Source organism: Fusobacterium sp. (assembly GCF_019012925.1).
GTDB lineage: Bacteria > Fusobacteriota > Fusobacteriia > Fusobacteriales > Fusobacteriaceae > Fusobacterium_A.
The window spans coordinates 1-42,366 of the sequence record NZ_JAGIRL010000002.1 but is presented as its reverse complement, the minus strand read 5'-3'; the positions used below and the strand labels follow the sequence as shown (position 1 = coordinate 42,366).

Annotated in this window: 48 protein-coding genes and 2 pseudogenes; 12 read left to right on the top strand and 38 right to left on the bottom strand. The window is 31.2% G+C overall.

The annotated features are described in order from the left end of the window. The 5 genes from QZ286_RS00500 to kdsB form a co-directional block, all read right to left on the bottom strand. The coding region (locus tag QZ286_RS00500) for a FeoB small GTPase domain-containing protein (protein WP_291255017.1) at window positions 1-222 on the bottom strand (222 nt) is incomplete at its 3' end. A gap of 22 nt (window positions 223-244) precedes the next feature. Beyond that, a complete protein-coding gene (locus QZ286_RS00495) occupies window positions 245-475 on the bottom strand; it encodes a FeoA family protein (protein ID WP_291255016.1) in 231 nt (76 codons plus the stop codon). An 89-nt stretch (window positions 476-564) separates the two neighbouring features. Continuing rightward, window positions 565-789, bottom strand: a complete 225-nt coding sequence (locus QZ286_RS00490; RefSeq protein ID WP_291255015.1) for a FeoA domain-containing protein — start codon at window positions 787-789, stop codon at window positions 565-567. A 148-nt stretch (window positions 790-937) separates the two neighbouring features. Further along, complete coding sequence (locus tag QZ286_RS00485; RefSeq protein ID WP_291255014.1) at window positions 938-2,515, bottom strand: SpoIID/LytB domain-containing protein; 1,578 nt, start codon at window positions 2,513-2,515, stop codon at window positions 938-940. Between the two features lie 18 nt (window positions 2,516-2,533). Continuing rightward, the gene (gene kdsB / locus QZ286_RS00480; protein ID WP_291255013.1) at window positions 2,534-3,274 is read right to left on the bottom strand and encodes a 3-deoxy-manno-octulosonate cytidylyltransferase; all 741 of its coding nucleotides are present in this window, start codon (window positions 3,272-3,274) and stop codon (window positions 2,534-2,536) included. Between the two features lie 84 nt (window positions 3,275-3,358). Between kdsB and QZ286_RS00475 the strand changes: the two genes are divergently transcribed. Together QZ286_RS00475 and QZ286_RS00470 are read left to right on the top strand one after the other, a co-directional pair. Next, on the top strand, window positions 3,359-3,982 hold the full coding sequence (locus tag QZ286_RS00475) for a histidine phosphatase family protein (protein WP_291255012.1): 624 nt from the start codon (window positions 3,359-3,361) through the stop codon (window positions 3,980-3,982). A gap of 1 nt (window position 3,983) precedes the next feature. After that, window positions 3,984-4,748: an EI24 domain-containing protein gene (locus QZ286_RS00470; protein ID WP_291255011.1), complete on the top strand. Its 765-nt coding sequence runs from the start codon at window positions 3,984-3,986 to the stop codon at window positions 4,746-4,748. Between the two features lie 141 nt (window positions 4,749-4,889). Here the strand turns inward: QZ286_RS00470 and QZ286_RS00465 are convergent, their stop codons facing one another. The 7 genes from QZ286_RS00465 to accD form a co-directional block, all read right to left on the bottom strand. After that, window positions 4,890-5,303 carry a hypothetical protein gene (locus QZ286_RS00465; RefSeq protein ID WP_291255010.1) on the bottom strand — a complete coding sequence of 138 codons (414 nt, stop codon included), beginning with the start codon at window positions 5,301-5,303 and terminating at the stop codon, window positions 4,890-4,892. A 4-nt stretch (window positions 5,304-5,307) separates the two neighbouring features. Continuing rightward, window positions 5,308-6,528 (bottom strand): [FeFe] hydrogenase H-cluster maturation GTPase HydF, encoded by a 1,221-nt coding sequence (hydF, locus tag QZ286_RS00460; RefSeq protein ID WP_291255009.1) that lies wholly within the window; start codon window positions 6,526-6,528, stop codon window positions 5,308-5,310. 45 nt (window positions 6,529-6,573) lie between these two features. After that, window positions 6,574-7,167 (bottom strand): recombination mediator RecR, encoded by a 594-nt coding sequence (gene recR / locus QZ286_RS00455; protein ID WP_291255008.1) that lies wholly within the window; start codon window positions 7,165-7,167, stop codon window positions 6,574-6,576. Window positions 7,168-7,294: 127 nt separating this feature from the next. After that, complete coding sequence (locus tag QZ286_RS00450) at window positions 7,295-7,600, bottom strand: DUF496 family protein (protein ID WP_291255007.1); 306 nt, start codon at window positions 7,598-7,600, stop codon at window positions 7,295-7,297. A 19-nt stretch (window positions 7,601-7,619) separates the two neighbouring features. Continuing rightward, complete coding sequence (gene pfkA / locus QZ286_RS00445; RefSeq protein WP_291255006.1) at window positions 7,620-8,588, bottom strand: 6-phosphofructokinase; 969 nt, start codon at window positions 8,586-8,588, stop codon at window positions 7,620-7,622. Between the two features lie 16 nt (window positions 8,589-8,604). Beyond that, entirely contained in the window at window positions 8,605-9,555 is a 951-nt protein-coding gene (locus QZ286_RS00440; protein ID WP_291255005.1) for an acetyl-CoA carboxylase carboxyltransferase subunit alpha, read from the bottom strand. Between the two features lie 14 nt (window positions 9,556-9,569). Further along, complete coding sequence (accD, locus tag QZ286_RS00435; protein WP_291255004.1) at window positions 9,570-10,466, bottom strand: acetyl-CoA carboxylase, carboxyltransferase subunit beta; 897 nt, start codon at window positions 10,464-10,466, stop codon at window positions 9,570-9,572. Window positions 10,467-10,663: 197 nt separating this feature from the next. Between accD and QZ286_RS00430 the strand changes: the two genes are divergently transcribed. The 5 genes from QZ286_RS00430 to QZ286_RS00410 all read left to right on the top strand — a co-directional run bounded on the left by QZ286_RS00430 (window position 10,664) and on the right by QZ286_RS00410 (window position 14,788). Next, window positions 10,664-11,266 carry a hypothetical protein gene (locus QZ286_RS00430; RefSeq protein WP_291255003.1) on the top strand — a complete coding sequence of 201 codons (603 nt, stop codon included), beginning with the start codon at window positions 10,664-10,666 and terminating at the stop codon, window positions 11,264-11,266. 25 nt (window positions 11,267-11,291) lie between these two features. After that, window positions 11,292-12,326, top strand: coding sequence for a [citrate (pro-3S)-lyase] ligase (gene citC, locus QZ286_RS00425; RefSeq protein ID WP_291255002.1), 1,035 nt, complete (start codon window positions 11,292-11,294; stop codon window positions 12,324-12,326). A 1-nt stretch (window position 12,327) separates the two neighbouring features. Then, a complete protein-coding gene (citG, locus tag QZ286_RS00420; protein ID WP_291255001.1) occupies window positions 12,328-13,677 on the top strand; it encodes a triphosphoribosyl-dephospho-CoA synthase CitG in 1,350 nt (449 codons plus the stop codon). A 13-nt stretch (window positions 13,678-13,690) separates the two neighbouring features. After that, entirely contained in the window at window positions 13,691-14,239 is a 549-nt protein-coding gene (locus QZ286_RS00415; RefSeq protein ID WP_291255000.1) for a hypothetical protein, read from the top strand. A gap of 93 nt (window positions 14,240-14,332) precedes the next feature. Beyond that, window positions 14,333-14,788 carry a SoxR reducing system RseC family protein gene (locus tag QZ286_RS00410; protein ID WP_291254999.1) on the top strand — a complete coding sequence of 152 codons (456 nt, stop codon included), beginning with the start codon at window positions 14,333-14,335 and terminating at the stop codon, window positions 14,786-14,788. Between the two features lie 66 nt (window positions 14,789-14,854). On the opposite strand, the gene QZ286_RS00405 is transcribed toward QZ286_RS00410, so the two are convergent. After that, on the bottom strand, window positions 14,855-15,628 hold the full coding sequence (locus tag QZ286_RS00405) for a glucose 1-dehydrogenase (protein WP_291254998.1): 774 nt from the start codon (window positions 15,626-15,628) through the stop codon (window positions 14,855-14,857). 28 nt (window positions 15,629-15,656) lie between these two features. Then, the gene (locus tag QZ286_RS00400; RefSeq protein WP_291254997.1) at window positions 15,657-17,018 is read right to left on the bottom strand and encodes an MATE family efflux transporter; all 1,362 of its coding nucleotides are present in this window, start codon (window positions 17,016-17,018) and stop codon (window positions 15,657-15,659) included. A 171-nt stretch (window positions 17,019-17,189) separates the two neighbouring features. On the opposite strand from QZ286_RS00400, the gene QZ286_RS00395 reads away from it, so the two are divergent. After that, window positions 17,190-17,963: an alpha/beta hydrolase gene (locus QZ286_RS00395; protein ID WP_291254996.1), complete on the top strand. Its 774-nt coding sequence runs from the start codon at window positions 17,190-17,192 to the stop codon at window positions 17,961-17,963. A gap of 85 nt (window positions 17,964-18,048) precedes the next feature. Here QZ286_RS00395 and QZ286_RS00390 read toward each other — a convergent pair whose 3' ends face one another. Together QZ286_RS00390 and QZ286_RS00385 are read right to left on the bottom strand one after the other, a co-directional pair. Continuing rightward, on the bottom strand, window positions 18,049-19,407 hold the full coding sequence (locus QZ286_RS00390) for a PFL family protein (protein WP_291254995.1): 1,359 nt from the start codon (window positions 19,405-19,407) through the stop codon (window positions 18,049-18,051). Window positions 19,408-19,426: 19 nt separating this feature from the next. Continuing rightward, complete coding sequence (locus tag QZ286_RS00385; protein ID WP_291254994.1) at window positions 19,427-19,696, bottom strand: ACT domain-containing protein; 270 nt, start codon at window positions 19,694-19,696, stop codon at window positions 19,427-19,429. A gap of 149 nt (window positions 19,697-19,845) precedes the next feature. On the opposite strand from QZ286_RS00385, the gene QZ286_RS00380 reads away from it, so the two are divergent. After that, complete coding sequence (locus tag QZ286_RS00380; RefSeq protein ID WP_291254993.1) at window positions 19,846-20,709, top strand: DUF4438 domain-containing protein; 864 nt, start codon at window positions 19,846-19,848, stop codon at window positions 20,707-20,709. A gap of 72 nt (window positions 20,710-20,781) precedes the next feature. Here QZ286_RS00380 and QZ286_RS00375 read toward each other — a convergent pair whose 3' ends face one another. From QZ286_RS00375 to QZ286_RS00295, 17 genes are all read right to left on the bottom strand, one after another. Then, window positions 20,782-21,447 (bottom strand): methyltransferase domain-containing protein, encoded by a 666-nt coding sequence (locus QZ286_RS00375; protein WP_291254992.1) that lies wholly within the window; start codon window positions 21,445-21,447, stop codon window positions 20,782-20,784. Beyond that, a complete protein-coding gene (locus QZ286_RS00370; protein WP_291254991.1) occupies window positions 21,444-22,028 on the bottom strand; it encodes a pimeloyl-ACP methyl esterase BioG family protein in 585 nt (194 codons plus the stop codon). The genes QZ286_RS00375 and QZ286_RS00370 overlap by 4 nt, the downstream gene beginning before the upstream one ends. Next, window positions 22,006-23,124, bottom strand: coding sequence for a pyridoxal phosphate-dependent aminotransferase family protein (locus QZ286_RS00365; RefSeq protein ID WP_291254990.1), 1,119 nt, complete (start codon window positions 23,122-23,124; stop codon window positions 22,006-22,008). The genes QZ286_RS00370 and QZ286_RS00365 overlap by 23 nt, the downstream gene beginning before the upstream one ends. Beyond that, window positions 23,117-24,487, bottom strand: coding sequence for an adenosylmethionine--8-amino-7-oxononanoate transaminase (gene bioA, locus QZ286_RS00360; RefSeq protein ID WP_291255018.1), 1,371 nt, complete (start codon window positions 24,485-24,487; stop codon window positions 23,117-23,119). The genes QZ286_RS00365 and bioA overlap by 8 nt, the downstream gene beginning before the upstream one ends. Next, the gene (bioD, locus tag QZ286_RS00355; protein ID WP_291254989.1) at window positions 24,488-25,171 is read right to left on the bottom strand and encodes a dethiobiotin synthase; all 684 of its coding nucleotides are present in this window, start codon (window positions 25,169-25,171) and stop codon (window positions 24,488-24,490) included. It lies immediately after the preceding gene. Continuing rightward, window positions 25,161-26,144, bottom strand: coding sequence for a biotin synthase BioB (bioB, locus tag QZ286_RS00350; protein WP_291254988.1), 984 nt, complete (start codon window positions 26,142-26,144; stop codon window positions 25,161-25,163). Before bioB ends, bioD begins: the two co-directional genes overlap by 11 nt. A 116-nt stretch (window positions 26,145-26,260) precedes the next feature. After that, complete coding sequence (locus QZ286_RS00345) at window positions 26,261-27,541, bottom strand: ArsB/NhaD family transporter (RefSeq protein WP_291254987.1); 1,281 nt, start codon at window positions 27,539-27,541, stop codon at window positions 26,261-26,263. 55 nt (window positions 27,542-27,596) lie between these two features. After that, window positions 27,597-28,523 carry a PTS sugar transporter subunit IIA gene (locus QZ286_RS00340; RefSeq protein WP_291254986.1) on the bottom strand — a complete coding sequence of 309 codons (927 nt, stop codon included), beginning with the start codon at window positions 28,521-28,523 and terminating at the stop codon, window positions 27,597-27,599. Between the two features lie 255 nt (window positions 28,524-28,778). After that, window positions 28,779-31,283 (bottom strand): DegV family EDD domain-containing protein, encoded by a 2,505-nt coding sequence (locus QZ286_RS00335; protein WP_291254985.1) that lies wholly within the window; start codon window positions 31,281-31,283, stop codon window positions 28,779-28,781. A 28-nt stretch (window positions 31,284-31,311) separates the two neighbouring features. Continuing rightward, on the bottom strand, window positions 31,312-31,863 hold the full coding sequence (locus QZ286_RS00330; protein WP_291254984.1) for a cupin domain-containing protein: 552 nt from the start codon (window positions 31,861-31,863) through the stop codon (window positions 31,312-31,314). 3 nt (window positions 31,864-31,866) lie between these two features. Then, window positions 31,867-33,072: a competence/damage-inducible protein A gene (locus QZ286_RS00325; protein WP_291254983.1), complete on the bottom strand. Its 1,206-nt coding sequence runs from the start codon at window positions 33,070-33,072 to the stop codon at window positions 31,867-31,869. 15 nt (window positions 33,073-33,087) lie between these two features. Further along, on the bottom strand, window positions 33,088-33,585 hold the full coding sequence (locus QZ286_RS00320) for a phosphatidylglycerophosphatase A (RefSeq protein WP_291254982.1): 498 nt from the start codon (window positions 33,583-33,585) through the stop codon (window positions 33,088-33,090). Between the two features lie 3 nt (window positions 33,586-33,588). Further along, a complete protein-coding gene (locus tag QZ286_RS00315) occupies window positions 33,589-35,751 on the bottom strand; it encodes a U32 family peptidase (protein WP_291254981.1) in 2,163 nt (720 codons plus the stop codon). A 4-nt stretch (window positions 35,752-35,755) separates the two neighbouring features. Next, complete coding sequence (coaE, locus tag QZ286_RS00310) at window positions 35,756-36,340, bottom strand: dephospho-CoA kinase (protein WP_291254980.1); 585 nt, start codon at window positions 36,338-36,340, stop codon at window positions 35,756-35,758. A 1-nt stretch (window position 36,341) separates the two neighbouring features. Further along, window positions 36,342-36,956, bottom strand: a complete 615-nt coding sequence (locus QZ286_RS00305) for a chromate transporter (protein ID WP_291254979.1) — start codon at window positions 36,954-36,956, stop codon at window positions 36,342-36,344. Beyond that, on the bottom strand, window positions 36,953-37,477 hold the full coding sequence (locus QZ286_RS00300; protein WP_291254978.1) for a chromate transporter: 525 nt from the start codon (window positions 37,475-37,477) through the stop codon (window positions 36,953-36,955). The genes QZ286_RS00305 and QZ286_RS00300 overlap by 4 nt, the downstream gene beginning before the upstream one ends. A gap of 82 nt (window positions 37,478-37,559) precedes the next feature. Further along, on the bottom strand, window positions 37,560-38,369 hold the full coding sequence (locus tag QZ286_RS00295) for a MerR family transcriptional regulator (RefSeq protein WP_291254977.1): 810 nt from the start codon (window positions 38,367-38,369) through the stop codon (window positions 37,560-37,562). A 102-nt stretch (window positions 38,370-38,471) separates the two neighbouring features. On the opposite strand from QZ286_RS00295, the pseudogene QZ286_RS10285 reads away from it, so the two are divergent. The 3 genes and pseudogenes from QZ286_RS10285 to QZ286_RS00285 all read left to right on the top strand — a co-directional run. After that, a pseudogene (locus QZ286_RS10285) lies at window positions 38,472-39,104 on the top strand (MATE family efflux transporter); the annotation flags it as partial. A gap of 60 nt (window positions 39,105-39,164) precedes the next feature. Continuing rightward, window positions 39,165-39,788, top strand: coding sequence for an MATE family efflux transporter (locus QZ286_RS10280; protein WP_349764210.1), 624 nt, complete (start codon window positions 39,165-39,167; stop codon window positions 39,786-39,788). 47 nt (window positions 39,789-39,835) lie between these two features. Then, on the top strand, window positions 39,836-40,645 hold the full coding sequence (locus QZ286_RS00285) for an HAD family hydrolase (RefSeq protein ID WP_291254976.1): 810 nt from the start codon (window positions 39,836-39,838) through the stop codon (window positions 40,643-40,645). Window positions 40,646-40,650: 5 nt separating this feature from the next. On the opposite strand, the gene QZ286_RS00280 is transcribed toward QZ286_RS00285, so the two are convergent. The 5 genes and pseudogenes from QZ286_RS00280 to QZ286_RS00265 form a co-directional block, all read right to left on the bottom strand. Next, window positions 40,651-40,920 (bottom strand): hypothetical protein, encoded by a 270-nt coding sequence (locus QZ286_RS00280; RefSeq protein ID WP_291254975.1) that lies wholly within the window; start codon window positions 40,918-40,920, stop codon window positions 40,651-40,653. A 255-nt stretch (window positions 40,921-41,175) separates the two neighbouring features. After that, window positions 41,176-41,277, bottom strand: coding sequence for a hypothetical protein (locus tag QZ286_RS10275; protein ID WP_367243723.1), 102 nt, complete (start codon window positions 41,275-41,277; stop codon window positions 41,176-41,178). Window positions 41,278-41,429: 152 nt separating this feature from the next. Beyond that, window positions 41,430-41,615, bottom strand: coding sequence for a hypothetical protein (locus QZ286_RS00275; protein ID WP_291254974.1), 186 nt, complete (start codon window positions 41,613-41,615; stop codon window positions 41,430-41,432). Between the two features lie 29 nt (window positions 41,616-41,644). Continuing rightward, window positions 41,645-41,782: a hypothetical protein gene (locus tag QZ286_RS00270; protein WP_291254973.1), complete on the bottom strand. Its 138-nt coding sequence runs from the start codon at window positions 41,780-41,782 to the stop codon at window positions 41,645-41,647. 20 nt (window positions 41,783-41,802) lie between these two features. Beyond that, window positions 41,803-42,366, bottom strand: a pseudogene (locus QZ286_RS00265) (hypothetical protein); the annotation flags it as partial.

Here is a 42,366-nt window from a genome sequence, read left to right as displayed (position 1 = left end):
AAAGTCTCTTGTTATCTTCTCCTCTAGTGAGTATGGACTTAAACTATATACTCCTGGTAAGTCAACTAGTTGTATCTCCTCTCCCTTGTAGATAAATGTTGCTTCTTTCTTCTCTACTGTTACTCCAGGCCAGTTTCCTACCTTTAATTTTGAACCTGCAATAGCATTGATCAAAGCTGATTTTCCTACGTTTGGATTCCCTGTAAATGCTAATTTTATCATTTCCTTCTCTCCTCTACTTTAATTATTCTTCAACCTTTTCCACTTCAATATTTTTTGCATCTTCTTTTCTTATTGCTATCCCTGTACTCTTCACAATATACTCTTGTGGATCCCCCAAAGGAGCATTTCTCTCTAACTTAATAGTTTCACCAGCAGTTACTCCCATATCTACTAGTCTCTTCTTTAGCTCTCCAATTCTTCCAATTTTTATGATTCTAGCTTTCTCTCCGTTTTTCAAGTCACACAATTTCATTTGTTTTCCTCCATATATCAACTTTAAATTCTTTGAATTTCAAACTTTATCGGTAAATAAGAACAGCCTATACAGGCTGTTCTCGTAAGTTATATCTCTTGTAATAATATTTTATTAGCTAAACTAAAATTAAGTGCATATTTTATAGTGTCATTTACTTTTACTACAAAGCAACCACCACTGCCATTCATCACTCTTATTTTATTTCCAACACATAATCCCTTATTGACCAAACAGCATTTAGAGCCTCTTTGACCCTTTATCTCTTTAATGAGGAAATCTTTGTTTAATTCTGCAAAACATAAAGGTACCATTATAATCCCCTCCTCTTTGCATAAAGTCAATCTATCTTTTTCTCTAATAATTATATGCTATAAATAAAAAATTGTCAATATAAAACCTTTGAAAATAGAAATATTTTTTCAAAATTTGATCAATAATTCAAAAGTTTAAATATCTTTTTTACCAAATATAATTTGATGCCTCTGTAAATCCACTTGATGTAGAAAAATATTTTGCATCTACTGGTTTATCTCCACTCATCAAAACCTTACCAGCTGTTGCTTCAATAGCTTTTATTGAGTTTTCATTCTCATTTGCATTATTATAAACTTGACTCTCTGTTGTATCTTTTACATGGAAACCATCTGCTTCATATCTATTCTTCATATAATCACTTAGTGCATATGTTCTAGCTGCTACTGCTTGAGCCTTTAAAGCTTCCAATCCAAAACTCTCTGGCATCTCACTTGGAACTACCTGTTTCAAATAATCCTCTATCTTAACCTGATTTATTACTCTTATTCCCTTTGAATTAGTTTTAGATAGATTTAATTTCATATCCCCTCTGTATCTTGGCATAGAAGTGTGTCCTCTTCTAACTCCTTCCAAAGTTATGTAGTAACCATGAGCAGTTATATTTACAGAATTCACTGTCTTCACTCTATGTTTACCATTTACACTTATCCACAATCTGTTTCCTTTATTTTCCACCACTATTTTTTGTTTAGCTGGGACATCTATTTTAAATCCAGATCCATTTATTCTCATCTTTCCATTACTTAATAATACTACCTTACTATGATCCATTCCCCTAGCTGAGTTAGTTATCCCAACATTTATGATTTTTCCAACTCCTTTTAGTGAATACATATTTTTTAATTTTGTATTTGGGTAATTTCTATCCAAGATCTGTTTATAGTTATAGTCGTGATTCTTAGCTAAGTCTGAAGCTGCATACTGAGACATTCCAACCCCATGACCATAACCACCACCATAGATAGCTACTCTATTACCACTGTACTCCATTGAAAAATATGCTGATGGAAATAGAGTTATATTCCTTCTTATTGGATTCGCTTGATACTCCTTAGCTCCACCCTTTGCTCCATAGAGAAGAATGTCACTGCTACTTTCAGCCCTCTTTTTATTCAGAGCAAAAAGTTTTCTAATATTTAACTCTTTTGCTATCAAATACTTATGTTCAGTTGTAGTTACCAAGATATAAGTTACAACTCCAGATCTACCTCTTCCAGCAACCTCTACATTTTTAACTCTTCCAACACTTCCATCTGTTATTTTTAGAGATTTCCAGCTTCCTTGTGAAAGTGTCAACACCTCTCTTGGTCTTCCTCTATACACAGATTCTAAATTATTTTCAATAGCCTTAAAAAAATCATCTTTATCTAAAACTACCTTCCATCTCCAATATGCTGAGTTATCTCCATACCCTCTTACCTCTAGATCTTTATAGAATTTAAGTGCTTTCTCCTCATCATCTCCTTCAAAAAAATCATATCCATATTTTTTTAAAGTGTCATTTCTAGCTATTAAATACTCTGATGGCTTCCCAGTAAAATTATTGGGAATAGGTAAGTTTCTATCCTCAAAAAAACTATAATCTAAACTGTAATCTCCACTTTTAGTTTTATTTTTCTCCACTCTAAATGGTACTCTATCTATCTCTTTATACTCTTTTGTTGAAGTACAACCTATTAGAGATACTACCAAAACAATTAACCCAACTATCTTTTTCAACACTCTTTTCTCCTCTTCTCTCTAATATAGTTTTATTCCATTTTTATCAATATATTCTCTAACTTTTTCTAACTCCTCTTGAGTATCTACACCCAATATCTTATAAGGTGTCTCCATCACTTTTATCTTATATCCATTTTCTATAGCTCTCAACTGCTCCAATGATTCTGATAGCTCCAAAGCTGTTGGCTCCATTTTAGCATACTCTATTACAAAATCTCTCTTATATCCATAGATTCCAACATGTTTATAATAATTTTGTAAATTCAATTTTCTTGGATATGGAATAACACTTCTTGAAAAATATATAGCATATCCATTCTTATCTGTAATTACCTTTACATAATTGGGATTCTCTATATCTTCCATTGTTTCCAATTTATATTTCAATGTACTCATAGGAATGCTCTCATCCTCTTTAAAAGAGTTTATTATTGAGTTAATCATATCTTTCTCTATTAGAGGCTCATCTCCTTGAATATTTACTATCACATCATAATCCTCATACTTTTCACACACTTCTGCTATTCTACTAGTTCCATTTTCATGATCCTTTCTAGTAAGAACAACTTTTCCCCCAAATCTTTCAACCTCTTTGTAGATTCTCTCATCATCTGTTGCCACTACTACCTCATCTAAATCAGATAATTTAGCTCTTTTATACACCCACTCTACCATAGTATGACCACAAATATCTTTCAAAGGTTTACCCTCTAATCTTGTTGATGCATATCTTGATGGTATCACTCCTAAAAATTTCATTTTACAACCTCCTAAAAATCAAGTAAAATATATAGTATAATTATATCAAATATCTTTTAATATTAAAATAGGAAGGACAAAATTATGAAAATTTATTTTATTAGACATGGTGAGACTGTTTGGAATACTCTTAGAATTTTCCAAGGCTCTTCAAACTCACCTCTTACTGAAAAAGGAAGAGAACAGGCTAAAAAATTGGGTGAGAAATTAAAAACTGTTCCTTTTACAAGTTTTTACTCATCTCCTTTAGGAAGAACTATTGAAACATCTGAGCATATCATTGGAGATAGAGATATCAAAATAGAGTTTATTGATGAATTTAAGGAGATCTCTGTTGGAGAGATGGAGGGAGTTAATAGAGAGGAGTTTGAGGAGCGTTATCCAACACAATTCCATGATTTCTTTTTAAATCCTAAAGAGTATGATCCTACACCTTACAATGGTGAAACTTACCCTCATTTAATAGAGAGAGTTGAAAAAGGGATAAACAAAATAATATCTAAACATAAAAAAGATGATGTTGTTGCAGTAGTATCTCACGGAATAACATTGAAAGCTATATTCAAGATAGTTAATAATCTTACTCTTGAGGAGTTAGGGGAGTTCTCTGTACCTAAAAACACAAGTCTTTCAATAGTTGATTACACTGATGGTAAGTTTAGTGTAGAGCTTTTCTCTGATGTGACACATCTTGAAGGAATGGAGTAATATGAGAGCTTTTACATTAGTTTTTAATGCTTTTTTTAACTCTTTTGAAATTATAAGAAGAGCAAAATTAAAGAAATTCTATTTCATTCCAGGATTTATAAGTATTGGATTATTTCTAATTTTTATCTGGTTGAGTAACTTACTCTCATTAAATATCAGTACCTCACTAGAAAATATGTTTAAACTGCAACATTACCACTCATTTATATTCGTTTTTATTAGAATTTTAATATGGGTTTGCTCTGTTTTTTTATACTACTTAGTGTATAAATCTATTTTGATAATAGTTTTATCTCCAATTTTGAGCTATATGTCTGAAAAAGTTGAAAGCTACTTGACTGATGTTACTTTTAACTTTACAATGAGAGATAATTTTAACTTTATACTTCGTGGAATCAATATTGGTATAAAAAGTTTTTTCAAACAGATATTGGGAACTATATTAATTTTACTGCTTAGCTTTATCTTTCCCATCAATCTTATAATACCTATTTTGATCTTTCTAATACAGAGTTATTTCACAGGTTTTTCTTTTATGGATTATACTTTAGAAAGACACAATTTAACTCCTGAAGAGAGTTTGAATTTCCTAAAAAAATATAGAGTAGAGGCTACCCTCTGTGGTGGTATCTTCACCTTTTTATTCTTTATACCTTTACTTGGAATCTTTCTAGCTCCAATCACCACTTGTATAGCTACAACTTCAATCACATTGGAGCTACTAAAAAAAGAGGGGATTAAGATATCAAAACTTGAAATGAAGTAATTTATTAGAAAATTATTCTATATTTAAAAAGGTCTAAAAATCAAAGAAATTTTATATTATTTCAATTTTTACAAAAATAGAAATAATAGTGTATCAGAATCTTGAGAAATTCTGATACACTATTTATTATACAGCCATTTTTTATTGATTTAATGTTATTCTTGTTCCATCTGCCAACTCAATTATCTGAGTTTTTCCATCAGAAAATATAACTTTTCCAGTTTGATTTGAACTACGTCTCATCTCTCTTTCATAACCTTGTCCACTATAGTTATTGGCATCTGGATATCTTAATCTTGCTGGCACTCCTGATCCACTATATTTTCTATGAGCATTCTCTGCAACTGCTTGCTTTTCATAATCTCTTCTAATCTGTGTATCAAGATTGTCTAAATCTCTTTGATGTTTCAATTCACTATTTTGGTATGAATTATTTAAAATCAAAGCTGATCCACCAATAATAGCTGCTCTTGTTCCACTATTTAGACCTCCCCACCAACTTGCTTGTGCTATTGTTCCCACCAATAACATCATTCCTAATACTACTTTCCTCATTTTTTTACCTCCTTAAAAATATCTCCATCACTCTATCTAATATTCCATTGATCTCTGCAATTGCCATTCCAAAATTTGTGATTGGTATATTCTTATCTGTTGATTCTTTTAATCTACTCAATGTTTCACTTCTATTCAACATACAAGAACCACAATGGATTATTAAACTATATTTTGATATATCTTTCGGAAAATCCTTCCCTGAACAATTTTCTATATTTATATCTCCAACTTTACTCTTCAAAAGCTGTGGTAATTTCTCTCTAGCTATATCCCCCTTCAATTGATGATGAGTACAAGCTTCAGCAATCAGAATACTATCACCACTTTTCAATTGATTTATTTTTTTAGCCCCTTCATACAAAGTCTCTAAATCACCCTTAGCTCTCGCCATTATTATGGAAAATGACGTTAACTTTATATCTCTTCCTAATTTTTTATTTACTACTCCAAAAACTTGCGAATCAGTTATCACCAAGTCAGGTCTATTTTGAAATATCTTCAATCCCTCATCAAGATTATCAAGAGTTACAACTGTAGGTATTCCCCCGTTATCCAAGATATCTCTAATTACCTGTACTTGAGGTAGTATCAACCTTCCCTTAGGTGCTTGTATATCCTGTGGAGCCACTAATAATATCTTATCTCCAATTTTTATCTTATCCCCTATCAATCTCTCTTCGTTTATGAGCTTTGGTGAATACTCTACGAGTTTTTCCTTTATCTTTTTTATATCTTCACCATTTAATGTAGTTATCTCATTAACTTCACACTTCAATTCACTCTCTATCTCTTTTATAAAAGTGATTCTCTCTGAATCCTTCAATAAATCTATCTTATTCAAAAGAACTATATATGGTTTCTCTCTCTTTTTAATCTCTTGAAGCCAATCTTTTTCATAGTCTAAAGCTCTCTTCTCCAAAAAAATCTCACTTGATAAGACTAAGATAGCTATATCCATCTTTGCTAAAACTTCTTTTGTCTTCTCTACTCTAAGTGCACCTATCTCACTCATATCATCTACACCAGCAGTATCTATAAACACAACTGGACCTATTGGTAATAACTCCATTGCCTTATACACAGGATCTGTTGTAGTTCCTCTCACATCTGATACCAATGATATATTTTGATTTGTTATTTTATTTATAATACTTGATTTCCCAGCATTTGTTCTACCAAAGATTGCTATATGTACTCTGTTCCCCCTTGGTGTATCTATCATAACTACTCTCCCTTATTCTACTCTTTTTTTATGTCTAATTTGTGTCTAAACTTCTTGCCTTCCATCTAATGCCTTAGATATTGTAGCACTATCAGCAAACTCTATATTTCCTCCCATTGGAATTCCACTAGCTATCTTTGTCACTTTTATTCCAAAAGGCTTTAATAATTTAGTTAGATATAGAGATGTTGTCTCCCCTTCTAAATCTGGATTTAATGCTAATATTACCTCTTGTATCTCCTCAGTGGCTACTCTTTCCAATAAAGATTTAATGTTTAACTTATCTGGAGTTATTCCATTTAAAGGTGCTATCTTTCCACCTAATACATGATATAGCCCCTTGTATTTCCCCATTTTTTCAAAGGATACTATATCTCTACTATCCTCTACTACACAGATAGTTTCCTTATCTCTTAATTCATCTGAACAGATCTCACACAGATCTTTTTCACAAAAATCCCCACATTTAGGGCATCTTTTTATAACTTCCTTCGCTCCTCTAAGTGCTTCTATAAATTTTTCAACTTGCTCCTCATTCATCTCTAATATATGAAAAGCTAATCTTGCAGCACTTTTTCTTCCTATTCCTGGAAGCTTATTAAATTCATCTATCAATCTCTCTAAACTTTTTGTTGCCATTTTCACTCCTCAATCTATACTAATTATATTAATATTATCTCAAATTTTCATCTCTTCTTCAACCTTTTTTTAGCAATAAAAAATAGTTGTGTAAAGTACATACTTCACACAACTATCAATAACTAAACTATGCTTCTTTTAAAGCTTTTTTTAACTCTTTTAGAGATTTGTTGATATCTCTTCTCTCTTTTCCTAACTCAGCATTTTTGATGATATAGTCATCTACTCTATCCTCATAATCTGACTGCATATTTTCTAATATATCTACAAATTCTTCATAGTTCATATTTGGCTTTACATACTCTTTTAAGTTACATAGTAACTCCACTCTTTTTCTATTGTCTCTGATCTTTTTATCGTTATCTTCGATCTCTCTTTTTATTTTATTTTTTCTTCTCTCTTTTCTTACTAATTCTAATACGTTATCTACCATTTTTTCCCTCCATATACTACTATTTTGCTAAAAGAAGAGCTAATTCATAATCTGGTCTGAAGTCATAATTTCTCTCTCCATCCCAAGCATAAGATATTGGATGAGTTATGATTTTATTGTTCTCTATTCCAACCATTACTCCTCCCTCTCCATTTTCTAATAATTCTACTGCTTTAGCTCCCATTCTAGTTGCTAATACTCTATCAAATCCTGAAGGAGTTCCTCCTCTTTGTACGTGTCCTAAAACAACGCTTCTAACCTCAGTAGTTATCTTCTCTTTAAGAGCATCCTCTACATCTTGAACCTTTCCTACTCCCTCAGCTACTAAAACTATATCATGTAATTTTCCTTGTTTTCTTCTCTCTTTAATTTGGAAAGCTAATAACTCAATTGGGTTATCCATTTCTGGTATTAAAAGTCCATCTCCTCCACCTGCTAAACAAGCTTGTAAAGCTAAGTCTCCTGCATGTCTTCCCATTACCTCTACCAGTATTGTTCTTTCGTGAGATGTTGCTGTATCTCTTATTTTAGAGATAGCATCAAGTATTGTATTTAAACAAGTATCAAAACCTAGTGTATAATCTGTCCCTTTAATGTCATTGTCTATAGTTCCTGGAATACCTACAACTTTTATTCCATGCTCTTTTGATAATAGGTCAGCTCCATGATAAGAACCATCTCCTCCTATTACAACTAGACCTTCTATTCCTCTTTTCTTTAAGTTTTGAGCTGCTATTGCTCTAAATTTAGGATCTTTAAATTCTAAACATCTAGCTGTTAATAAACAAGTTCCACCTCTGTCAATTATACCAGATACGTATCCTCCGTCCATTGGAAATATCTCATCATTTAGCATACCTAAGTATCCTCTTTGAATACCGTATACTTTCATTCCTTTTGCCATTGCAGTTTTTGCTGCTGCTCTAATGGCTGCATTCATTCCTGGAGCATCTCCTCCACTTGTTAAAATTGCTATTTTCTTTTCCATTACCAATAACTCTCCTTTAATTCTCATTTACAATAAAAGAACCTATTTCCCTATATTTATTATACCTATTTTCTAAAAGTTCTTCTACTGATATTTTTTCTAATTCTAAAAATGATGATAAAATGACATTTTTTAGGTTAAGAGCTATACATTTGTAATCTCTATGTGCTCCTCCTACTGGCTCCTCTATTATACCATCTATTATCTTTAATTCATATAGATTTTGTGCAGAAATTTTTAAATTTTCTGCTGCTTCGGGAGCTTTAGAGGCATCTTTATATAAAATGGCTGCACAACCCTCTGGGGAAATTACAGAATAAACTGAATTCTCCAGCATAAATATTCTGTCTGCCACACTTAGAGCAAGTGCTCCACCACTTCCACCTTCTCCTATTACAACTGATATAATGGGAACTTTTACTCCTGCCATCTCCATTAGGTTTCTTGCAATGGCTTCTCCCTGTCCACGCTCTTCTGCTTCTAGACCTGGATAAGCCCCTGGAGTATCTATTAGACACAGTATTGGGATATTAAATCTCTCTGCCATCTTATATAATCTCAAGGCTTTTCTATAACCTTCAGGATTAGGCATACCAAAGTTTCTGTATAATTTTTCATCAACAGTTCTTCCTTTTTGATGACCTATTACCATAATTTTTTTCCCATCTATTCTACACAATCCACCAACTATTGCTGGATCATCTCCAAACAATCTATCTCCATGAAGCTCTATAAAATCTGTTGTCATATTTTCAATATAATCTAAAGTATATGGTCTCTCTGGGTGTCTTGAAACAAAAACTTTGTCCCAAGAGCTCAAATTCTTATACTTTTCTTTTAATTTTGCCTCATACTCTTTCTCTAATTTCTCAATCTGCTCTTTTAAATCGATTCCTTTTTCTTTAGAAAAACTCTCTAACTCATTTATCTTACTCTTTATTTCAAGTAACTCTTTTTCAAATTCCATTTTTCCTCCCAATGCTACCCTATCAAATTATTTAAAATGGTATATAGTGTATCTTTCATATCCTCTCTCTTTGTTATTACATCAACCATTCCATTTTTCAATAAAAACTCACTCGTTTGAAATTCATCAGGAAGTTTCTGTTTAATTGTCTGCTCTATAACCCTTCTTCCAGCAAATCCTATTGTAGCTTTAGGTTCACTCACTATTATATCTCCCAACATAGCAAATGAAGCTGTTACTCCACCAGTAGTAGGATTTACAGGTATTGCTATATATGGTATACCTGCTGTTCTCAATCTCTCTGCTGCTGCTGAAGTCTTTGTCATCTGCATCAATGAGAACAATCCCTCATGCATTCTAGCTCCTCCAGATGTACACACAACTATTACTGGAATTTTTCTCTCTAATCCTCTCTCCATTGCTCTAGTTATCTTCTCACCAACAACAGATCCCATACTTCCACCCATAAAGTTGAAGTCCATCACTGCTATGCTGACCTCTATTCCCTTTATAGTTCCTGTTCCAGAGATCACTCCCTCATTCATTCCACAATCCTCTTGAGCTTTTTTATTCTTTTCCTCATAGTTAGGAAAATTTAACGGATTGTTAGAGAATAGATTGCCATCCTCTTCTACAAAACTATCCTTATCTATCAATAATTCTATTCTCTCTCTAGCTGTCATTCTAAAATAATAATCACACTTCGGACATTTTTTCTGATTCTTTTCAAGATCCTCTTTATACAATATCTCCTGACACTCTGGACATTTTACCCAAAGCCCTGTTGGATTATTATCTATATGTTTGCTCTCCTCTTTTTTACTCTCTTCTTTATCTTCTATTGTTAATGTTACATACTTTTTTCTACTATTTAATGAAAAATTCTTTTTACTTAAAGAAAAAAATCCCATTTTTGCCTCCTCTTATTCCCCTTGCCGATATTTAATTTTATCGGATTTTTTCAATTATTTCAATAATTATTTGCTTTTACTCCATTAATATTATAAAATAAAATTAATAACAAGCCTTTAAACTGTTTAAAATTGGGGCTTTATAGAATACACTTGTATTTTAAAATTTTTTTAATTTTTTTTGGAGGGAATTTTTTATGAAAACATTTTTACTTTTTATTGCTATAATTTCTTTTAGTTTAACTGGTTGTACTTCAATTAATAATTTTATTGATGAAAATCTACCTAAAAAAAATCCTACTATACCTATTGCCTTACAGGAACAGATTGCTACTAAGATCAATCCTGAAAATGAATTATTTGCTGTTGGTTACTCTGGAATTGATAAAAGTGGAGCTTTGATTGCTCAGGCTAAAGCTAACAAAAATGCTAAAGAACTACTAAAGGAGCAGATTAAAAAAGAGGTTAAAATTAACTTTAATACTTTTATGTTGAATACTGATACTTACTCAAAAGGTATTATCTCTCCTGTACTAAACGATCTATCTGATTATGTTATAGATCTATCCTTAAAATCTGCTACTCAAAAGGGAGCTTGGGAGAATGATTCGTCAGTATACTCTCTATTTGCTGTTGATAGAGAGAAGATCAATCAAGTTTCTAAACAAGTTTTCACTGGATATTTAAGTGATATTTCTGGAAAATTAAATAATATTAAAAATAAGATTGGAGATATACAGATTGGAGCTCCTATAAAAAATGGTGAGAATCAATCTGAAGATGATGAAATAATTGATTAAAATTTAATTTTTAGGGGGAAATTATTTGGGTGTTGATAAGATAAGTTTAATTAATAAACAGGAGATTGAAGAGGTCACTACCTTTTTAAAAAAATTTGATTTAAAATATGATAAAAATATTGACTATACAGTTATTATTCGAGATAATAACAAGATTATTGCAACTGCTTCTAAAGAGAAAAATATTGTTAAATGTTTTGCCATAGATAGTAGCTGTCAAGGTGAAGGACTATCTACCCAACTCCTTACAAATATTATAAATAAGATGTTTGATGAGGGGTTTCTAAATAGCAAAGTCTTTACCAAGATAGAAAATCAAGAGCTTTTTAGAGGTATGGGCTATAGAGAGATAGCTCATACTGATAAAGTTATTCTTATGGAGATGGGAAATAAGAGTATTCTCAAAGTATTGGAAAAGATTAAAACTAACTATAATATTGACACAAATGAAAAAAGAGCTATGCTTGTTATGAATTGTAATCCCTTTACCTTAGGACATCAATTTCTTATTGAAAAAGTAGCTTCAGAAAACAAAGAGGTCTTAGTTTTTGTAGTTGAAGAGGATAGATCTATCTTCCCATTTAAAGTCAGGTATGAACTTGTAAAAAAGGGAACAGCTCATCTCAAAAATGTGAAAGTTATCCCAGGTACTGACTATCTCATCTCATCTGCAACTTTTCCCAACTATTTCCTAAAGAGAGAAGATGATCATTTAGCTGAGTACACAAAGCTAGATGCTACAATCTGTGGTGAAAAATTTGGAAAGATACTGAATATAGATAGAAGATATGTGGGAGATGAACCTAATTGTAAAGTTACTAATCACTATAACAAGATGTTAAAAAACACTCTTCCAAAGTTCGGTATTGAAGTTATTGTTATTCCAAGAAAGAAGATAGATGGTAAGATTATCAGTGCCTCTTATGTAAGAGAGTTACTCAAGTCTAAAAATTTTGAGGAGCTTAAAACTTTAGTTCCAACTACTACATTTGATTTTTTAACTAGTTCTGAAGGAAAGGAGATAGGAGAAAAACTTAGAATGCAGGATTCTCCTTGTTAATATGTTTGATTTAAATAAATTTTTAGATGACAGAGAGAAAAGAGTACAGTTACAAAACTCACTTTTAGAGAGATATTCACTTCCTCTTCTCACCATTAGAGCTAATTATCCAGGAGAAAATAAGTGGGAAAGTATACCTATTGAGATAACAGAGATTGTGGCTAAAGAGATGGAAATACTCTTCAAAGAGAGATTGATAAAAAAAGAGGTTATTGAAAATTTAGAGGGAAAAATATATCTTTACTTTATAAATTTAGATCCCAAGTCTATAAAAGAACTAACTATACAGTTTGAAGAGAAACATATTTTAGGTAGATGTGTAGATTTAGATGTTTATACAACTGAAGGTACAGGTATCTCTAGAAGTGACTTCAATCTTCCCAAGAGAAAATGTCTCATCTGTGATGATTTAGCTTTCGCCTGTGGTAGAAGTATGAAACACTCTCATTCTGAGATTAAAGATAAGATTAACTCTAAATATATAGCATACCAAAATTTCTTAAAAAGACGTGAAGTTACTATCAATACAATAGCTGATCTCTCTTTGGAAAGTATGATTTATGAGGTATCTAGTTTTCCTGGTTTTGGTCTAGTTACACCTCTTACTCAAGGGGCTCACAAAGATATGAATCTCCTTACCTTTTTAAAAAGCTCTTTCGTACTAAAAGATGGTTTTAAAAAGATGGCTGAAATAATGTTTTCAGATCTTCCTTTAGATATTGCTTTCAAAAGGCTTAGAGAGATTGGAAAAGAAACTGAGAAAAAGATGTTTCAAGCAACTGATGGGGTAAATACTCACAAAGGTATGATATTTCTTTTAGGAATAGTGGTGGGAGCTACTTCTCGTACTCTCTACCAAAATAAAGATTTCAAAAATATTCAAACTCTCATATCTCAAATGACTAGGGATATACTTAAGGATTTTGAAAACATTGACACCAAAAAAACTCTCACTCATGGAGAAAAACTTTTTCTCTCTCATAAATTCACTGGAATACGTGGAGAGGTAAAAAATGGATTGGATATCATTTTTAGTGGTGCTCTTCCTGTTTTTAATTCTGCATTAAAAGAGAGTGCTGATATAAATAAAGCCTCAGTTCACACTCTGATATATCTAATGAGCAAGGTGATGGATAGTACCATTGTCTACCGGCATAATTTAGAGGTATTAGAAGATGTTAAAAAAGAGATGAAAGTTATTTTTGAAAGTGGTGGAGTATTCAATTACAGTTTAGATTTTTTATTTGAATTGGAGAATAAGTATATTCAAAAAAATATAAGTCCAGGGGGAAGTGCTGATCTATTGGCGGTTACCATATTTTTTCATAAGATCTTAACTTACTTTTACTAACGAGGTGAAAAAAATGAAAAAGGGAAAAGTATTTTTAATTCTATTTCCTCTATTTTTAGGAATTGGAATCTATCTATTATATCGAAGTAAAAATCTATTTTACTTCAAGTTTTTTTCAACCCATCCTGTAATATATGAGCATATAATCTCATTGAGAGAGTTGGCTTGGTCCTATCGTAAACACCTACCTCTTTGGAGTGTCTACTCACTTCCAGATGGACTGTGGTTATTCTCCTTTGGAGCTGCTCTACTTGTGGATAGAAAATTTTATACTATACACTTCATAATATTTACACTTATTTATATGTTTATGGTGGGATTGGAGTTTGTTCAAAAATATTTTGGTGGGCATGGAACTATGTTAGGAACTTTTGATTACTTAGATATTGTTTTTTTCACTTGTGGATATATGTGTATATCTCTAATCTCCATTTTACTTCATAAATTACAAAAAAACAGTTTTTTTAATGAGATCCATCTTACAAAAAAAGATGAACTAATTGAAGATCTTAAATTTTCTATAATTTTTTTAATTTTAGGAGTTTTACCTAGCCTATTCTAGGGCTAGGTTTTTTATTTATTTTAAATAATTCTAAATTTTTATGGAATTTTGTGGTATAATCTAAAAAGAGTAAAAATTAAAAGGTGGTAAGGAATGTTAAATAAAGGTATTATAAAAAAAATTGACGGGAATAAAATTATTGTTAAACTTTATAAAGATACAGCTTGTTCACACTGCAGTGGTTGTAGTGGAGATAGTAAATATGGTAAGGATTTTGAATTTACAACTGATATGAAAGCTGAAATTGGAGATACTGTCACTTTTGAAATCTCAGCTGGTAAAGTTATAAAAGCTGCTTCAATTGCCTATGTTTTTCCTGCTATCGCAATGATTGCTGGTTACTTCTTCGGTGAAAAAATCCTGAATCTTTCTGAGAACAAAAGTATTGTATTTAGTTTTGTTGCTTTACTTCTCTCTTTTGTGGCTCTATTCTTCTATGATAAATTAGTTGTTAAAAAAAGACCTAATGCAGAAATAGAGATTATCTCAATTGAAAAAGAAGACACTTCAACTATGACAGATAGTTGTAAAAATAAAAATGCTTGGTAAAAAATCAACTGCATCTATTCTCTTATTTTATAAGATATAGTTGCAGTTTTTTTATTGTATATTTCTCTAATCTAGCTCCTGTATTCCACCACCATTGACAAAGATAACTTGTCCACTTGTCCAAGCTGATGCTGGACTTGCAAAGTATAATACAGTCATAGCTATATCCTCTACATCTCCCAATCTTTTTAGTGGAGTATTTTTCAACATATTTTTCTCTATTTCAGGAGTAAGAACACTTGCTAAAGCTCTTGTCTTTATAGCTCCCGGTCCTATTGCATTAACTCTTATCTCAGGTCCTAAATCATATGAAGCATATTTTGTCATCTGATTTACTGCTGCTTTAGAACTTCCATATATTATCATATCGTGACTTACCATATCAGAAGACATTGAACTTATATTTATAATTGAACCATATCCATCTTTTTTCATATATGGAGCACATAACTTAGTTAGAATAATTCCACTGAATACATTTAATGTATAAATTTTTGTGATATATTCTAGAGTAAGAGATTCAATATTTTCACGACCTCCTCCTCCACCTCCAGCATTATTTACTAGAATATTAACTTTACCAAATTTTTCAACTGTAGTTTTCACTAGATTTTCTAGTTCCTCTTCAAATAAAACATTACATTTTATTCCTAAAGCTTCAACACCATATTTTTTAGCCTCTTCTGCTACAGCTTTAGCTTTCTCTTCATCTAGATCACTACAAACTACATTCGCCCCTGCTTCAGCTAATTTTAAAGCACTGGCTTTTCCTATTCCATCTCCAGCACCAGTAACTACGGCTACTTTTCCTTTTAAATCATATGCATCTGTTATCTTCATAACCATCACTCCTTACAATAAAGAATTTTTAATTTAATCTTCTTCTGTTCAAATGTTTATTAAATATAAAATAAAATGTAATACAAGAAGCTACTGTTCCACACATATCTGCTATTGGTTGAGCATAGAAAGCTGATCTAGCTATAAAAAATAGTGGTAGTAGATATGTACTTAACATATATGTAAATTTTCTAAAAATAGATAGACAAAAGGCTGTTTTTACCCTTCCTACAGCAGTAAATCCATCTACAAAACAGTACTGAAATGAGAGTGGAATAACTGCTAAAACACTTGCATTTATACCCCATAATGAAAGGCTTACTAAGCTCTCCTCTGAAGTAAAAAAATGTACAAATCCTGGAGCTAGATACTTAGTCAAAATAAACATAGTCGTTGTTAATAAAAGAGCAAAAATCAGTGTGTATTTTTCAGCTAATTTTACTCTAGTTATATCTCTAGCACCATAGTTATAACTCAATATTGGTTGAGTTCCATTAGTTAAACCCAAAAGAGGTCCCGTTATCAGTAGCAGATAACTTTGAATTATTGTAGCTGCTGATATTAATAGATCTCCCTCTCCTCTCCCACCAAATTTTTGTAGCATAGAGTTTAATATAATTAATATCAAACTATCTGTTGCCAATATAAAAAATGGTGAAAATCCAAATGTTACAATCTTTTTTATCAAATTTAGTGAGTAATTTCCATAGGTAATCTTAATTGGAATTCTCTTTCCTGTTAAAAATAAAAAGGCAAATAAAAAGGAGCAAAATTGAGATATTACTGTTGCCCAAGCTGCTCCAGCTACACCCATTTTAAAAACAAATATGAATATGGTATCTAAAATTATATTCATAATTGCACCTATAATTACTGTTAACATTCCAATAGTTGAGAATCCCTGACAGGTTATAAAAAAGTTTAATCCTATTGCCATTATTGCAAAAAAACTTCCAAGAGTATATATTGTTAAATATGTATTTGCATATGGAAATGTTATACTACTTGCCCCAAATAACATAATCAATCTATCTTTTATCATTAAAAAAAGAATAGTCAATACTACTCCAATCACTGATAGACCTAAGAAACTATTTGATAAAATTCTCTTAGCCTCTTCATTTTCATTTGCTCCCATCTTTATTGACATATTGATCGATCCCCCTAGTCCAATCAAGGTACCGAAGGATGCTAAAAAAGTGACAATAGGTCCACAAACCCCAACTCCAGCTAATGCAAGTCCTCCTATATCTGGAATATTACCAATATACATTCTATCTATTATACTGTATAATAGGTTTACCAATTGAGATAACATTGCTGGTATTGCTAATTTTAATACAAGACTTAAAATCGAATCCCTTCCTAAGTCGTTTGATATTTTCATCATTATCTCCCCCATAACAATCATCTTTTTCAATTATAACATATATTTTTATCTTAAATAAGTATAATTGATGAATAATTTTTATATCTATAAAATTACATGTGTTATATTTTTTCTTTTCTTTTTTTTAGCAATATGATATAATCTCTAATAATTTACAGGAGGTTATAAATTATGAAATTAGCATATAAAGATATTGGAAAAGGAAAAACTGTTGTATTTATTCACTCGTATCTATGGGATAAAGATATGTGGCTCCCTCAACTAAATCTATTAAAAGATAGTTTTAGATGTATAGCTATTGATCTACCTGGACATGGAGATTCTGAAAAAAATAGTAATATCATAGATCTAAAAAATTTGGCAGAGATTATTAAAAATACTTTAGATAATTTAAACGTAGATAACTATATCTATGTAGGATTATCTGTAGGTGGGATGTTAGCACCATATCTTTATCAATTGGATAAGGATAGAATAGAAAAAATCATAATTATGGATTCTTTCTCTGGAGCTGAACCTGAGCAGACTAAAAATCTTTATTTCTCTATGTTGGATACCATTGAAAAAAATAGAAAAATACCTGATCAATTAGTTGAAAAGATTGCCCCTATTTTCTTTAGTCCTATGATAGATAAAAATGGAGAGCTATTTTTAAATTTTAAAGAAAAGTTACAAAATATACCTGAAGATAAGATAGATACCATTGTAAATTTAGGAAGGGTAATCTTTGGAAGAGAAAATTCCTTACAACTTCTCAATTCTATTGAAGTTCCTACATACTTTATCACTGGAGAGTATGATCTACCTAGACCTTTTCATGAAGCTGAAATGATGAAAAAAGAGGTTAAAAACTCTAAAATCTATAGAGTTAAGAAAGCTGGACACATCTCTAATCTTGAAAATCCTAGAAAAGTTAACTCTATTTTCAAAAATATATTAAAATAAGATAGATAAAATTAAAGAAAAAAAGTTACTGTAATTGGTGTAGTACTCAATTACAAGTAACTTTTTTATATTTCTATTTTTTAATCTAGTTTTTAAAACTGTGTATTGGAGCTGGTATTCTTCCACCTCTTTTTATAAAATCATCACATTTAAACTTATTTACAGCCATAATTGGTGCATAACCTAGTAAGCCACCAAACTCAACCATCTCTCCTACACCCTTTCCTATTACAGGAATAATTCTAACTGCAGTAGTCTTATTATTTACCATTCCTATTGCTGACTCATCTGCAATTATTCCAGAGATTGTATAAGCTGATGTATCTCCTGGAATAGCTATCATATCTAATCCAACTGAACAAACACAAGTCATTGCTTCCAATTTCTCCAATGTCAATGCTCCTATTTTAGCTGCTTCTATCATAGCATGATCCTCACTTACTGGAATAAAAGCTCCACTCAATCCACCTACATAAGATGAAGCCATAACTCCACCTTTTTTTACATTGTCATTCAATATAGCCAAGGCAGCTGTAGTTCCTGGAGCTCCTGCATGTTCCAATCCCATCTCTTGAAATATCTCTGCTATACTATCTCCCACTGCTGGTGTAGGTGCTAATGATAGGTCAATTATTCCAAATGGAACATTCAATCTTCTAGCTGCTTCCTGTGCTACTATCTGTCCTGCTCTAGTTATCTTAAATGCTGTCTTTTTAACAACTTCACAAAGTGTTTCAAAGTCTGCTCCCTTTGCCTCTACAAGAGCTCTTTTTACAACTCCTGGTCCACTTACTCCCACATTGATTACACAATCAGCCTCTCCAACTCCATGAAAAGCTCCTGCCATAAACGGATTATCTTCAACTGCATTACAGAAAACTACAAGTTTAGCACAACCTAAACAATCAATATCCTTTGTCAATTCTGCTGTCTCAACAATTACCTCTCCCATTCTCTTAACAGCATCCATATTTATACCATTTCTTGAAGTTCCAACATTTACAGATGAGCATACTCTCTCTGTAACTTTCATTGCTTCAGGTATAGAATCTATTAATATTCTATCTGCTGGAGTGCATCCTTTATGTACAAGTGCTGAAAATCCACCAATAAAATTCACTCCACAATCTTTTGCTGCTTTATCTAAAGTTTTTGCTATACTTACATATGAATCTGTTTTACAACCTGCTGCTGCAATAGCTATTGGAGTTACAGATATTCTCTTATTTACAACTGGTATTCCAAACTGCTTAGAAATCTCATCTCCTACTTTTACTAAATCTTTTGCATAAGTTGTAATTTTTTTATAAATCTTTTTATTAAACTCATCTACATCAGGGTCTGCACAATCTAAAAGACTAATTCCCATAGTTATAGTACGTACATCTAGATTTGACTCTGTTATCATTCTATTTGTTTCTTGAATCTCTACTCTAGAAATCATTATGAATCCTCCTTAGTTATTATATACGGTGCATACAATTAAATATGTCTTCATGTTGAACTGTAACTTTTACCCCTAAATCGTCACCTATATTTATTAGATCATCTGTAAATGCCTCTAATGGTTTAGTAGCTTTGTCTGCATCAACAATCATCAACATATTAAAGTATCCGCTTACAATAGTTTGAGAAATATCAAGAATATTAATATTTGCTTCTGATAGATATGTACAAACTTTAGCAATAATTCCAACTTTATCTGTTCCTACAACAGTTATAATACACTTCATAAAAGCCTCCTGCAAAAATATTTTTAATAGATGTTATATAAAAGATATTAACTCAAAATAGGGAAAATGTCAAATAATATAATATATCTTTACTTGCTAGTAAAAATGTATTAAGATATAAAAAGAGTCTAAACATTAGGAGGAAGGTTATGATAAAAACAAACAAAGAGAATTTAGTTATGCAATCAGTTGGAGGAAAGGTGCATAGTCCTATTGTTTCTTCACCATACAGAATAAGTAGAGAGGGAAAACCTATGATATTACCAGCTACTGGTGGTATATGTTACAATGTAAAGGTTGGAGACTCTTGTATGAAGTGGGTAGGAGATCATATTGAGCCTGGAGTTAGTGTTAGAAATGAAAATGTGGCTGAAAATACAGCTATGATGTTACTTGCTTGTATTGGTAATACAGCTAAAATTGTTTCTGGTGATGCTAAAGGAGCTACTGGTTTTGTCACTGGAGGTCATGGTGGTATTGAACATACTCTGGTATATTTTGATGATGAAACACTTGAGAAATTATCTCTAGATGATAAGATATTAATAAAAGCTTATGGACAAGGATTGAAAATTGAAAACTTTGAAGATATTACTTGTATGAATATAGATCCAGAACTTTTAGAAAAATTTGATATAAGAATAAGTGATGAGGGTTGTCTTGAGGTTCCAGTTGTTACTGAGATTCCACCGTATCTTATGGGATCTGGAGTTGGAAGTTCTACAGCATTTTCTGGAGATTATGATATTATGACTGGAGATAAAGAGGCAAATGAAAAATATGGTATTGATAAACTTAGATTTGGAGATCTAGTTTTACTTAGAGATTGCAACAACTGTTTTGGTAGAGATTATCTAAAAGGATCTGTAACTATTGGGGTTGTTGTACACAGTGATTGCATCAAAGCTGGGCATGGTCCTGGAGTTACAACTATACTTAGCTGTCCTACTTCTAAAATTAAAGGAAGAATAGAGAAAAATGCTAATATTGCCTATTATCTAGGAATTAAATAGATATAATATAAAGAAAAAGGAAAAATATTACCTCTTAGTAATTTTTTCCTTTTTTTATTAAACTAAATTATTTTATAGAGAGCTACAATAAAAATATCCAACAGAATATGTTAAAGTAGTCTTATTATAACTTCTAATTTTTCCAACACTACTTCTTTCAAATCCAGTGACTCCTGTATTTTTCAAGTGTCTTAATGCTTCTAATGGAGTTGGGAAGTTTATCTCTATACTCTCTTTTTTCCACTTTACTTTTGAGTAGAGACTTGTTAAAATCTCAACCACATTATCCAGTGTAAGATATTTTAATGAAACTCCAAAGTGATCCTTTATCTCCTCTAGATTTCCCTCTAAATATATTGAAAATCCCAATTCAGTAGTAGATTTTGAAATTTCTTCCATCACTTTAGTAAAATTATTTAACCATTGAAAAACAGAGCTTGAGACTACTAAATCACTTTTTGGTATGCTTAATTCCTCTATATTTCCAAGTAAAAATTTATCATAGTTTATACCCTTTAAATAATTTTGAATATCATACATATCATTTAAGATTAAGGATTTAGGAGTAAACTCTTTCACAAACTCTCTAGTAAACATACCTGTTCCACAACCTATCTCCAAGACATTTTTATCTTTTTTTACCCCTTTCTCCTGTAGGAATTTCACAAGCTTTAAAGCAACCTCTTTCTGTACCTTAGCATTTTCCTCATAGTTGGAAAATTTTTTATCAAAATTCATACTATTTCCCCCCAAGATCTTATAATATCAAAGGGATAGTGTCCCATATCTAACTCTTTATACAAAATTCCTCTCTCCTCACAATATCTTTTCTGCTTCAAACTTGGTATAATTCTGTCATCTTTTCCTATTATCATCTCTGTAAACACATTCTCAAGAGGCAGATAATTAGCTTTAAAATATTCCAACTCATCTTTTATCTCTTCAAATCTCTTTAGAGGTTTCTTAAACTCACTCTCTATTCCCATATTTTTATAAAATTTTAATAGATTTTCTGGAGTGAGAGTAGATAGTGTATACTCAAACATCTTAGGATTGATTCCATTTTTTCCAATGACCTCTCCATTTCCATTGATAGCCACCACTTTTTTAAATTTTCTCTTCTGACTCAATACAAATTTACTCAAGTAGTAACAACCAAATGACCAACCTACAAGTACTATATCCTCATATCTAGCTAAGTCTGTGGAGATTGTATAGGGATAGTTTAAAATCTCTATAACATAGTCATTAGGCAGATCTACATCTTCTACTACTCTCTCATCCATACCCCATCCATTAAAGAACAGAATTAATTTCATCTCTTAGCTCCTCTACAAACTTTTCTATCTCTAAGTGTGTTATATTCGGGTTCAATCCAATTCTAAATCTAGCTGTTCCCTTTGGCACTGTAGGCTCTTTTATTGGATAAAGTATGTACCCTTTTCTCCTCATATTATCAGATATTTTAACTACTCTCTCATTATCTCCAATAACTATACTAATAATATGTGTAGTTGATTCAGTTTTTATGCCATTCTCTTTCAATAGTTTTAGAGTATAGTTTTTCAATATCTCCAATTTTGCTCTTCTCTCTTCAAAATCATTCATTTTATTGAGAATAAAAAGATTCCAACAACTATTGATAGGTGGAAGTGCTGTAGAGTATATAAATTTTCTACTTCTATTCACTATATACTCTTTAAACTCTCTTTCACAAAATACCATAGCTCCAACTGAGCCACCACCTTTTCCCAATGGAATTACAAGAAAATCTACATCTTTTACCAATTTTAAATTATAGGTGATCCCATATCCATATACTCCATACGAGTGAGCCTCATCTATCATAAGAGTGAAGTTATACTCTTTTTTTAAAGCTACCAACCTCTCAATATCAGCAATATCTCCATCCATACTGTATATGCTTTCTGAAATTACTAAAATATCAGTGTATCTCTTACTATATTTTTTTAATAACTCCTCTAAATTCATAAGATCTAAATGCTTATATCTTAGAAAAGTAGCCTTGCTATGGATTATTCCATCATAGATACTTGCATGGTTTAATCTATCTGTGAGAATTAGAGTATCCTTAGTAGTAAATGTTTCAATCAAAGAGGAGTTTGCATCATAACCTGAATTAAACATAATACAAGGTTTTCCATATATCTCTTCTGCTCTTCTCTCCAACTCCATAATCTCATCATAAGATCCATCTATCAATCTAGAAGAGCTCGAAGACAATCTTGGCAAATTATCTCTGTAGAACTCCTCTCTCAAACTTCTATCCCTTCCCAATCCTAGATAATCATTAGATGATAGATTTAAGCCATTTTCATTCTGAAGAGTTAAACTTCTATAATTAGAGCTCTCCTTCAATCTATTTAACTCCTCTACCAATACTTTTTTATCCATTTTTTCTCCTACTAATATACTCATCAATAGACTCTTTACATATTTTTAACATCTGGTCTATCTCTTCCTCTGTTATTATGTATGGTGGCATAAAATATATTACATTTCCTAATGGTCTCAATAGAGCCCCCTTCTTCAATGCTATCTTATATATTTCATATCCTACTCTATCTTCACTTGGAAATAGCTCTTTGCTCTCTTTATCAGCTACAAACTCCAATGCTCCTATCATTCCAATCTGTCTATATTCACCTATATACTTATGATCTTTAAATAGTGACTCTGCTCTCTCTCTTAGATATCTACCTTTTCTCTCAATAACATCTAATATATTCTCATCTTTAAATATATTTAGTACCTCTAGAGCAATTCTACAACCTATTGGATTCCCTGAATATGTATGTGAGTGTAGGAATGATTTCCCCTCTAAATAATCAGCATAGAATCCATCATAGATCTCTTGAGTTATTCCAACTATTGCCATAGGATAATATCCAGCTGTAAGCCCTTTAGACATACACATAATATCTGGACTCACACCAGAGTGTTCCATAGCAAACATCTTCCCTGTTCTTCCAAATCCCACAGCTATCTCATCAGCAATCAAATGTATATCATACTTTAAAGTCAACTCTCTCAACTTTTTTATATATTTTGGTGAGTATATCCTCATACCACCAGCACCTTGAACTACTGGTTCAATTATAACAGCTGACACCTCTTGATGATTTTTCTCTATGAGCTCCTCCATCTTTTCAAAACACTGTGCATCACAAGAGTTAAAATTCTCTCCATAGGGGCATCTATAGCACTCTGGCTTTTCAGCTTTCATTCCCTCTTTTATCAGTGGTCTATATGTTTTTGTGAATATATCTATATCACCAACTCCCAATGCTCCAACAGTCTCTCCATGGTAGGCATTTGTCAATGATATAAACTTTGTTTTTCCCACATTTCCTTTCTGTTGTTGATATTGAAAACTAAGTTTTAATGCCATCTCTATACTTGAAGATCCATTATCAGCAAATAGAAATTTTTCAATTCCTTTGGGAACTACCTTCGATAGCTCTTCACTCAATCTTATAGCAGGTTCATGTGAAAAATTTACAAATAAAACATGCTCTAAACTATCAATTTGCTCTTTGATAACCTTGTTTATTCTAGGATTACAATGACCAAAAAGATTTACCCACCAGCTAGATACACAATCCATATATCTATTTCCAAACTCATCTTCTAAGTATATTCCTTCAGCTTTTTTTATAACCATAGGTGGCAACTCTTCATAGTCTTTCATTTGAGAACAAGGGTGAAAAATATATTTTAAATCCTTTTTCTGTAATTCACTTAATCTTTCCATAATCTATACCTCTATCTCCAAAAATCTTTGTAACTCCTCTTTAGGAATCTCTCTCTGACCAGAGTTTACCAATAGAGATCTCTCTATTCCACTCAATTTCAATATCACATCTATATTATCTTTTTCAAAGTAATTTGACTCTAAATCCTCACTCACTCTATTGAAAACCAATCCGTGAATAGATATACCCATTTTTTTTAGAGCTTCTATCGTTAAAATTGTATGATTGATTGCCCCAACTTTACTTCCACACACTAAGATAACTGGCAGATCTAGCTCTTTTATCAAATCAAAAATATAAAATTTATCTCTTATTAATGGTACATATAGGCCACCAGCCCCCTCTACCAACATATATCTATATTTCTCTTTTAATTCAATCCAAGCCTCTCTTATTCTCTCAATATCTATCTTAATGTCTTCTAACTCACTAGCTAGATGTGGTGAAACCTCTGCTTCTAAAGTATATGTCACCATATTCTTGTCATACTCTTTTTCACTCATAGAGCATACAAACTCTACATCTGGAGCATATAGCTCTCCATTTCTTCTGATACAACCACTTTGAACAGGTTTGTAATAGCTCCCTTCAATCTCTTTTATCCCTTTGTACAACAGAGAACTCACATAAGTTTTTCCTATATCTGTATCTGTTCCTATTATAAAAAAACCTCTATCAAACTTCATATCCATTTCTCCTTATCATCTCTTTGTCCTTTTGGATTGTAGTTCCTGTAGTTGTTAAGAAATTTCCTGTAAGTGCCGAATTTATCCCAGACTTTATCCCTTTTTCTTGAAGCTCTCCCAATTTAATTCTTCCCCCTGCATATCTCAAATAAGCCTTGGGTAAAATAAATCTATAGATTGCAATCATTCTCAATATCTCTTTCTCATTCACCGGTTTACTATTCTCTAAAGGTGTTCCTGGAATAGGAGTTAATATGTTGATTGGAACTGAAAAAACACCGAGTCTTTTTAATTCAAATCCCATTTTTAACCTATCTTCATCACTTTCACCCAGTCCCCAAATTCCACCACTACACACTTGTAACCCAACTTTTTGAGCCAATTTTATAGTGTTTATTCTCTCATCATAAGTATGAGTTGTACAGATATTCCCATAAAAATCTCTTGAAGTCTCTAAATTATGGTGATAAGTCTTCACTCCAGCTCTGTATAATCTTCTCAATACCTCTTCATCACATATTCCATGTGAAGCACATAGGGATAACTTTGTATCCTTAGTTAACAAATTATATGTCTCCTCTAATAACTCAATCTCTTTGGAATTTTTCCCAATTCCTCTCCCACTTGTTACTAGAGAGTATCTATGAGCCCCTTCACTCTCAACTTTTTTAGCTTCCTCTAGAGCTTTCTCTTTAGATATTAGTGAATACTCCTCTATTCCTGTTTTAAAATATTTAGATTGAGCACAATATTTACAATCTTCACTACATCTTCCAGATTTTGCATTAGTAATAGTACATAGATCAAATCTCTCCCCACAAAATACTTTTCTTATCTCATTTGCTGAATTACACAGCTCATCTAATATCTCCGTATCATCTACTGATATCTTTAAAAGTTCTTTTGCCTCTTCATACTCTATGTTTTCCTCTTTTAATATCTTTTCTTTTAGTTTTTTTATAAAATTTTTCAAGTCATTTCCTCCCAGTACTTTATAATCTACTACTAATTCTCTGGAAATATAAAAGGAGTGAATTTTACTCCACTCCATATTTTAACACATTTATTTGTTTTTTTTAATCCTTTTAATTACATATATCTTACGTATAGATATAATGTTCCAACTAATAGTGTTTCAAAAGCTATAAGTCCTCCAAATTTAAAGAATTTAAAGAAGTCTATTTTACATCCAGCTTTTGCTGCTGCTCCAACAGCAACCACGTTAGTTGCAGAACTTAGAATAGTTATATTTCCACCTAAACATGAACCAAATGATAATGCCCACCAAAAAGCCTGAGTATTTCCTAGTCCATCAAATGAAGGTATCATAACACCTAGAATCTTAGAGACAGTAGCTGCATTGGCAACGTTTCCTATTACAGATGTAAAAGCTGCTGACAACCAAGTTACAGCTATAACAGCTAGATCAAATTTACCTTCTGTTAAGTGTATAATTTTATCTCCTATTATATTTATAATGTTTAAGTTTTCTATTCCTCTAATCATCATAAACAATCCTATAAAGAAGAATAGTGTCTCCCACTCTACATGCTCTAATATATCCTTTGGATTTCTTTTAGCAATAACTACCAAGAATATTGCTCCTGATAATGAGATTATTGCAAGTCCCTTATTTATAAAGTTATTTAATATAAATCCTACTAATACAAGAGCAAAAATTACTGCTGCTTGTTGCAACAATTTTGGTTCTTTCAAACTTCTTGATGAATCCAATTCCATAATTCTTGCTTTCAATTCATTTGAAACTCTCATCTTTCTACCATAGATTATATACACATTAGCTATTAAGATGATCATAGCTATAATTGACATTGGTGCTGTATTTAGTAAGAATGAGTTAAATCCTAATCCTCCCTCTGCTCCTATGATCAACTGTGTAGGGTCACCTATTAATGTAGCCAATCCACCAATATTTGCAGACATTACCTCTGTTATTACAAATGGGAAAGGATCTAGTTTTAATTGCTTTGCCAATAAAATAGATACTGGAGCCATTAGCAATATTGTTGTAACGTTATCTAAAAATGCTGAACATAGAGCTGTTACAACAGCTAGAAGAACTACCAATCTAAATGGTTCTCCTCTTACTAACTGAGCTACTTTAATTGCAAACCACTGGAATACCCCTGTTTCAGATACCAAGTGAACAATTATCATCATACCAATCAAAAGAAATAAAATTTCAAGTCTCTCTGATATAGCCTCTAATGCATTCTCCTCATCAATTATTCCAACCAATGCCATTATTAATCCACCTAACATTGTTGCCCAAGCTTGTGGTACTTTCTCTGTTATCATCAAGTAGAATACCACAATAAAAACTACCAATCCTATTACTATATGTATCATTTTTTTATTTTCCTCCTTAGTTCATCTCCCCCCGCTATACACGATATTATCAATATTAGATATGTAAAACTTTTTTAATTATGTCTGATCTTTTTATCATTCCATGATATTTTCCATTATCTACAACATATAATCTAGTTATTCCCTTATTTACCATAATAAAGCAGATCTCCATTATTGGTGTCTTTCCATCTATAACTATCTCATCTGAAACTCTGTATAATTTCTCTATTGTAACCTTTGACTCATTCATCAAATACTCTTCAAATGGTTCTCCTACTGTTAAAAAGTTCAAGTCTCCCATAAGAGATAGATATTCAGGCATACCATAATCTATTAACTCTCTCTCTGTGATCTCTCCTAAAAACTTTCCATTTTTATCCACTACTGGTAAACCACTAGTCTCTTCTAATATCAATCTTTTAGCTATCTCTTCCAAAGTATTGTCTGGTGTAGCAGGTTTTATATCTGGACTCAATACATCTTCTGCTACTATTTTGTGTTCAAACTCTATATTAGCTTTATTGAAATACTCTATAACTTTTTTAGGATTTCTCTCAGCTTTTATTTTTTCTAAAAGATCTCCCTGTTTTAAAGCTAATTTTGAAACAGCACTCATAACTTTTAAGATGTTTTTATTTTTTAATACATCTGAAATTATTAAGAATACAAGATTTACTTTATCATTTTGGTGAGTTGCAGCAATTTCACACTCAACTGCTTCATCTAATAATCCTATTGCAACAATAAAATCATTTAAATTCTCGATTCTAGCGTGAGGAATAGCAATACCGTGCCCTATTCCAGTAGAAATTTCTTTCTCTCTTTTTATAACAGCTTCTTCAATTAAAGTTTTTGAAGCTTTTACCTTCTTATCCTTTTCAGCGATTTTCTCTATCATTTCTACTATTATTTCTTCAGGATTTTTTCCTTTCAGATCTGTAAAAATTAGATTCGGATCTAGGTAACTTGAAAATTTCATATTTCCACTCTCCTTAATTAAGTTATAATATTTTAAAAAATTTAAAAACAATGTTAATTTATGATTCAATAAAAAAATGACTATCATAAGTCATTCCCATTTAGTTTAATTATTTAAAGTATACTCCTATTTTTCCAAATAAGCAAATATTTTTATTTTATAACACTATAAAAAATTATAAAATTTATATTTTTTATTGAAGAAAGCCACAGTTTTATTAGCAAAAAGAGGAGTCTCTACACTCCTCTTTTTTTACTACATTATTTTTGGAATAATTGCAAATCCAAATACAGGACCTGTATGTGATCCGATTGTTGCTCCAATCTCAAATCTTCCTCTGTACTCTATTTTACTATTTCCACTCTGTTGATTTTTTATCTCATCAGCACTTGAAAGCTCTTTATTAGTTCCACCCCAAGCTGTATACATTATCATACTTGTTTTTTTGCTCTCTGCCTTTATTAATCTCTCCATATAACCAGCAGCTCCAGCTTCTCCAAAAGCTTTTCCTTGAACTGAAATCTCTCCATTTTCCAGTTTTAAAATAGGTTTTACTTTTAAAAATCCTCCTATTATAGAAGAAGCTCTTCCTATTCTACCACCTTTTTCTAAATAACTGATCTCATTTACAACAAAATAAAGTTTAATCTTATCTTGAAGTTGATACAATCTATTTAAGATAGTCTCTTCGCTTACTCCCTCTTTTGCCATTCTTGCTGCTTCTAAAGCTTGGTATCCCAATGACATAGCAACAGCTTTAGAATCAACTATTGTTATGTTCTCACCTTTTTTAACCATACCTTTAGCAACTCTAGCTGCCTGCTGAGTTCCACTCAATTTACTTGAGATATGTATAGAGATAATCTTCTTATAACCCTTCTTAAATAATCTCTCATAAATCTCTTTAAATTCTGCTGGTGAAGGTTGAGAAGTCTTTGGAATTATAGATTCACTTACAATCTTCTTCCAAAACTCTTTTTTACTCAATTCTACTCCATCTCTATAGTAATTATCACCCAATTTTACTTTTAGTGGAATAATATCTATATTTAGATCTCCAATTAGATCTGGTGTCAAATCAGATGTTGAATCTGTAACAATAGCTATCTCTGGAAGGTTTCTATCTCTATTTTCAATATAGATATAGTATGGATAATTCTCCTGCTCACTGTATAACTCTTTTTTCTCAACTGAAGATAGTTGATTAAAAATGTCATTAGCCTCTTTATTATTATCTTTTCCATAAGAGATTGTTACCTCTAAAGTATCTGAAGATACATACTCTTTTATCAATTTCTCATTTAAATCTGCTAAAGTATCAGCTTTCATTTTAATTTTTCCATTGATAATAGCTATATACTCTCCAACTTTGATCACTAAATCCTCTACCTTAGTATCTCTAACAGCTTGTGTGATCTCTATTGAGAAGTTATTTTTAACTCTCTTCAATAGCTCGTCTAATTTTTCATCTCTATTTTTTATTAGATAGTAACCTTCTAACATTGTTGTAGTTTCAACTACAAGTACCTCTTTTTCTGATCTCTCTGCAGCAATCTTAGCAGTTGAGATGATATTCTTATTATTTGGAAGAATTATAATCTTTTCACAACTTATATTTTTCAATCCTTCCTCTATATCTTGTACACTTGGGTTTTGTGTTTGTCCACCTATCAATACCCCTGTAGCACCAGCTTCAAGATAGTAGTTTCCAAGATTTTTGTTATCTACAATAGCAAAATATGCTACTCTTTCTGAATTTTCATTCTTTATTATATATTTTTCTCCATTTTCAATATCTTTATCACTAATTAAAAGATTCTTATGTTGAAAATACATATTTTCAATCTTTATATTATTTAACTGTCCATGTCTTAGAGCTATCTCTAATACTTGACCTGGGTTGTTAGTATGGATATGAGTCTTAGTTTTAGATGTAGTTTGTGCACAAACCATTGAGTCTCCTAGATTCATAATCTCTTTTTTGTACCCATCAAGATCAAAGTTCCCCTCTTCTATTATAAACTCTGTACAGTATCTGAATTTTATATCTTCAGCCTCTTGATAAGTATATTCCATTCTCTCTTTTCTCTTAGCTTGAGACTGAACTATTCTCTCTAGATCCTTTAACATTTCAGGATCAGTTATAGACTTCTCAAATCCCTCAAGTACATAGAAAATTCCCTTACCACCAGCATCTACAACTCCAGCCTCTTTCAACTTTGGTAAAAGGTTTGGTGTCTCCTCTACTGCTTCTTTAGCTACATTTTTTAAATGTACTAAGAATAGGATAAAATCATCTCTATCCCCTTCATATACAGCTGCTTCCTCTGCTACTCTTCTGATTACAGTTAGCATTGTTCCCTCTACTGGTTGTGATACAGCTTGATATGCTCTCTCTTTTGCCATTTCAAAAGCTTTTATAGCGTCCTCTACTCCTACTTCATCTTTATCTTTAATAGCACTTAAGAACCCTTGGATTATCTGAGATAAGATTGTTCCAGAGTTTCCTCTCGCACCTAAAAGTACAGCTTCTGACACTATCTCTACAAGCTCCTGCATATTTGGCTCGTGATTTAGTTTCACTAACTCATTTTCTACTGCTTGTAATGTCATTGACATATTTGTTCCTGTATCTCCATCTGGTACAGGATAAACATTCAAATCATTTAAAATATCTGCATATTTTGAAAGCCATCTACTTGCAGCTATTAAAAGTTTTGTTAATCTCATTGAGTTTAACACTTTTATCTCTAATTTCATACTAAATTTTTACCTCCGTAAACTTTTATTAAAATGAAGGAGGATTTACAACCCATATAGCCTTCGTAGTTTTATCTGTATTATTTTTAAATCTATGTCTTTGACTAGATTTAAAATATAGGCTGTCTCCCTCGTTCAAGCTGTGAATAACATCATCTATATATACATCTAACTTTCCCTCTACTATGTATATGAACTCTTCTCCATGATGACTGTAATAACTTCTACCACTCTCTCCAAATGGTCCTATTTCATAAAGTATAGGTTCCATAGCCTTATCTATATTAGATGTTGTTAGTAAAGCCATCTTAGTATTTGAATCTAGACTCTCTATATACTTTCTTCCATCTTTTCTAACTAATTCTGTATTCTGTCTTTCTTCTTCATCTTCTATTAGATAACTAACTTTTACATCTAAAGATGTAGCAATCTTTTTTAAATTTTCAATAGAAGGAGATGCCTTTCCCTGCTCTATTTGAGATAAAAAACTAGCTGACAATTCCACTCTTGTTGCCAATTCTCTCAAGGACAAGCCTCTATCATTTCTACTTTTTTTTATTCTTTCACCTATACTGCTCATCTATCACACATCCTCATTTAAAATTTTTATCAGAGTAAAAAGAGTGTGAGATACTGTTCTCTCTCTTACTTTATTCCTATCTCCTTTAAAAACTCTCTTCTCTACATATACTCTATCTTTTATTTTTATTCCCATATATACAAGACCTACGGGTTTCTCTTCAGTCCCTCCTTCTGGTCCAGCTATTCCTGTAGTAGCAAGTCCAACATCTGTTTGTAATCCCATAACCATCTCTCTTACAGTTTCCTCGCTTACTGCTCCATATTTTTCAAGTGTCTCTTTTTTTACTCCAAGTCTTTTCATCTTTGCTTCATTACTATATGAAACTATCCCTTCATAAAAGACTTCAGATACTCCTGAAACATCTATCAATCTACTTGCTAACATTCCACCAGTACAAGACTCAGCTGTTGAAATACTTAATTTATTCTCTCTTAATAATTCAACAACTTTTCCTTCTAATCTATCATTATCTTCTCCAAAGATAAACTTACCTATTTTATTATATATCTTTTTTATGATTTTTTCCACTTTATTTTTATTACTTCTTTTACTTTGCAGTCTAATTAGTATTCCATAGTCCTTTACAAGGAACTCATAATATATCCCTTCCTCTGTAAAAAACTCCCTTACTTCCTTATCTAATATAGATTCTGGCATACCATAAGTTATTAGATCTTTAATATATATCTCATCATCTATTAAATTTTTTTCTTTTGTATACCAATCTAAAAATTTTGGTAGCATATTATATAACTCTCTAGGAACTCCAGGAAAAGCAACTATATCATCTATATATACAGCTGGAGCCATTCCCACATCATTTTTAAAAGTTACTGATCCCTCAGGTTTTTCAACCTCTTTCTTGTTTATCTCTGTAAATGTATATCCACCTTTGATAAATTTATCTTTTAGCTCCTCTAACTCCTCATCATCTACCACCAAAGGTTTATTTACATACTCTGCAATTACCTCTTTAGTTATATCATCTAATGTTGGACCAAGTCCACCAGACATTATTATCAAATCTACATTTTTTTTACAGTAATCAATAGCTCTATATATCTCATCTTTAAAATCTCTAACTACGATTTTAAACTCCATCTCCAAGCCATATTTATTCAACTCTTCAGCTATATAGATACTGTTAGTATCTATCATTCCACCATTTAGTAGCTCTGTCCCTACAAGTATAACTCCTACTTTCATAACTAACTACTCCCCCTAAAAGAAAATTGTCCAAATACAAACCATTATAAAGTTTCCTATCACTCCAGCCAAAAAATCGTCCAATACCACTCCAACTCCATTTTCAAAGTGTTGAGCTCTATCAATCGGACCTATCTTTGTAATATCTAAGATTCTAAATATTACAAAAGCCAAAACAATAGCTACCATATTTTGATATACACCTACTGGATTTATCAAAAAAAGTGTTGTTAAATATCCTAAAACTTCATCTATTACTACATTTTGTGGATCCTCTTTTTTAAAAATCTCTCTCTCACAAATATCAGAAACATATACAGAGATTGCAAAGAAAGTCATTAAAAACATAAAATAAAATGAGTTGTATACCATATTATTCGGAAAAAAACCTCTTATAAAAGATAAAAATATAAATATAGGAATCCCTCCTAAAGTTCCAAAAGTCCCTGGGGCTTTTGGTAAATCTCCCAATCCAAACCAAGTTCCTAAATTTCTCACTGTTTTTTTAGACATAGTTTAGTACACTCCTCTTTCATAATTATATGGTTTATAGAAGCCTTTTCTATTTTTCATATCTGTTAAGACCTTTTCTACCTCTGCTCCAGTTTCAATACTAAATTCTAAGACAACTTCATCTATCAATAGTTCATCTAACTTAGCTAAATCATTTAGTATATTTAAAGGTCTGTCTAGGTATATCTCTGTATTCCCACTGTCATTTTTTATAGCTGTAAAGATATCTCCTTCATCATTTTTTAATATCTCTCTATCATTTTCAAATAGAGGTAACTCAATATACATTCCCTTCAACTTTGAATATCCTAAAATTGCTTTTTTTACAGATGTTTTCCCAAGCTCTTTTATCTTTTCAAAACTAATCTCTGGTGAAAGTATTACACTCTCTACCTTTCCTGTTTCTGCTAAAACTTCCACTGCATATCTATTTGTTACATTTAGATTCCAGTTTACCATCACCTTATCATTATTATTTTCAAGTAGTTGATAAAGGTTTGATGCCAACTTACTATTTAAATCTTGATCCTGTAATTTTCCCTCTCTAGCAATATCAATTCCTCTTTTGTAAATTCTATCTATCCCGTGTTCTTTGACTATCATCTCTTGCTCATAATTAGATACAATTGCCACAAGCTCTACTCTTCTCTTTGTCTCTTGCTCAACAGTAAATTCTCTTTTTACAGGTGCTTTTCTTCTGTAACTAGCTACTAACTTCTCCTCTAATACTGCTATACAATCTCTTTTTAAAGATTTTAAAAGTGACATAGGCATAAAAATTCCTTCAGCTAACTCACAATCAAACTCCCCTAAAGAGAATGTACTCTCTCCCATCTCTGATACCTTTTCTCTTATCTCTTCAGCAGTTACAGCCTTTTTACTAGCTTTTTCTAAAGCTTTCTCTCCATAGACTACAGCTTTTATCTCCATACCACTATTATTTAGAGCACTCAATTCCAGCATTGGAACCTCTCCTAGTTCTCCTCTAAACTTACCATTGATAACTAATCTTTGCTCCTCTTTTTTCATTCTACTTTGAGCATCATCATTTACCTCTTTAGAATAGCTTTTGAAAACATACTTACTTCCTCTTGGAACATCTCTCATCACTATTACATTTCCAGATTCAGCACTTTTTTTACTCATATCTCCTGATTTTAGCTCTATCTTATTTATATATCCTCCACCTAATTTTTCAAAATCTTTTGAAAGATATATGATTCCATCTCCTAGTATAACTTTACTCTTTAGTTTTAACTCCTTACCATTTAAAACACCCAAGTTTTTACCTAAATTAAATGAGTAATCTCTATTCATTATATAGTTATCATTTCCATAGAAATACCCCTTGCTATATCCTCTATTGAATAGTTCTGAACTCTTCTCTTGAGCTTTTACTCCATTTATCAACTCTTTGTAGTATGATACTGTCTCAAAAACATAGTTGGGATCCTTCATACGTCCCTCTATCTTTATACTTTCAATCCCTATCTCCTTCAATCTCTTTATCTCTTCAAAGCCTAGCAATTGATCCTTAGGGCTTAGTAAATATCCCTTCTCTCCCTCACTATTCTCATATTTTTTTCTACAAGGTTGTGCACACATACCCCTATTTCCACTTCTACTTCCTATAAAGCTACTCATATAGCAATTTCCAGAGTAGCATATGCATAAAGCTCCTGAAACAAATATCTCTAACTCAATACTTGTGTTCTCTCTTATAGATTTTATCTCCTCAAAAGACATCTCTCTTGGTAGTACAACTCTTGTAAATCCAAGCTTTCTCAAATACTCAGCTTCATAGTGATTTCCAACTGTCATCTGTGTACTTCCATGGAATTCTAAGTTAGGAAAATTCTCTTTCATATACTTAAAATATCCTAAATCTTGAACTATTACTGCATCTAAACCATGTTCATAAAGCACTTTTAAGTTTGGGTATAAAAACTCCATCTCTTTTTCAAACATTATTGTATTTAATGTTAAAAATATTTTTACACCTCTCTTATGAGCATAGTCCAATGCCTCTTTATACTCTTCAAGGGTAAAGTTTTCAGCATTTCTCCTTGCTCCAAAACCTTTAAGTCCCATATATATCTCTTGAGCTCCTGCTTTCACAGCTGCATAAAATCTATCCATATTTCCCGCTGGGGCTACTATTTTCATTCGATTACCTCTCTTTTAATTTTTTATACACAGATATTACTCTCTCTTTTAACTCTTCCAGTCCAGCTTCATTCATAATTACAATATCTGCTCTTTTCATCTTATCTTCAAGAGACATCTGAGAAGATATTATTTTTTCAGCAATCTCTCTACTGCTACCATCTCTCAACATTATTCTCTCTATCTGTAACTCTTTTCCTACTCCTACTACTATAATCTTATCACAAAGTCTATCCATATGTGCCTCGTATAAAAGAGGTACATCAAAAATTACAATCTCCTCTTCAGGTGTATTTTTTTTGCTCTGTTCAAAGTAATCAATCACTCTTGGATGTATTAAAAGATTTAATTTTCCTAATAACTCTTTATTTTTGAAAGCTTTTTCTCTCAATTTTACTCTTGAAATCTCTCTGTTTTCATCTAATATATCTGTTCCAAAGATCTCTATAATACCTTTTATTATCTCCTCTTTCTCACTTATCTGTTTAGCTACTAGATCTGCATCAACAATTTTTACTCCCAAAGCTCTAAAAAAATTACTCACTGTTGATTTTCCACTAGCTATTCCACCTGTCAATCCAACTATCATTCTACACTACTCCCAACAAATTATAAATTATTGCACCAGCTACTCCACTCCCTATCATAACATATACAGGGTTTACTTTATGTTTTCTCAAAGCTAATAAACATACTATAAAAAATATAATTGCAATACAATTGATAGATATTTTTCCTAAAGTTAGATGGATTCCTATTCTATCCATATAAAACTCTAAAACCTCTAATTTCTTCTCACCAAAGAAGGCTAACATCACAATTGAAAGCCCTGCTACTCCAATGAGTGAAACAACTGCCGGTCTCAATCCATAGAGTATATCAGAGATTACACTCACATTTTTATACTTTACATATATGTATGCCAAAAACAAAACTATAATAAATGAAGGTGTGACACAGCCTAAAGTTGCTACAATAGCTCCTAATAATCCACCTATCTGTGTACCTACAAAAGTTGAACTATTGATAGCTATTGGTCCTGGTGTCATCTGAGATATTGTTATTATATCTGTGAACTCAGTCATTGTTAGCCAACCATGTAATTCTACGACCTCTTTCTCTATAAGTGGAAGTGAAGCATATCCCCCACCTATACTGAAAAGTCCAATTTTAAAGAAACTCCAATAAAGTTGTAAATATATCACACCTCTCCCCTCTTTCTCTCATAATACTTATAGGTTACACCTAAAACTCCACATATTAAGATTATAGCTATTATATTTATAAAAAATGTAGCAATAAAAACTCCAACCATCAAATATGTTGAGAATTTATCATTTAACTTTTTTATATCTCCTATCAAATTAAAAACTACATCTACAATTATAGCTGCTACTCCTGCCTGCATTCCTTTCATTGCTCCATTTACTATGAGATTATCTCTAAAAGCAATGTAGAAAAGAGAGATTATAGAGACAATTATAAGTGGAGGAAGTACTGTTCCTAGCAAAGTTATCCCTGCTCCTATCGGTCCTGCCAACTCATAACCAATTATGATGGAAGAGTTAATTGCAATAGCTCCTGGAGATGATTGTGCTATGGCTATCAAATCTATCATCTCCTCCTCCTCTATCCACTTATACTCATTTACAAATTTTTTTCTCATCAGAGGTACAATTACATAACCACCACCAAATGTAAATGCACTCAGATAAAACGTTGACAAAAAAAGTTTCCAATAAAATTTTTTATCCCTTACCATAATTTTCTCCTAATATTTTTAATTACTCTATATTATATAATTTTTCTCAAATTTTTTCCAATGGAATTTGTATTTCAGTTACATACTCACTCTTATTCTCAGTTATATGCATCTCTATATGGTATAACTCTATTATATTTCCACACACCTTATAGCCCATTCTTCCTATATAATCTTTTATTTTAGTGTAGTGTTCATCCATTTTGTCATAATCTCCACAAAAAAAATATGTTAGATATCTTCCAGCCTCTATATAGTTTTCTGTCTTCTCCTTAGTTATGATAAATGTTCCACTGTAATTATAGTATCTATTACTATTCCAATCATCAAATCTTATGATAGTTCCTATCTCGCTCTCACTAAAGATGAAATCATTGTCCTCATCAGATTTTCTTTTCAATTTTTTTAATTCTAAATTGATCTCACTCTCCTCTTTGAAACTTCCTCTTTTCAATAGAATATATCTTCGTGGTATCTCTATGACCTCTATCTTTTCATATTGTGAAAACTTTTCATAATATCTTATATTCTCTTTTTTTAACTCCAGCTCTTTTTTTAAATTTAGAAGTTTTTCTAAGTTTTCATTGATCTTTTCCAATTGAAAATCTATCATCTCTTTAGTTTTCTCTACACTTCTATTATTTAAAAAATCAATAATCTCACCTAGCCCCAATCCCAAACTTCTCAAACTTCTAATATTGTTTAATTTCCAAAGTTGCTTTTCTGAATAGTATCTATATCCATTCTCTCCCCTTGTATCTGGTATCAATAGCCCTATTTTTTCATAGTGTCTCAATATATCATTACTTATACCATAGAGCCTACTTATATCTCCTATCTTATATAATCTCTTCATATGGCCACCTCAAATATATTATATCATATTTTTCTTGACTCTTGAACTATTCTAAGGTTTACAATATTATATATAATTTATGTTATTAGGAGTGATCTTATTATGAAACAAGAAAAAACTATTTTCAGGACAATTTTAAGATATGCAATTCCTTCTGTTGTATCTATGTGGATCTTCACTATTTACACTATGGTAGATGGAATGTTCATAGGAAAATTTGTCGGGGCTTTGGGTCTTGCAGGGGTTAATATCACTATGCCTCTTCTTAATCTTACATTTGCCATTGGAATAATGATAGCTATTGGAAGTTCTACAATGATTGCTATTCATTATGGTGAAGGTGACTGAACAGCTGGAAATAAAATTTTTACCACTGCTGTCTACTCTCTATTGAGTTGTGGAATACTCATCTCCATACTCATAACTATCTTTATGGATCCTATAATACACTTCTTAGGTGGAGGTGGAACACTATATCCATATGTAAAAGAGTATCTAAGTGTAATTATTTTATTTTGTGTATGCTATATGACTGGATATGCTTTAGAAATATATATTAAAGTAGATGGAAATCCTGTATATCCAACTATCTGTGTTATAATTGGGGGAGTTGTAAATCTTTTTCTTGATTATATTTTTGTAGTTATCTTTCACTGGGGAATTAAAGGGGCTGCCTTTGCTACTGGTATATCTCAAGTAACTACTACATCTTTACTTTTTTACTATATTTTCTTTAAAACTAAGAGAATTAAGTTTACAAAGATTAAATACTCATTTTTAAATCTTTTTAAAATTATGAAGGTTGGTTTTGCTGAATTTCTAGCTGAAATCTCAACAGGTATCTCTATCTTTGTTTTTAACTTAGTTATTTTGAGAGAGCTTGGAGATAAGGGAATCTCTGCCTTTGGTATAATTGGTTATATCTCATCTTTTATCACAATGACGATGATAGGATTCAATCAAGGGGTTCAACCTATTTTAAGTTTTAATTTAGGAGCAAAGGAGTATGACAAAATTTTTGAAATCATCAAAAAAAGTTTCTTTATCTTAGGAACTTTAGGTGTCATATTCTATGGACTTATAAACCTATTCTCCTTTGAAATTGTATCTATCTTCTTGACAGACAGCAACGACATAGCTCTTACTAAGAACGCTCTCACTGTCTATAGTTTTGCCTATGTCATCTGTGGTTTTAATATCTTTACAGCTGGATATTTTACAGCTATAGACCAAGTTAAAATATCTACAATTATAACTATGCTACGTGGAGTAATATTTCTGATTATCTCTATCTTTTTACTACCAAAAATTTTAGGAGTAAATGGTATCTGGTTAACAATGTTTGTAGCAGAACTTCTAACTTTAGCTTTTTCCTATATTTTTATGAAAAACTACAATCCTCTTTCAAAAAAATATTAACTTATGCTATAATATAAAAAAATTAAAAATATGAAGAGGTAGGAATTATGGTTAAATTGGTAATTACTGATATGGATGGTACTCTGTTAAATGATAAAAATGAAATTAACGAAGAGTTTTGGACAATACAAAAAAAATTAGCTGAGAATGGTGTCATTTTTGCAGTAGCTAGTGGAAGACCTTATTGTAATCTTGTGGAAAGATTTAAAGAGATAAAAGATAGTATGCTTTTTATCAGTGAAAATGGAGCTTGTGTTATGTATAAGGAGAAGGAGATCTTCTCAAATACTATGAAAAAAGAGGATGTACTATTTCTTTTGAACATCTGTAAAAATATAGATGGAGCTCTTCCAGTACTATGTGGGAAAACATCTGCATTTGTTGAAAAATCTGTCTTTTTGAATGATAAATATGATTTTGAAAGTGAGATCACTAAATACTACAACAAAATTGAGGTACTTGATGATTTAAGCGAGATCAATGATGAGATATTTAAAATTGCTATTTGTGACTTTATAGGAGCAGAGAAAAATAGTTACACTTACTTTAAAGATCTAGAGGAGAGATTCCAAGTTGTTGTTTCTGGTAATGTTTGGCTAGATTTAGGAAAATTGGATACTAGTAAGGGAACTGCTGTTGAAATGGCTCAAAAAAATCTCGATATTAAGTATGATGAGACTATGATTTTTGGTGATTTTTTAAACGATTACTCTATGATGAAATCTGGAAAATACAGTTATGCAATGAAAAATGCTCACCCTAAATTAAAGGAGATCTCAAACTTCGTAACTGAGAAAGATAATAATAACAATGGTGTCTTAGAAACAGTAAAAGAACATTTTAAAGATATTTTATAATAGTTTTATTTATTTAAGTCAAGGATAAATTTTTTATCCTTGATTTTTTCTTCTTTTATCTTATTCTCCAAATTCTCCAAAAAGTCTATAGTTCTCCACATATTTTTCCCCAATTTTCTTAAATTTAATGTCCATTTCTTTATTGCTTCAAAGATTGCTAAATATAATGCCTTTAGCAATGATGTATCAACACCTCTCTGACTATTTAACTGACGATATTTGCTATTTAAACTTTCTATTACATTTGTTGTATATATTACCTTTCTTACCTCCATTATCTCTAACAGAAAAATATGTTATTTCTTTGATTCTTAGACCTTTGGCTAGTATATTTTTACTTACACTTATATCTCTATTGTGGTGTGTATGACATCCACTCTCTTATATCAAGAGTTTTCTTACCCTCCTTATAACAACAGACAGAGCATATTTTACTTGAAGGATATAACCTATCAATTTGCCATACCATTTTGCTTTATATTCTAAGTTATTTATAAAGTTTGACCATGATATATTTGCGATAGATTTTGCTAATTTATGATATAGATTTTTATATTTAAGTTTTCAATACAAATAATATCATGGTTTTTAATAATATCTGTACTTAACTTATTTAAAAAATCTATTCTCATATTTATAATTTTTTCATGTATTTTAGCAACTTTTACTTTTTATTTTTGATATTTTTTAGCTTCGCTTTATTTTTACCTTCTCTTTCTGCAACTAAAAATCTTTTAGACAATTTTCTTTGCTCTTTTTTTTATTTAATTCCTAAAGAATATATTTATGCTTCATACCATATTTCTTTCCCATCTGAATGTCTTCCCATATAGCCTATTTTAAACTCTTCTCCATATCTCTTTACTAAATTATTATGTAAAGCTTGTCTTGCTTCTTCCTCTGTTACTCTTCCACAGGCTGTTAATAAAAGTAATATTAAAACTATTAATATTTCTCTAAACTTCCTCATAATTTCCCCTTTAACTTTTTAATATATTTTTATCTAAAGTAAATTGTATGATATGACAAGATTTCTTTAGCTTGTTCATCTATATCTTTTCCTATATTTGCAAATTCCATCTTTAAATTAGATAAATTACATATTGCCAATAACTCTTTATCTGTAATATTTGACATTTCATCACCTCATTAAGTTATTATTTTTCTATTATATCTCCATTATCAGCTCTATAATATTCTTCATACATAATTTTTACAGAATTTAATAGTTGAACATCAGCTATGCTATTATATTCTTTTCTTCTACTCTTATCTCTTGGCTCTGAATCTTTAAATTTAGGACTTGTTAATCCCATATGATACAAGGAAAAATAAGTGTTAGTTCCATAATCATTAAATTCTCCTTTATTAAAACTATCCATTTTAATATTTTTTTCTTCTTGTGTCATTTGTTCATATTCATTATTACATTTTTTAAAAAATTTCTCTCTAAACTCTAAATAATCTTTAGATGTAGTATATTTTTGTTTAGCTTCTAATAATTCTAGTTTATTTCTATCAAAATAATCAGTTAAACATCTTTCATCTAAAATTTTAATTTGCATAGCAACATATTCAAAGGTTCCCGTCTGCTTCATAAACTGCACAAATTCGTAAATCTGTTTCCTATACCACTCTCTATCTTCATCATTTTCTACTCTTCCAAAGATATAAATGCCTCCTTTTAGAAAAGGTAAACTTCCATCTTCTAATCTCTTTTT

Bases quoted from the DNA above. Each gene is read 5' to 3' on its own strand.
- QZ286_RS00330 (WP_291254984.1), bottom strand. From the start codon at position 31,863: ATGAGCAGTATAGGTGAAAGAATAAAAAAAAGTAGAAATGATAGAGGC.
- QZ286_RS00450 (WP_291255007.1), bottom strand. From the start codon at position 7,600: ATGGTAGATAACGTATTAGAATTAGTAAGAAAAGAGAGAAGAAAAAAT.
- QZ286_RS00280 (WP_291254975.1), bottom strand. From the start codon at position 40,920: ATGGAGGTAAGAAAGGTAATATATACAACAAATGTAATAGAAAGTTTA.
- pfkA (WP_291255006.1), bottom strand. From the start codon at position 8,588: ATGGAAAAGAAAATAGCAATTTTAACAAGTGGAGGAGATGCTCCAGGA.
- QZ286_RS00380 (WP_291254993.1), top strand. From the start codon at position 19,846: ATGATAAAAACAAACAAAGAGAATTTAGTTATGCAATCAGTTGGAGGA.
- QZ286_RS00275 (WP_291254974.1), bottom strand. From the start codon at position 41,615: ATGAGGAAGTTTAGAGAAATATTAATAGTTTTAATATTACTTTTATTA.
- accD (WP_291255004.1), bottom strand. From the start codon at position 10,466: ATGGGATTTTTTTCTTTAAGTAAAAAGAATTTTTCATTAAATAGTAGA.
- QZ286_RS00400 (WP_291254997.1), bottom strand. From the start codon at position 17,018: ATGATGAAAATATCAAACGACTTAGGAAGGGATTCGATTTTAAGTCTT.
- kdsB (WP_291255013.1), bottom strand. From the start codon at position 3,274: ATGAAATTTTTAGGAGTGATACCATCAAGATATGCATCAACAAGATTA.
- QZ286_RS00320 (WP_291254982.1), bottom strand. From the start codon at position 33,585: ATGTCTAAAAAAACAGTGAGAAATTTAGGAACTTGGTTTGGATTGGGA.
- QZ286_RS00325 (WP_291254983.1), bottom strand. From the start codon at position 33,072: ATGAAAGTAGGAGTTATACTTGTAGGGACAGAGCTACTAAATGGTGGA.
- QZ286_RS00270 (WP_291254973.1), bottom strand. From the start codon at position 41,782: ATGTCAAATATTACAGATAAAGAGTTATTGGCAATATGTAATTTATCT.
- QZ286_RS00430 (WP_291255003.1), top strand. From the start codon at position 10,664: ATGAAAACATTTTTACTTTTTATTGCTATAATTTCTTTTAGTTTAACT.
- QZ286_RS00495 (WP_291255016.1), bottom strand. From the start codon at position 475: ATGAAATTGTGTGACTTGAAAAACGGAGAGAAAGCTAGAATCATAAAA.
- QZ286_RS00490 (WP_291255015.1), bottom strand. From the start codon at position 789: ATGGTACCTTTATGTTTTGCAGAATTAAACAAAGATTTCCTCATTAAA.
- QZ286_RS00405 (WP_291254998.1), bottom strand. From the start codon at position 15,628: ATGAAGATAACAGATGCATATGATTTAAAAGGAAAAGTAGCCGTAGTT.
- QZ286_RS00390 (WP_291254995.1), bottom strand. From the start codon at position 19,407: ATGATTTCTAGAGTAGAGATTCAAGAAACAAATAGAATGATAACAGAG.
- QZ286_RS00385 (WP_291254994.1), bottom strand. From the start codon at position 19,696: ATGAAGTGTATTATAACTGTTGTAGGAACAGATAAAGTTGGAATTATT.
- QZ286_RS00370 (WP_291254991.1), bottom strand. From the start codon at position 22,028: ATGAAATTAATTCTGTTCTTTAATGGATGGGGTATGGATGAGAGAGTA.
- citG (WP_291255001.1), top strand. From the start codon at position 12,328: ATGTTTGATTTAAATAAATTTTTAGATGACAGAGAGAAAAGAGTACAG.
- recR (WP_291255008.1), bottom strand. From the start codon at position 7,167: ATGGCAACAAAAAGTTTAGAGAGATTGATAGATGAATTTAATAAGCTT.
- QZ286_RS00315 (WP_291254981.1), bottom strand. From the start codon at position 35,751: ATGAAAATAGTAGCCCCAGCGGGAAATATGGATAGATTTTATGCAGCT.
- QZ286_RS00440 (WP_291255005.1), bottom strand. From the start codon at position 9,555: ATGGAATTTGAAAAAGAGTTACTTGAAATAAAGAGTAAGATAAATGAG.
- QZ286_RS00395 (WP_291254996.1), top strand. From the start codon at position 17,190: ATGAAATTAGCATATAAAGATATTGGAAAAGGAAAAACTGTTGTATTT.
- bioD (WP_291254989.1), bottom strand. From the start codon at position 25,171: ATGAAGTTTGATAGAGGTTTTTTTATAATAGGAACAGATACAGATATA.
- QZ286_RS00365 (WP_291254990.1), bottom strand. From the start codon at position 23,124: ATGGATAAAAAAGTATTGGTAGAGGAGTTAAATAGATTGAAGGAGAGC.
- QZ286_RS00335 (WP_291254985.1), bottom strand. From the start codon at position 31,283: ATGAAATTAGAGATAAAAGTGTTAAACTCAATGAGATTAACAAAACTT.
- QZ286_RS00415 (WP_291255000.1), top strand. From the start codon at position 13,691: ATGAAAAAGGGAAAAGTATTTTTAATTCTATTTCCTCTATTTTTAGGA.
- coaE (WP_291254980.1), bottom strand. From the start codon at position 36,340: ATGATAGTTGGATTGACAGGTGGAATAGCTAGTGGAAAATCAACAGTG.
- QZ286_RS00285 (WP_291254976.1), top strand. From the start codon at position 39,836: ATGGTTAAATTGGTAATTACTGATATGGATGGTACTCTGTTAAATGAT.
- hydF (WP_291255009.1), bottom strand. From the start codon at position 6,528: ATGATAGATACACCAAGGGGGAACAGAGTACATATAGCAATCTTTGGT.
- QZ286_RS00475 (WP_291255012.1), top strand. From the start codon at position 3,359: ATGAAAATTTATTTTATTAGACATGGTGAGACTGTTTGGAATACTCTT.
- QZ286_RS10275 (WP_367243723.1), bottom strand. From the start codon at position 41,277: ATGAGAATAGATTTTTTAAATAAGTTAAGTACAGATATTATTAAAAAC.
- QZ286_RS00295 (WP_291254977.1), bottom strand. From the start codon at position 38,369: ATGAAGAGATTATATAAGATAGGAGATATAAGTAGGCTCTATGGTATA.
- QZ286_RS00465 (WP_291255010.1), bottom strand. From the start codon at position 5,303: ATGAGGAAAGTAGTATTAGGAATGATGTTATTGGTGGGAACAATAGCA.
- QZ286_RS10280 (WP_349764210.1), top strand. From the start codon at position 39,165: ATGAAGGTTGGTTTTGCTGAATTTCTAGCTGAAATCTCAACAGGTATC.
- QZ286_RS00345 (WP_291254987.1), bottom strand. From the start codon at position 27,541: ATGATACATATAGTAATAGGATTGGTAGTTTTTATTGTGGTATTCTAC.
- QZ286_RS00375 (WP_291254992.1), bottom strand. From the start codon at position 21,447: ATGAATTTTGATAAAAAATTTTCCAACTATGAGGAAAATGCTAAGGTA.
- QZ286_RS00340 (WP_291254986.1), bottom strand. From the start codon at position 28,523: ATGAAATTTTCAAGTTACCTAGATCCGAATCTAATTTTTACAGATCTG.
- QZ286_RS00410 (WP_291254999.1), top strand. From the start codon at position 14,333: ATGTTAAATAAAGGTATTATAAAAAAAATTGACGGGAATAAAATTATT.
- QZ286_RS00470 (WP_291255011.1), top strand. From the start codon at position 3,984: ATGAGAGCTTTTACATTAGTTTTTAATGCTTTTTTTAACTCTTTTGAA.